The organism is Massilia sp. (genome assembly GCF_032106685.1).
Classification (GTDB): domain Bacteria; phylum Pseudomonadota; class Gammaproteobacteria; order Burkholderiales; family Burkholderiaceae_D; genus Telluria.
The window spans coordinates 9,278-65,916 of record NZ_DAMCPG010000008.1; the positions used below are offsets into that span (position 1 = coordinate 9,278).

Annotated in this window: 55 protein-coding genes (1 of these 55 cut by a window edge); 32 read left to right on the plus strand and 23 right to left on the minus strand. The window is 67.1% G+C overall.

What is annotated here, in order from left to right:
• The first annotated feature begins 253 nt into the window (after window positions 1-253).
• Window positions 254-1,126, plus strand: a complete 873-nt coding sequence (locus RT688_RS06920; RefSeq protein WP_313704109.1) for a flagellin — start codon at window positions 254-256, stop codon at window positions 1,124-1,126.
• Between the two features lie 80 nt (window positions 1,127-1,206).
• Window positions 1,207-2,046: a hypothetical protein gene (locus RT688_RS06925; protein WP_313704110.1), complete on the plus strand. Its 840-nt coding sequence runs from the start codon at window positions 1,207-1,209 to the stop codon at window positions 2,044-2,046.
• A gap of 178 nt (window positions 2,047-2,224) precedes the next feature.
• On the opposite strand, the gene flhA is transcribed toward RT688_RS06925, so the two are convergent.
• The 7 genes from flhA to RT688_RS06960 are packed head-to-tail and all read right to left on the minus strand — an operon-like array spanning window position 2,225 to window position 8,482.
• Entirely contained in the window at window positions 2,225-4,318 is a 2,094-nt protein-coding gene (gene flhA, locus RT688_RS06930; RefSeq protein ID WP_313704111.1) for a flagellar biosynthesis protein FlhA, read from the minus strand.
• Complete coding sequence (locus RT688_RS06935) at window positions 4,315-5,457, minus strand: flagellar type III secretion system protein FlhB (protein ID WP_313704112.1); 1,143 nt, start codon at window positions 5,455-5,457, stop codon at window positions 4,315-4,317. The genes flhA and RT688_RS06935 overlap by 4 nt, the downstream gene beginning before the upstream one ends.
• Entirely contained in the window at window positions 5,447-6,226 is a 780-nt protein-coding gene (gene fliR, locus RT688_RS06940) for a flagellar biosynthetic protein FliR (protein ID WP_313704113.1), read from the minus strand. The genes RT688_RS06935 and fliR overlap by 11 nt, the downstream gene beginning before the upstream one ends.
• Window positions 6,227-6,228: 2 nt before the next feature.
• Window positions 6,229-6,498, minus strand: a complete 270-nt coding sequence (fliQ, locus tag RT688_RS06945) for a flagellar biosynthesis protein FliQ (protein WP_313704114.1) — start codon at window positions 6,496-6,498, stop codon at window positions 6,229-6,231.
• A 15-nt stretch (window positions 6,499-6,513) separates the two neighbouring features.
• Window positions 6,514-7,278, minus strand: coding sequence for a flagellar type III secretion system pore protein FliP (gene fliP, locus RT688_RS06950; protein WP_313704216.1), 765 nt, complete (start codon window positions 7,276-7,278; stop codon window positions 6,514-6,516).
• Window positions 7,278-7,616 (minus strand): FliM/FliN family flagellar motor switch protein, encoded by a 339-nt coding sequence (locus RT688_RS06955; protein ID WP_409521890.1) that lies wholly within the window; start codon window positions 7,614-7,616, stop codon window positions 7,278-7,280. The genes fliP and RT688_RS06955 overlap by 1 nt, the downstream gene beginning before the upstream one ends.
• A 5-nt stretch (window positions 7,617-7,621) precedes the next feature.
• Window positions 7,622-8,482 carry a hypothetical protein gene (locus RT688_RS06960; protein WP_313704116.1) on the minus strand — a complete coding sequence of 287 codons (861 nt, stop codon included), beginning with the start codon at window positions 8,480-8,482 and terminating at the stop codon, window positions 7,622-7,624.
• Between the two features lie 346 nt (window positions 8,483-8,828).
• Between RT688_RS06960 and RT688_RS06965 the strand changes: the two genes are divergently transcribed.
• Genes RT688_RS06965 through flgJ form a run of 17 tightly spaced genes read left to right on the plus strand, consistent with a single transcriptional unit; the run spans window position 8,829 to window position 22,193 of the window.
• Entirely contained in the window at window positions 8,829-9,161 is a 333-nt protein-coding gene (locus RT688_RS06965; protein ID WP_313704117.1) for a flagellar hook-basal body complex protein FliE, read from the plus strand.
• A gap of 16 nt (window positions 9,162-9,177) precedes the next feature.
• Window positions 9,178-10,908: a flagellar basal-body MS-ring/collar protein FliF gene (fliF, locus tag RT688_RS06970; protein WP_313704118.1), complete on the plus strand. Its 1,731-nt coding sequence runs from the start codon at window positions 9,178-9,180 to the stop codon at window positions 10,906-10,908.
• Complete coding sequence (locus tag RT688_RS06975; protein ID WP_313704119.1) at window positions 10,889-11,908, plus strand: flagellar motor switch protein FliG; 1,020 nt, start codon at window positions 10,889-10,891, stop codon at window positions 11,906-11,908. Before fliF ends, RT688_RS06975 begins: the two co-directional genes overlap by 20 nt.
• Window positions 11,905-12,600 carry a flagellar assembly protein FliH gene (gene fliH / locus RT688_RS06980; protein ID WP_313704120.1) on the plus strand — a complete coding sequence of 232 codons (696 nt, stop codon included), beginning with the start codon at window positions 11,905-11,907 and terminating at the stop codon, window positions 12,598-12,600. The genes RT688_RS06975 and fliH overlap by 4 nt, the downstream gene beginning before the upstream one ends.
• A complete protein-coding gene (gene fliI / locus RT688_RS06985; protein ID WP_313704121.1) occupies window positions 12,597-13,913 on the plus strand; it encodes a flagellar protein export ATPase FliI in 1,317 nt (438 codons plus the stop codon). Before fliH ends, fliI begins: the two co-directional genes overlap by 4 nt.
• The gene (gene fliJ, locus RT688_RS06990; RefSeq protein WP_313704123.1) at window positions 13,910-14,344 is read left to right on the plus strand and encodes a flagellar export protein FliJ; all 435 of its coding nucleotides are present in this window, start codon (window positions 13,910-13,912) and stop codon (window positions 14,342-14,344) included. Before fliI ends, fliJ begins: the two co-directional genes overlap by 4 nt.
• 20 nt (window positions 14,345-14,364) lie before the next feature.
• Window positions 14,365-15,726 (plus strand): flagellar filament capping protein FliD, encoded by a 1,362-nt coding sequence (gene fliD / locus RT688_RS06995; RefSeq protein WP_313704124.1) that lies wholly within the window; start codon window positions 14,365-14,367, stop codon window positions 15,724-15,726.
• 9 nt (window positions 15,727-15,735) lie between these two features.
• On the plus strand, window positions 15,736-16,125 hold the full coding sequence (gene fliS, locus RT688_RS07000) for a flagellar export chaperone FliS (protein WP_313704126.1): 390 nt from the start codon (window positions 15,736-15,738) through the stop codon (window positions 16,123-16,125).
• On the plus strand, window positions 16,118-16,423 hold the full coding sequence (locus RT688_RS07005) for a hypothetical protein (protein WP_313704127.1): 306 nt from the start codon (window positions 16,118-16,120) through the stop codon (window positions 16,421-16,423). The genes fliS and RT688_RS07005 overlap by 8 nt, the downstream gene beginning before the upstream one ends.
• A 7-nt stretch (window positions 16,424-16,430) precedes the next feature.
• Entirely contained in the window at window positions 16,431-17,567 is a 1,137-nt protein-coding gene (locus RT688_RS07010) for a flagellar hook-length control protein FliK (RefSeq protein WP_313704128.1), read from the plus strand.
• A gap of 48 nt (window positions 17,568-17,615) precedes the next feature.
• Entirely contained in the window at window positions 17,616-18,077 is a 462-nt protein-coding gene (locus tag RT688_RS07015) for a flagellar basal body-associated FliL family protein (RefSeq protein WP_313704129.1), read from the plus strand.
• A gap of 15 nt (window positions 18,078-18,092) precedes the next feature.
• Complete coding sequence (locus tag RT688_RS07020; RefSeq protein ID WP_409521891.1) at window positions 18,093-18,833, plus strand: FliA/WhiG family RNA polymerase sigma factor; 741 nt, start codon at window positions 18,093-18,095, stop codon at window positions 18,831-18,833.
• Window positions 18,834-18,879: 46 nt separating this feature from the next.
• Window positions 18,880-19,791: a flagellar motor stator protein MotA gene (gene motA / locus RT688_RS07025; RefSeq protein WP_313704130.1), complete on the plus strand. Its 912-nt coding sequence runs from the start codon at window positions 18,880-18,882 to the stop codon at window positions 19,789-19,791.
• A 3-nt stretch (window positions 19,792-19,794) separates the two neighbouring features.
• Window positions 19,795-20,751: a flagellar motor protein MotB gene (locus RT688_RS07030; protein WP_313704131.1), complete on the plus strand. Its 957-nt coding sequence runs from the start codon at window positions 19,795-19,797 to the stop codon at window positions 20,749-20,751.
• A gap of 35 nt (window positions 20,752-20,786) precedes the next feature.
• A complete protein-coding gene (gene flgM, locus RT688_RS07035) occupies window positions 20,787-21,062 on the plus strand; it encodes a flagellar biosynthesis anti-sigma factor FlgM (RefSeq protein WP_313704132.1) in 276 nt (91 codons plus the stop codon).
• Entirely contained in the window at window positions 21,062-21,490 is a 429-nt protein-coding gene (locus RT688_RS07040) for a flagellar protein FlgN (protein ID WP_313704133.1), read from the plus strand. Before flgM ends, RT688_RS07040 begins: the two co-directional genes overlap by 1 nt.
• Window positions 21,477-22,193: a flagellar assembly peptidoglycan hydrolase FlgJ gene (gene flgJ, locus RT688_RS07045; protein WP_313704134.1), complete on the plus strand. Its 717-nt coding sequence runs from the start codon at window positions 21,477-21,479 to the stop codon at window positions 22,191-22,193. Before RT688_RS07040 ends, flgJ begins: the two co-directional genes overlap by 14 nt.
• Here the strand turns inward: flgJ and flgA are convergent.
• On the minus strand, window positions 22,183-22,911 hold the full coding sequence (gene flgA, locus RT688_RS07050; protein WP_313704135.1) for a flagellar basal body P-ring formation chaperone FlgA: 729 nt from the start codon (window positions 22,909-22,911) through the stop codon (window positions 22,183-22,185). The two genes, flgJ and flgA, sit on opposite strands and share 11 nt — an antisense overlap.
• A 75-nt stretch (window positions 22,912-22,986) precedes the next feature.
• Here flgA and flgB point away from each other — a divergent pair, with 75 nt between their 5' ends.
• The 12 genes from flgB (at window position 22,987) to RT688_RS07110 (ending at window position 32,885) form a co-directional block, all read left to right on the plus strand.
• Window positions 22,987-23,361: a flagellar basal body rod protein FlgB gene (flgB, locus tag RT688_RS07055; protein WP_313704136.1), complete on the plus strand. Its 375-nt coding sequence runs from the start codon at window positions 22,987-22,989 to the stop codon at window positions 23,359-23,361.
• Window positions 23,362-23,363: 2 nt separating this feature from the next.
• Window positions 23,364-23,768, plus strand: coding sequence for a flagellar basal body rod protein FlgC (gene flgC / locus RT688_RS07060; RefSeq protein ID WP_312553061.1), 405 nt, complete (start codon window positions 23,364-23,366; stop codon window positions 23,766-23,768).
• A 2-nt stretch (window positions 23,769-23,770) separates the two neighbouring features.
• Window positions 23,771-24,451 carry a flagellar hook capping FlgD N-terminal domain-containing protein gene (locus RT688_RS07065; protein WP_313704137.1) on the plus strand — a complete coding sequence of 227 codons (681 nt, stop codon included), beginning with the start codon at window positions 23,771-23,773 and terminating at the stop codon, window positions 24,449-24,451.
• A gap of 15 nt (window positions 24,452-24,466) precedes the next feature.
• Complete coding sequence (locus tag RT688_RS07070) at window positions 24,467-25,666, plus strand: flagellar hook-basal body complex protein (protein ID WP_313704138.1); 1,200 nt, start codon at window positions 24,467-24,469, stop codon at window positions 25,664-25,666.
• Window positions 25,667-25,679: 13 nt separating this feature from the next.
• Complete coding sequence (locus RT688_RS07075) at window positions 25,680-26,405, plus strand: flagellar basal body rod protein FlgF (RefSeq protein WP_312553055.1); 726 nt, start codon at window positions 25,680-25,682, stop codon at window positions 26,403-26,405.
• A 39-nt stretch (window positions 26,406-26,444) separates the two neighbouring features.
• Complete coding sequence (flgG, locus tag RT688_RS07080) at window positions 26,445-27,230, plus strand: flagellar basal-body rod protein FlgG (protein ID WP_313704139.1); 786 nt, start codon at window positions 26,445-26,447, stop codon at window positions 27,228-27,230.
• Complete coding sequence (gene flgH / locus RT688_RS07085; protein WP_313704140.1) at window positions 27,230-27,886, plus strand: flagellar basal body L-ring protein FlgH; 657 nt, start codon at window positions 27,230-27,232, stop codon at window positions 27,884-27,886. The genes flgG and flgH overlap by 1 nt, the downstream gene beginning before the upstream one ends.
• A 129-nt stretch (window positions 27,887-28,015) precedes the next feature.
• The gene (locus RT688_RS07090) at window positions 28,016-29,122 is read left to right on the plus strand and encodes a flagellar basal body P-ring protein FlgI (protein WP_313704218.1); all 1,107 of its coding nucleotides are present in this window, start codon (window positions 28,016-28,018) and stop codon (window positions 29,120-29,122) included.
• The gene (locus RT688_RS07095; protein ID WP_313704141.1) at window positions 29,122-29,472 is read left to right on the plus strand and encodes a rod-binding protein; all 351 of its coding nucleotides are present in this window, start codon (window positions 29,122-29,124) and stop codon (window positions 29,470-29,472) included. The genes RT688_RS07090 and RT688_RS07095 overlap by 1 nt, the downstream gene beginning before the upstream one ends.
• 46 nt (window positions 29,473-29,518) lie before the next feature.
• On the plus strand, window positions 29,519-30,889 hold the full coding sequence (flgK, locus tag RT688_RS07100) for a flagellar hook-associated protein FlgK (protein ID WP_313704142.1): 1,371 nt from the start codon (window positions 29,519-29,521) through the stop codon (window positions 30,887-30,889).
• A 10-nt stretch (window positions 30,890-30,899) separates the two neighbouring features.
• The gene (gene flgL / locus RT688_RS07105) at window positions 30,900-31,811 is read left to right on the plus strand and encodes a flagellar hook-associated protein FlgL (protein ID WP_313704143.1); all 912 of its coding nucleotides are present in this window, start codon (window positions 30,900-30,902) and stop codon (window positions 31,809-31,811) included.
• 3 nt (window positions 31,812-31,814) lie between these two features.
• A complete protein-coding gene (locus RT688_RS07110) occupies window positions 31,815-32,885 on the plus strand; it encodes a hypothetical protein (RefSeq protein WP_313704144.1) in 1,071 nt (356 codons plus the stop codon).
• A 38-nt stretch (window positions 32,886-32,923) separates the two neighbouring features.
• On the opposite strand, the gene RT688_RS07115 is transcribed toward RT688_RS07110, so the two are convergent.
• From RT688_RS07115 to aroG, 15 genes are all read right to left on the minus strand, one after another.
• Entirely contained in the window at window positions 32,924-34,678 is a 1,755-nt protein-coding gene (locus RT688_RS07115) for an ABC transporter ATP-binding protein (protein WP_313704145.1), read from the minus strand.
• Window positions 34,679-34,909: 231 nt separating this feature from the next.
• Entirely contained in the window at window positions 34,910-36,748 is a 1,839-nt protein-coding gene (gene typA / locus RT688_RS07120) for a translational GTPase TypA (protein ID WP_313704146.1), read from the minus strand.
• A gap of 347 nt (window positions 36,749-37,095) precedes the next feature.
• The gene (truB, locus tag RT688_RS07125; protein ID WP_313704147.1) at window positions 37,096-38,013 is read right to left on the minus strand and encodes a tRNA pseudouridine(55) synthase TruB; all 918 of its coding nucleotides are present in this window, start codon (window positions 38,011-38,013) and stop codon (window positions 37,096-37,098) included.
• Window positions 38,010-38,426 carry a 30S ribosome-binding factor RbfA gene (gene rbfA / locus RT688_RS07130; protein ID WP_313704148.1) on the minus strand — a complete coding sequence of 139 codons (417 nt, stop codon included), beginning with the start codon at window positions 38,424-38,426 and terminating at the stop codon, window positions 38,010-38,012. The genes truB and rbfA overlap by 4 nt, the downstream gene beginning before the upstream one ends.
• Before the next feature lie 194 nt (window positions 38,427-38,620).
• Complete coding sequence (gene infB, locus RT688_RS07135) at window positions 38,621-41,431, minus strand: translation initiation factor IF-2 (RefSeq protein ID WP_313704149.1); 2,811 nt, start codon at window positions 41,429-41,431, stop codon at window positions 38,621-38,623.
• 63 nt (window positions 41,432-41,494) lie between these two features.
• Window positions 41,495-43,060: a transcription termination factor NusA gene (gene nusA, locus RT688_RS07140; protein WP_313704150.1), complete on the minus strand. Its 1,566-nt coding sequence runs from the start codon at window positions 43,058-43,060 to the stop codon at window positions 41,495-41,497.
• Window positions 43,057-43,545, minus strand: coding sequence for a ribosome maturation factor RimP (gene rimP / locus RT688_RS07145; RefSeq protein ID WP_313704151.1), 489 nt, complete (start codon window positions 43,543-43,545; stop codon window positions 43,057-43,059). Before rimP ends, nusA begins: the two co-directional genes overlap by 4 nt.
• 329 nt (window positions 43,546-43,874) lie before the next feature.
• Window positions 43,875-45,809 carry a 23S rRNA pseudouridine(2605) synthase RluB gene (rluB, locus tag RT688_RS07150; RefSeq protein WP_313704219.1) on the minus strand — a complete coding sequence of 645 codons (1,935 nt, stop codon included), beginning with the start codon at window positions 45,807-45,809 and terminating at the stop codon, window positions 43,875-43,877.
• Window positions 45,796-46,530, minus strand: coding sequence for an SMC-Scp complex subunit ScpB (scpB, locus tag RT688_RS07155; protein WP_313704152.1), 735 nt, complete (start codon window positions 46,528-46,530; stop codon window positions 45,796-45,798). The genes rluB and scpB overlap by 14 nt, the downstream gene beginning before the upstream one ends.
• A gap of 674 nt (window positions 46,531-47,204) precedes the next feature.
• Window positions 47,205-48,218 carry a glucokinase gene (locus tag RT688_RS07160; protein WP_313704153.1) on the minus strand — a complete coding sequence of 338 codons (1,014 nt, stop codon included), beginning with the start codon at window positions 48,216-48,218 and terminating at the stop codon, window positions 47,205-47,207.
• A gap of 341 nt (window positions 48,219-48,559) precedes the next feature.
• The gene (locus RT688_RS07165) at window positions 48,560-49,498 is read right to left on the minus strand and encodes a rhodanese-like domain-containing protein (RefSeq protein ID WP_313704154.1); all 939 of its coding nucleotides are present in this window, start codon (window positions 49,496-49,498) and stop codon (window positions 48,560-48,562) included.
• Window positions 49,499-49,559: 61 nt separating this feature from the next.
• Entirely contained in the window at window positions 49,560-51,251 is a 1,692-nt protein-coding gene (locus tag RT688_RS07170; RefSeq protein WP_313704155.1) for a dipeptide ABC transporter ATP-binding protein, read from the minus strand.
• 7 nt (window positions 51,252-51,258) lie between these two features.
• Complete coding sequence (locus tag RT688_RS07175) at window positions 51,259-52,263, minus strand: ABC transporter permease (RefSeq protein ID WP_313704156.1); 1,005 nt, start codon at window positions 52,261-52,263, stop codon at window positions 51,259-51,261.
• 7 nt (window positions 52,264-52,270) lie between these two features.
• Window positions 52,271-53,209: an ABC transporter permease gene (locus RT688_RS07180; RefSeq protein WP_313704157.1), complete on the minus strand. Its 939-nt coding sequence runs from the start codon at window positions 53,207-53,209 to the stop codon at window positions 52,271-52,273.
• A 263-nt stretch (window positions 53,210-53,472) separates the two neighbouring features.
• The gene (gene aroG, locus RT688_RS07185) at window positions 53,473-54,534 is read right to left on the minus strand and encodes a 3-deoxy-7-phosphoheptulonate synthase AroG (protein WP_313704158.1); all 1,062 of its coding nucleotides are present in this window, start codon (window positions 54,532-54,534) and stop codon (window positions 53,473-53,475) included.
• A gap of 497 nt (window positions 54,535-55,031) precedes the next feature.
• Here aroG and RT688_RS07190 point away from each other — a divergent pair, with 497 nt between their 5' ends.
• A protein-coding gene (locus RT688_RS07190) for a TonB-dependent receptor (protein WP_313704160.1) crosses the window boundary here: on the plus strand, window positions 55,032-56,639 show its 5' portion. The gene runs 1,260 nt beyond the window's last position; the window shows 1,608 of its 2,868 coding nt (coding positions 1-1,608); the start codon lies at window positions 55,032-55,034; its stop codon lies beyond the right edge, outside the window.

Genomic DNA, 56,639 nt, shown 5'->3' on the forward strand with positions numbered 1-56,639 from the left:
CCGCGATGCTCAAGCAGACCAACAGCATGTCCTCGATGGTCATGTCGCTGCTGCAATAATACCGACCCGTCCGGCGCAGCGCGCCGGAGCGTACCCGGGCCAGCCGTTCGCGGCTGGCCTTGTACGTTTACGGGGCGGGAACGACCGTCTCAAAAATTTCCTTTAGGAATTTAATGAACAGGCCGCCATGGTCGTCTTGTAGTAGTGAGAGCAGATTGACTGCTCCACGACCATTCAATACCTGGAGCTGAACATGCTGAGCCTTCACACCAACGCCGCCACCCTGTCGGCACAAAACTCGATCGGTCGCACCCAGTCGAGCCTGTCGACCTCGATGACCCGCCTGTCGACCGGTTTCCGTATCAACTCGGCCATGGACGACGCGGCCGGCCTGCAGATCGCCACCCGCCTGAAAGCGCAAACCAGCGGCATGGCCGTCGCCATGCGCAACACCCAGAATTCGACCTCGATGCTGCAGACCGCCGAAGGCGCGCTCGACGAAGTCACCAACATGCTGGTGCGCATGAAGGACCTGGCCACCCAGGCATTCGACGCCTCCTCGACCGACGCCGACAAGGATGCCATGCAGTCGGAATACTCGCAGCTCGGCGCCGAGATCAAGAACATCATGACCAAGACCACCTTCGGCGGCAAGGACCTGATGATCGGCGGCACCCTGGGCACCACCGGCGGCATGGTCTTCCAGATCGGCGCCAGCGCCGGCGAAACCATGAAGCTGAACCTGGAAGCGTCGATGAAGACCGCCGGTACGCTCGACAAGGCCCTCGAAGGCGTGTCGAAATCGTACAAGGACAGCGGCGCAGGCGCCGAGCTGAACACTGCCGGTGCGGCCAACACCATCATCACCACGATCGCCAGTGCGGTCGACAGCGTCGCCACCATCCGCTCGAGCCTGGGCGCCGCGGCCAACCGCCTCGACCACGTCTACAACAACCTGGCCAACATCAGCACCAACACCAAGAACGCCACCGGCCGCATCATGGACGTCGACTTCGCCACCGAATCGGCGAACATGACCTCCAAGCAGATGCTGATGCAAGCCGGCACCGCGATGCTGAAGCAGACCAACAGCATGTCCTCGATGGTCATGTCGCTGCTGCAGTAATACCGACTTGCTCTGGCCGACCGGCCGGGTTGTACCAGGGCCAGCCGCTTCACGGCTGGCCTTTTTTTTGAGCGCGCGCCATGGCCAGCATCCTTCCCATCCCTTCCCTCCCTCCCCCGGTCGTGCCGCCGTTGCAGGCCTCCGCCATCGCCGCCGTCGCGCCCGTTGCCTTCGCCGCGGCGGAAAGCCAGCTGCCGCTGCCGCAGTCGCAGCCGCTGGCGGCCAATCCCGCGGCGCCTGGCGCCGCCGAAACCCAGGCCGACGGCGCGGCGATGCGGCCGGACCAGGTGTTCATGTCGCGCCAGCTGGTGTTCCAGCAGGCCGACGCCCGCACGCTGGCCGCGAGCTGGCGCACCATGGTCGGCGGCTACGCCGCGGCCCTGATCGAGCGCCAGCTGCGCGCCCAGGGCGGCGCCATGGCGCCCGCGCTGCTCTTGGCCGGCCAGGACGGCCGCGCGGCCGGGCGCGGCGCCGACGCACCGGTGCTGCCGGCGGACGCCTGGCGCTTCACCGTGCACGCGGGCAGCGCCCAGGCCCAGCACCTGGAGGTGGTGCGCAAGGGCGCCGACCAGCCGCCGGGCCGCCGCCGCCGGCCGCGCGCCGCGCTGCGGCTGGAACTGGCGCTGCTCGATGGCAGCGTGGTCGCGGTGCAGGTCGAGCCGGTGCCGGGCGGCGTGGCGCTCGAGCTGGCCGCGGCCAGCGACGAGGCGCTCGAGCGCCTGCGCGGCCTGCAGCCGATGCTGGAGGAAGCGGTGCGGCGTGCCGGGCTGCGCGTGCTGCGCTGGAGTTTCCGGGGTCACCTGGCGCCGGCCGGCGCGGCGCATGCGGCGCTGGCGGCAGAGGATGTGGGTGAGGTGCTGAGCCTGCCGGTGTTCAGGGCGGTGGCGGAGCTGGCGCTGGTGTTGCCGGGACGGGGGTGAAATAAAATTTCATTCAGCATCGCTGAGTGAAAGAATATTTCAACCCAGTTTCATGCATCGTGCAGCGTGGGTTCAAGAACCCACCCTACAATGGCGGTGTTCGTAGGGTGGGTTCTTGAACCCACGCGGTACCACCTTCGAGCAGTCCAAAAAAAACGGCGCCGCGGCGCCGTTTTGCTTACCCCACCGTGCCGACGATCGACACTTCCCGGTTCTCGGGAATCTCGTTATACGACAGCACGTTCAGGCCTGGCGCGAACAGCTTGGCGTAGCGCGCCAGCAGCGGGCGCACCTGCGGCAGCACCAGCAGGAGCGGCGGCGTGTGCTGCTGCTTCATCTGCTCGCGCGCGACCGGCATGTTGATCTGCAGTTGCGACAGCAGTTGCGGGTCGATCGGGTAGTTGTCCAGCGCGACCTTGCCGCCGCCGTTCTGGCGCGCCTGGTTCAGGGAACCGAGCAGCATGTTTTCCAGTTCGGCCGACAGGTTAAAGGCCGGCATGTCCTTCTTCTTGCCGAACAGGCTGGAGACGATCTGGCGCCGCAGCGCGCAGCGCACCTCGGCCGCCAGCAGGATCGGGTCCTTGGTGGTCTCGGAGGCGTCGAGCAGCGTGGTGCCGATCACCACGATGTCCTTCAGCGACACGCCCTCGGCCAGCAGCACGCGGAACACGCGCAGCAGCTGGGTGTGGTTCAGCGCCTTGGACAGCGCGTCGGCCAGCTTCGGCGACAGGGCCGTCAGGCGTTCCATCAGCGCCGGCACGTCCTCATGGCGGAACAGCTCGTGCATGTGGTCGCGGATGACTTTCGACACGTGGGTCGCGATCACACTCGGCACCTCGACCACCTGGTAGCCCTGGCCCAGCGCCTCGCCCTTCTGCTGCGGCTCGATCCAGGTCACGGCCATGCCGAAGGCCGGCTCCAGGCCCGGGATGCCGTCGATCTCGCCGTAGACGTTCGGCGACGGGATCGCCATCAGGTGGTCCGGATGCACTTCGCCCTCGGCCACCACCACGCCCGACAGGCTGACCGAATATTGCGAGGGACGCAGGGCCAGGTCGTCGCGCACGCCGATGCTTGGCAGTACCATGCCCATCGACTCCGACAGGCTCTGGCGGATGCCTTTCACGCGCTTGGTCAGCTGCTCGCCCTGGGCCTTGTCGACCAGGCCGACCAGCTTGTAGCCGACCGCCACCGAGATCGGCTGCACCACCGGCAGCGCCTGCCAGTCGAGATCGGGCGCGCGCTCGTCGCGCAGCGCCGCCTCGATCGCGGCCACGCCGGCATCGTCGGCCGGCTGCACGCGGGTATGCAGGCGCCAGCCGGCATACCCGAGCACCGCGGCGAAGATCGCGAAGACGAGGAAGGGCATGCCCGGCACCAGGGCCAGGATCACCATCACGCCGGCGGCCGCGAACAGCACCGTGGGTTGGGCCAGCAGCTGGCCGCCGACCTGCTTCTCCAGGTCGCCGGATTCGCCGATGCGGGTCACCAGGATCGCGGCGGCGCTTGATAACAGCAGCGCCGGGATCTGGGCAACGAGGCCGTCGCCGATGGTCAGCAGCGCGTAGACACGGAACGACTCGCCGATCGGCAGGTCGTACATCAGGGCGCCGATCGCGACGCCGCCGATCAGGTTAATGATCAGGATCAGGATCGAGGCGATGGCGTCGCCGCGCACGAATTTCGAGGCGCCGTCCATGGCGCCGTAGAAGTCGGCCTCCGCCGCCACGTCCTTGCGGCGCTGGGTCGCCTTTTCCTGGTTGATCAGGCCGGCGTTCAGGTCGGCGTCGATCGCCATCTGCTTGCCCGGCAGCGCATCCAGGGTGAAGCGCGCCGACACTTCCGAGATACGTTCCGAGCCCTTGGTCACGACCACGAAGTTGATGATCATGAGGATCACGAACACCACCAGGCCGACCACGAAGTTACCGCCGATGACGACGTTGCCGAAGGATTCGATGACGTTACCGGCCGCGTGCGTGCCCTCGTGGCCGTGCAGCAGCACGACGCGGGTGGAGGCCACGTTCAGCGCCAGGCGCATCAGGGTGGTGCCGAGGATGACCGTCGGGAAGACCGAGAAGTCGAGCGGCCGCTTGGCCGACACCGCGACCAGGATCACGATCACGGCCAGCACGATGTTGAACGTGAACAGGACGTCGAGCAGCACCGGCGGCAGCGGCAGCATGATCATCCCGAGCAGCATCAGGAGGAAGGCCGGGGCGGCGTATTTCTGGCGCCGCAGTTCGGCGACGAAGGCGTTCAGCGAATTCATGATGGTGTTACCTCGCTCAAATGGTGTGGCACCGCCACATCAGTCGGAAACCGTGGGGGCGCCTGGCGCCGGCCTGCACGGAAAGCATTCAATTGCAGCACATAGTTCAGCACCTGCGACACCGCCTGGTAGAGCTGGGCGGGAATCTGCTGCTGCACCTGGCTGGTGTTGTAGATGGCGCGCGCCAGCGGCGGCAGCTCGAGCGTCTCGACCTTGTGCTCGCGCGCCACGCGCTTGATGTAGAGCGCCATCTCGTCCACGCCCTTGGCCACCACGAAAGGCGCCTCGGCGCGGTCGGTGTCGTACTTCAGCGCCACCGCATAGTGCTCCGGGTTGACGATCACCACGTCCGCCGTCGGCACGGTCTTGTTCACGCTGCGCCGCGCCAGCTGGTGCTGCAGCTGGCGGATGCGCTGCTTCACCTCGGGCTTGCCCTCGGTGCTCTTGTGTTCTTCCTTTATCTCCTGCTTGCTCATGCGCTGGTTGCGCGTGAACAGGAAGGACTGCACCGGCACGTCGATCAGCGCGAAGACGACGAACACGGCCACCATCGCCATCAGCGCATCGAACATCATCGAGACGCCGCGCACCATGGCGTCGCCCAGCGGCAGGTGCTGCAGGTCGACGTAGGCATGGATGCCCGATCGCGTGACGTGCACCAGCACCAGGCCCAGCACGACCGCCTTGGCCAGCGAAGTCGCGAACCCGACCGCGTGCTTCTGGGTGAACAGGTTCCCCAGGTTCTTCATGGGACTTAAGCGCCCGAACTGCGGCGTCATGTTCTTGCCCGACAGGACCCAGCCGCCGGGCACCAGGCCGCCGATCACGATCGCCACCGGCACCGCCGCCAGCGGCAGCACCATCTTGATCAGCAGCATCAGCGACGCCATGAACACCACCGACATCGCGTTCTCGATCGCTCCTGCCTCCCCCAGCGGCACATAGACCAGCCGGAACAGCGCGCGGAACGATTCCAGGTACGAGGGCAGCATCAGCGAGAACACTTTCAGGCTGACCAGGATGCCGATCGCGGTCGCCAGGTCGCGCGAGCGGACGACCTGGCCCTGCTCGCGCGCCTTCTTGAGCTTCTGCGCCGAGGGTTTTTCGGTCTTGTCGCCGCCGGTGCCGTTATCCGCCATGGGCCGCCCTCATCTGCTGCCCGATCATCTCGAGCACCTGGTTGGTGAGCTGGATGTAGTGCTCGGGAATGAAACGCACCAGTTGCACCAGCATCAGCAAGCCGAAGATCGTCACCAGCGAAAAGCCCAGCGAAAACAGGTTCAGCGAGGGCGCCACGCGGTTCAGGAAGCCGAAGCCGATCTGCACCACCATGGTCGAGAACACGATCGGCAGCGCCAGCAGCACCGCCGCGGCGAACACCCAGCCCAGGTTCAGCGCCACCGCCTGCAGCATCAGCGGCCCCAGGCCCTGCCCCACCGGCCAGGCGCGGAAGCTCTGTCCCAGCACGCTGGTCAGCACCAGGTGGCCGTCGATGGCGAAGAAGACAAAGATCGCCACCAGCGCCAGCAGGCTCGAGATCACGTCGGACTGCTGGCCGTTGACCGGGTCGTTCATCTGCGCCATGGCGAAGCCGATCTGGCTCGACACCAGGTAGCCGAGCATGGCGAGGGCCGCGGTGGCGAACTGCAGCGCGAAGCCGAGCACGCCCCCGACGATGGCCTGCTCCAGCATCGCCACCACGCCGTGCAGCGAGAACGGGTCGGGCATCGGCATGTCTTTTGTTATCGGCAGCATCAGGAACGACAGCACCAGCGCCAGCAGTGCGCGCACCGGCATCGGCACCAGGCCCTCGCCGATCACCGGCGCGGTCGAGAACAGCGCCATGATGCGGCAGAACGGCCACCACAGCGCGCCGATCAGGGGCAGCAGGAAGCTGACCAGCTCCATCGTCAGGTGGCGAGCGCGGCCGCGCGCTGGAACACCGACACGCAATAGTCCATCAGGTAGCCGGTCATCCAGTGACCGGCCAGGATCAGCGCCGCCAGCGTCACCAGCAGGCGCGGCAGGAAGCTGAGGGTCTGTTCGTTGATCTGGGTGGCGGCCTGGAACAGCGCGACCACCAGGCCCATGACCAGGCCCGGCACGACCAGCACCATGACCAACAGCATGACCACGCGCAGCGCTTCGGCCACCAGGTCGACGGCGACATCAGGATTCATCGATTGCTCCGGTTGCTAGTAGCCGTGGATACTGCCCACGAGGGTGTTGACGGTCAGGGTCCAGCCGTCGACCAGCACGAACAGCAGCAGCTTGAACGGCAGCGAGATCACCAGCGGCGAGAGCATCATCATGCCCATCGCCATCAGCACCGATGAGACCACCAGGTCGATGATGAGGAAGGGGATGAACAGCATGGCGCCGATCTGGAACGCGGTCTTCAGTTCGGACAGGACGAAAGCGGCCAGCTTGACGGTGAAGGCGCGGTCTTCCGGTTTCATGTTGGCCGGCTCGCCGGCCAGGTGCGCGACCTGGGCCAGCGCGGTCTTGCTGGTCTGGGCCAGCATGAAGCGCGACAGCGGCTTCTCGGCGGTCTTCAGGGCCTGCTCCAGGCCGATCTGGTCCTTGTCGTAGGGGACGAAGGCTTCGTTCCAGACCTGCACCCCGATCGGGCGCATCACCAGCAGCGTCAGGATCAGGGCGATGCCGGTGATGACGCGGCTCGGCAGGCCCTGCTGCAGGCCGAGGGCCTGGCGCAGCAGCGAGAGCACGATCACGAAGCGCGTGAAGCTCGTCATCATCATGACCAGCACGGGCAGCAGCCCGAGCAGGGTCATGAGGACCAGGATCTGCGATTTCACGCTCAATCCGGAGTTGGCGCCGGGGATGACCCCGGCCAGCACGTCGGCGGCTCCAGCGGGAGCGGCGCTCATCAACATTAGCGCCGCCACGCCGATCGGCGCGGCGGTACGGCGCAATGCGGCGCCGCTCGTGGTGAACATCATTGTGCGATCAGGTCCAGGTTCAGACCGTCGAGGTCGATCACTTTCAGGCCGTACTGCTCGCCCGCCACCACCACTTCGGCGCGGCCGATCGGGGCGCCGTTGACCTTGATGACCAGCGGTTCGCCGGCGATCGTATCGAGCGGCAGCACGCTGGCCGGGCCCAGGTCCATCAGGTCCTGCAGCGACACGCGGGCCGAGCCCACTTCCAGGGTCAGCGTGACCGGGATGCGGCGCATCATCTGCGGCAGGCGCGGGTTGCGCGGTGCGGGACCGGCGGTCAATTGCGCTTCCTCGTCGAGGAGAACGTCGACAGCCAGCTGCTCATTGAGGTTCATGTCCATTATTCGGCGTCTTCAAAAGAGGTTAAACAGAGCTTGCCCTTGTGCTCGGCGACGGCGGAGGTGAACAGGCGCGCTTCGTCGAGCAGGACGTCGGCGCGGCCGACGGTCACCGGAATCACGTCGCCCACCTGCAGGGCGAACAGCTTTTCGAGCGTGATCTCGTGGCTGACCAGGCGGCCGTCGAGTTTCACTTTCAGGTTGGCCGCCAGCGGTTCGGCCGGGCGCGCGGCGCGCAGGACCGGACGTTCCGGCTGCAGCGCCTGCAGGATCAGGCCCATCATCTTCTGGTCCGGCGCGATCCAGCAGCGCGCGCTGCCGCCGGCATGCGGTTCGCGCAGCGTGACCGCGATCGCCCAGGCGTTGCGGCCCGGTGCGCCGGCGGCGGCGGCCTTGCCCGCCGGCGCCGGCAATTCGATACCCGCCCGCGTGGCGGCGCCGCGCACGCAGCGCGCAAGCAGCTCGGCCAGTTGCGCGCTCAAGGTCTGGCCCAGGCGCTCCTCGGTCGCGCTGACGCGCTCGCCGGACGGGTCGCGCAGCGGCGCCGCGGCGCCCTTGCCGCCGTAGCGCGCTTCGAGCAGGCCCACCAGCAGGGTGCGCTCGAAGGCGACCGCCGCCTGGCCGCAGGGGCCAGCCACGCCCAGCCAGCGCAGCGCGGCGCCTTCCGGTGCGCGTGCGAACTCCACCTGGGCGACCGCGAAGCCGCCCCAGTAACGGCGCGAGGCGGGTGCGGCCAGCAGGAGCGCCAGGTCGTCGGCAAATGCGGCGGCAAAGGTCGGCAGCAAATGCACGGGGCGCCCGAGCAGGCAGGGATCGAGCACCTGGTGCGGACGCGTCTGTTCGGGAGAATTGTTAATCGGCATGAATGTCGAATTGATTATAGCTATCGGGACGTGCTTTTATTTCATTCCCTAAGGCAACAATTATACCCCCGAAATTGTTTCAGATCATTTGATATTCCTCTTTGAATTCCCCGTTGCCCTACGGTAAGATCGTATCTTGATTTACGCCGCCTCCCAGCAAAATCACCCGGCCCACGAGGGAAAACGTGAAATCAACAGCGCGTTTGACACACACTTTTGTGCAAGTTTGAAATGCGCAATATTTAACAATTGGCGTTAAAACGACAGTTATTCCCCGCTCTTCTGTCGCATAAACACCACTAGCTGTGTCACCGACACGCAACACAGAACCAATAGGATTTAACAAATGGGAACTGAACTTGCCGGTCTGATCAAAGCTGACCTTGCCGCACTGACAAACGAAGCACAACGCCTTGCCATCGCGCCATCGGTGCAAACGGCGGAAAGCAAGCCTTCCGGCTTTTCCTTTGCCCAGACCATGAAGGATGCGATTCGCAGCGTCGACGACCAGGACCAGGCGGCCGCCGCCAGGATGGCCGACGTCGACAGCGGCAAGAGCGACGACCTGGTCGGCGCCATGCTGGCCAGCCAGCAAGCCAGCCTGTCCTTCTCGATGTTGATGCAGGTTCGTAACAAAGTGATGGGCGCGGTCGACGAACTGATCAAGCTGCCTGTCTGATTAACAGCACACCACGATGATCTCGAAGCTCAAGAATGCCTTCGGCGAAGGCGGCCTGAAAAGCCTGCCCGCCTTCCCCGCCCTGCTGCGCAACAACCTGACACCGCTGCTGGTCCTCGCCATCGTCATCACGGCCGCCGTGATGATGTTCATGTGGCAGGACCAGGCCAGCTACAAGCCCGTGTTCGGCGCGCGCGAGAAAGTCGCCGTCAGCGACATGATGAGCGTGCTCGACGCCGAGGCGATTCCCTACCGCATCCACCCGGACAGCGGCCAGGTCATGGTGCCGTCCAGCCAGCTGGGCAAGGCGCGCATGCTGCTCGCGGCCAAGGGCGTGACCGCCCAGCTGCCGGCCGGCCTGGAACTGATGGACAAGAACGATCCGCTGGGCGTGTCGCAATTCGTGCAGGACGTGCGCTTCCGCCGCGGCCTGGAAGGCGAGCTGGCGCAGAGCATCCTGACGCTCGACGCCATCGCCTCGGCGCGCGTGCACCTGGCGATCGCCAAGAACAGCTCGTTTGTCGCCGGCAGCGCCGACCAGTCCTCGGCCTCGGTCGTGGTCGCGGTCAAGCCGGGCCGCACCCTGGGCAACGAGCAGATCGCCGCGATCGTCAACATGGTCTCGGGCAGCGTCGCCAGCCTGTCCCCGGCGCGCGTGTCGCTGGTCGACCAGGCCGGCAACTACCTGTCCTCGCGCGTCGACCTGAGCGAAGGTTTCGATGGCGCCGCCCAGGGCGACGCCGCGGCCCAGCGCGTGGCGCAGGAAGTGCGCGCCAACGTCGCCGAGCTGCTCGGCCCGGTGCTGGGCGCGAACAACTTCAAGGTCAGCGTCACCGCCGACATCGACAACGACAAGATCGAGGAAACCCAGGAAAAGTACGGCGAAGCGCCGAAGGTCACCAGCGAAGCGATGCGCGAAGAGATGGAGAAGAACCGCCTCGCGCTGGGCGTGCCGGGCACCCTGTCGAACCGTCCGCCGGTGCCGGCCGACCCGAACGCGCCTGCCGACGCCAACGCCCAGGCCGAAGCCGACAAGGGCGACAACAACAACTCGCGCAAGAACGCGACCACCCGCCAGTACGCCTACGACCGCGCGATCACCCAGATCAAGCGCTCGCGCGGCCGCCTGCGCAAGCTGTCGGTGGCGGTGGTGCTGAACAACGCCAGCGCGGCCGACGCCAAGACCGGCTTCAACCAGGCGGAACTGGCCAACATCGAGAAGATCCTGCGCGGCGGCCTGGGCATCGACACCGCGCGCGGCGACGTGCTGGCCGTCTCGAGCCTGAACTTCCCGGCCCCGGCCCCGGTGGAGCCGTGGTGGCAGGAGCGCGACACCGTGGTCGACGCCACCGGCTACGGCATCTGGATCGTCGGCGCCCTGCTCGGCTACCTGCTGCTGGCCCGTCCGCTGCTGCGCACGATCAACCAGCGCCTGGCGCCGCAACTGCCGGCGCCTGGCGCCGCCCCGGCCCTGCCGGGTAGCGCCGCCGGTGCCGCCGCCGTGGCTGCGCCGAACGCGCTGCCGGCCCTGGCCGGTACCGGCATGGCCGAGCCAGGCGCGGCCGGCGCCGGCGTCGGCACGATGCCGGTGGTGCCGCTGCTCGAAAACTACGATTTGCCCCCGGCCGGTTCGGCCGTGGACGTGATGGTCGACCATCTGAAGGTACTGGCCGGCAAGGAGCCGGAGCGCGTCGCCGAAGTGGTCAAACAATGGGTGCAGAAGAAACATGGCCGAACTGAACAATAACGACGGCGAAGCCGTCCTGAGCCCGGTCGAGCAAGCCGCCATCGTGCTGCTGTCGATCGGCGAGGAACCCGCCGCCGCGGTGCTGCGCTGCCTCGAGCGCGAAGAGCTGATCGAGCTGACCCAGGTCATGTCGCGCATGAGCGGCATCAAGGTCGACTCCGTGAAGTACGCTGTCCAGAACTTCTTCGACGACTACCGCCAGCAAAGCGGCCTGCACGGCGCCTCGCGCAGCTACCTGAAGCGCTCGCTCGACCTGGCGCTGGGCAGCGACATCGCCAACAGCGTCCTGAACACGATCTACGGCGACGCCATCCGTCCGATGATGGCGCGCCTGCAGTACGCCTCGCCGAAGTGGCTGGCCGAGTTCGTGGCGCACGAGCACGTGCAGATGCAGGCCGTGTTCCTGGCCTTCCTGCCCCCTGCCCTGGCCGGCCAGATCATCGAATCGCTGCCGGAAGAAGGCCGCGACCTGGTGCTGCTGAACCTGGCGCGCCTGGACGAGATCGACCGCGACCTGCTGCGCGAACTGGAAGAGCTGGCGACGCGCTGCCTGTCCGCGCTCGACACCCAAAGCGCCAGCGTCGAGGGCGTGCGCCAGGTCGCCGAGATCCTGAACCGCCTGCCGAACAACCGCGCCGGCATGGTCGAACTGCTGCGCGCGCACGACCCGGAAGTGGTGTCGCAGATCGAGATGTCGATGTACGACTTCTTCATCCTGTCGCGCCAGACCGAGCAGGTCATCACCCGCCTGCTCGACGAAGTGCCGCTCGAGCAGTGGGCGATCGCGCTCAAGGGCGCCGAACCGGCCCTGCGCGACGCCATCCTGTCGGCCATGCCGAAGCGCCAGGCGCAGTCCTTCGAGGACCTGATGCGCCGTTCGGGCCCGGTGCCGATGTCGCGCATCGAGCAGACCCGCAAGGACATCATGGCCGCCGTCAAGGCCCTCGCCGACGCCGGCGAGATCGACGTGCAGCTGTTCGCCGAGGCCACTGCCGAATGAAGCAGTTCCGGCCATTCCATTTCCCGCCGCTGGCCCAGGTGCGCGCGGCCGCGCGCGCCGCGGCCGATGCCGGCCACGACGCCCCGGACCAGGAGGACTGGGACGGCGCGCTGGCGGCGGGTTATCGCCAGGGCCAGCAGGACGGCTACGACGCCGGCTTCGAGCAGGCGCGCCTCGAGGGCTTCGAGGCCGGCCAGGCCGAGGGCCGCAGGCAGGGCCTGGAGGCAGGCCATGCCGAGGGTCTGGAGCGGGCGCTGGCCGGCTTCGAGGAGCTCGCCAAGCCGATCGACAACGCCCTCAAGTCCCTGAAAAAACTGAAGTCCGACTACCGCGCCGCCCAGCGCAAGGAAGTCGTGGACCTGGTCGGCAAGATCGCGCGCCAGGTGATCCGCGCCGAGCTGGCGCTGCAGCCGACCCAGCTGCTGGCCCTGGTCGACGAGGCCCTGGCCGCGATGCCGCCTTCGCGCGACACGGTCGAAGTGCTGATGAATCCGGAGGAACTGCGCCGCGTGAGCGAACTCGATCCGAAGCGCGCCAAGAAGTGGAACCTGCTGGCCGATCCCTCGCTCGAGCCGGGCGAATGCCGCGTCAAGTCGGGCGACCACGAAGTCGATGCCGGCTGCCAGGGCCGCCTGGCCGCCTGCATGGACCAGGTGCGCGACGCCCTCGAAATCGAAGGAGAAAAGGCATGACGGCGCTGGTCGACGCCCTGCGCTCGCTCGACATCGGCGCGGTGCCGGTGGCCACGCCCACCGGCCGCCTGGTCGGCGCGCAGGGCCTGCTGCTGGAAAGCGTCGGCTGCAAGCTGCACACCGGCCAGCGCGCCCGCATCGAACTGGTCGACGGCGGCTGGCTCGACGCCCAGGTCGTGGGTTTCCGCGACAAGGTGTCCTACCTGATGCCGTTCAAGAAGCCGCATGGCCTGGCCACCGGCGCGCGGGTGCTGCCCGAGAAAAACGCCAGCAAGCTGATGATCGGCCCGTCGTGGCTGGGACGCATGGTCAACGGCCTGGGCGAGGAAATCGACGGCCTTGGCCGGCTCGGTGGCGACCAGCCGCTCGAGACCACGCCGCCGAAGGTGAACCCGCTGCGCAAGACCCCGGTTGACGAGCCGCTCGACGTCGGCGTGCGCGCCATCAATGCCATGCTCACGCTGGGCAAGGGCCAGCGCGTCGGCCTGATGGCCGGCTCCGGCGTCGGCAAATCGGTGCTGCTGGGCCTGATCACGCGCCAGACCGTGGCCGACGTCGTCGTCGTCGGCCTGATCGGCGAACGTAACCGCGAGGTGCGCGAATTCGTCGAGAAGTCGCTCGGCCCGGATGGCCTGAAACGCGCCGTATTGGTGGTGGCGCCGGCCGACGAGTCGCCGATGATGCGCGTGATGGCCACCGAACTGTGCCACTCGATCGCCGCCCACTTCCGCGACCGCGGCCAGAACGTGCTGCTGCTGGTCGACTCGCTCACCCGCTACGCGATGGCGCTGCGCGAAGTGGCGCTGTCGCTGGGCGAGCCGCCGGCCACGCGCGGCTATCCGCCGTCGGTGTTCTCGAACCTGCCGCAGCTGGTCGAATCGGCCGGCAACGGCGAGAACCCGCAAGGCAGCATGAGCGCGATCTACACCGTGCTGGCCGAAGGCGACGACCAGCAGGACCCGGTGGTCGACACCGCGCGCGCAATCCTGGACGGCCACATCGTGCTCACGCGCGAACTGGCCGAACGCGGCCACTATCCGGCCATCGACGTGGCGCAATCGATCAGCCGCTGCATGGCCCAGGTCGTGAGCCCGGACCACGCGAACGCGGCGCGCAAGCTGAAGGCGGCGCTGGCGCGCCATGCGCGCGTGCGCGACCTGATTCCGCTGGGCGCCTATACGCCCGGCGCCGATCCGGAGACCGACCGCGCGGTCCGGCTGCAGCCGCACATCGAGGCCTTCCTGTGCCAGGGTACGCGCGAAGGCGCGCCGCTCGACACCTGCGTCACGCAACTGCAGGGGATGATGGCATGAAGAGGAACGATGCGATCCGCAGCCTCGATACCCTGGTGCAGCTGCGCAGTACCGAGGTCGACCGCCTGCAGACGGAACTGGCGCGCCAGGAAGCCACGCGCGCACGCTACCAGGCGAACCTGGAACGGCTGCATGCGCTGGCCGAAGGCAGCGGCGCCTCGGGCCGGCTGGCGCCGGCGCTGGCCCTGAACTGCGGCCAGTACAAGCAGGCCGTGTTCGCGCTGGCCGACAGCCACCGCACCGACCTGCATCTGCACGAAGCCAACATGGCGGTCGCGCAGCGCAACTTGACCGCGGCGTGGACGCGCCGCGAACTGCTCGGCAAGGTGCTCGAGCAGCAGCAGGACGCGCACGCGCGCGAACAGGAACGCGCCGCACGAAAGCGCGAGGACGACATCGCCACCCAATCGTGGCTGGCAGGACGGGCGTGAAGCCCCAATAAGGAGAATCCATGGCGATCAATACCACTTACGATCCGACAAGCACAGCACAGGCACTGGCCGAACAGTTCGTTTCGGGTCGTCAGACGATGCTGACGAACCAGACGAATGCCGCCGCCGCCGCCGCCAAGGGCCTGAGCACGCTTGGCTCGGCAATCAGCAGCTTCCAGTCCGCGCTGCTCGGCCTGACCGGCGCCAACAAGACCATCGCGGCCAACAGCGCCATCTTCAGCGACACGACCGCCGCGACCGCCACCGCCACGGCTGCCGCGGCGACCGGCAGCTACACGTTCTTCGTCGAACGGGTCGCCACCGCGCACAAGGTGTCCTACAGTGGCCTGACCGACTTCGCCGGCAGCGGTTCGCTCACGCTGGGCAGCGGCAGCAATTCGTTCACGCTCGACCTGAGCGGCAAGTCGAACTGGACGGTGCGTGACCTGGCCGCCGCCATCAATGGCGATACCAACAACACCAGCATCTCGGCCTCGGTGATCACGACCGGCAGCGGCGTGTCGGAACTGGTGCTGACCGCGAAAAATACCGGCGAAAGCAATGCGATCACGCTCAAGCCAAGCGACCCGGACAACGCCGCCGATGCCGCCCTGGCCGCGAAATTCGGCACCGCGAACGAATTGACCGAGGCGCTGGACGCCGTGCTGCGCGTCGGCTCGGAAGGCGGCACCCCGATCACCCAGCCAGGCAATACCTTCAACGTCATCGACGGCGTCACCATGACGCTGACGAAGGCGCAAGCGACCGGAAGCACGCCGCTCACGCTGACCGTCGCCGCCGACAGTTCGAAGACGACCGCCAACGCCCAGGCCTTCGTGGATGCGTACAACAAGCTGAAGGCGGCGCTCGACGCCCTGGTCAACCCGGCCGATCCGGCTAGCGGCTCGCAAGCCGGCGCCTTCGCCGGCGACAGCGGCGTGCGTGCGCTGCGCGACCGCCTGGTCAGCATCGTTCGCAATACCGGCAGCGCCACGCTGGCAGGCTTCGGCATCACCGGCGGCCGCGACGGCCTGCTCAGCCTGGACAGCACGCGCCTGACGAAAGCGCTGGCTGCCAATCCGAAGGGTCTCGACTCCCTGATCGGCAGCACCGCGACCGGCAGCGCCAGCGGCATCGCCGCCCAGCTCGATTCCTACCTGAAGACCTGGAGCAGCAGCGTCAACGGCCAGATCCAGAGCCGCAAGGCAGCCGTGAGCAAGTTGCAAGGCGAACTGGCCACCCGCCAGACCACGCTCGACCGGCAGTACGACAGCGCCTATGCGCGCTACCTCGCGCAGTTCACGCAGCTGCAATCCGTTCAGAGCAGCATGTCCTATAACACCTCGCTGTTCGACGCTTTGTTCAGCAGCAGCAAAGATTAAAGTACACCCATGTCCTATCAAGAAGCCTACGGCAGCTATCACGCTGCCAACCTGGACGCGCAGACTTCGCGCGCTTCCCCGGTGGAGCTGGTCCTCTTGCTCACCGACGGCCTGCTGGACGAACTGGCGCGCGCACGCGGCCACATCGTCGGCAAGCGCTACGAACTGAAAGCCAACAGCATCGACAAGTGCTGCGAAATCATCAACGGCCTGTCGAGCTCGCTCGACTTCGAGCAGGGCGGCGAGACGGTGGCCAACCTGGCGCGCCTGTACGACTTCTGCGCCGCGCGCCTGCAGGGCGCCGGCATCAAGATGGACCCGGCGATGATCGATGAAGTCGTGGAGATCCTGACCACGATCCGCCAGGGCTGGCAAGGCGTGCAGGCGCGCAATGGCTAGGAGCGCGGCGATCGGCATGCTTGCCGCCGGGTTCCGGGACGCCGCCGCGGGGCGCGACTGGGAGCGCCTCGGCGCCCTGGCCAAGGCGCTGGCGCCGCAGCTGGCGGCGCTGGCCGCGCGCGGGCCGTGGAGCGCGGCCGAACTGGCGGCGCTGGCGCGCCTGCGCGCGGCCCACGACGACGCCGCCGCGGCCTGCGCCGAGGCCCTGGAACACCTGGGCCAGCGCCTGGCCGAGATGCGCAACAACAAGGATGGCTGGATGGCGTATGCGCTGGCCAGCGAGACCGAATCAGCCTGACGACACGATGAACCTGAACCTGACCACCCCGAACCTGCCGGCCACCGGCAAGGGCGCACAGCCGGCCGAGCCGGTCGCGGCAAACACTGCCGGCATGCCCGCGGCAGCCGACCAGGGCGCGACCATGGCCGCTGGCCCGAGCGCGGCGGCCGCCGCGCTGCCGGGCGAGGCCGCGCAGGCGCCGGCGCAACCGGCGCTGGCGTTTGCCCAGTGGCTGGGCCTGGACCAGCCGCCCGGGCAGGCCGCGACCGATGGCGCCGACGTGGCCGTGGCAGAGGAAGCCGTGGACGAGCGGCAGCCGGCCGACGATGTCCTGCTGGGCGCCATGGCGATGCCGCTGATGCCGGTGGCGCAAGCCACCCTGGCCGCGGTCGTTGCCGCGCTGCCGGGCGTGCGCGCCCCTAAAGATCCTGCGGCTGCCGCCGATACCGGTATTTCGCCGGCGCCGGAAGCCGCCGTCCGCGTCGACCTGCGCCCGGCAAGCGTTCCCGCCGCAGCGCCGACGCTCGCCGACACCACGATGCCGGCAGCGGCAGCGACCGGCCAGCAGAAGAACACGGCGGCCCCTGCCCCGGCGGCCGACGCCTTCGCCGGCGTCGAGGCCGGCCAGGACCAGGCGAGCACCGGCGATCGCGGCCTGGCCCAGGCCTTCGGCGTGGCCGCTCCGGCAAACGGCGCGGCCCAGCGCGGCGCCGACACGGTGACGCTCTCGGGCCCGCCGACCGCCTGGCGCCAGACCCTGCACGAGGCGCTCGGCGAGCGCCTGCAGCTCCAGCTCGGCAAGAACGCCGAGCAGGCGGTGATCCGCCTCGAGCCGCCGATGCTGGGCCGCGTCGAGATCGCGATCCGCCACAGCGCCGGCGCGCTCGAGGTGCACATCTCGGCGACCCACGGCGAAGTGCTGCGCCAGCTGCAGACGGTCAGCGAGAACCTGCGCAACGACCTGGCCCAGCGCCAGTTCACCGATGTCGCGGTCAACGTGACCCAGGCGGCGCGCGGCGCGAACGCGGCGCCGCAGTTCGCCGGCGACGGCGGTAACCGCGGCCGCCAGCAGGACGGCCAGCAACAGGAACAGGCGCCCGGCAATGCCCTGGCCGAGGCCAACGACGGCGCCTCCGCGTTCTCGCTGAACGCCCGCGCCTGACCTACCCACTAAAGAATCAATCCAGGAACGATGAACAGCAAGCTGAAAATGATCATTGGCGTTGTCGCCGTCGCGGTGCTCAGCGCCGCCGCGGCGGGCGGCGCCATGTGGTGGCTGAAGCCGCAGGCCGCGCAGGCCGGCGACGCAGCGCATGCCGCCGAAACGCCGAAGAAAAAGGAAAAGTCGGACAAGCCGGTCAAGTACGTCACCCTCGACAAGGTGATCGTGATGCTGCGCCGCGCGCCGAACGAGGCCCAGGCGCACTACCTGTCGACCGACCTGGTGCTGGCCACCGACGAGAAACGCGAGAAGCTGACCAAGGACCACCTGCCGCTGCTGCGCGCCGTCGCCGTGCGCGCCCTGTCGGCGCACACGCTGGCCGAGGCCTCGGGCATGACGGTCGAGCAATACGCCGAGCAACTCAACAAAACCTTCGATGCCAATTATGCGAGCGAAGAACGGGAGAAGCCGTTCGACGAAGTCATGATCGGCAAGCTGATCGTCGAATGAACCTTCGGGGATAACGTGGCCTACCTAGCCGACTACGCCGACACGTCCTGCGCCAGCGAATACCACGAGGCCGCCGTTGCCTCGGGCATGAGCCCGCGCGAGGAACAGCGCCACCTGGTGGCGTACGCGCCGCTGGTCAAGCGCATCGTGCGCCAGCTCAATTCGCAGGTCTCGGGCACGATGTCGCGTGAGGACATGGAGCAGATCGGCCTGATGGGCCTGCTCGAAGCGCTGCGCCGCTACGGCACGCCCGACAATGGCTTCGGCAGCTTCGCCTCGCTGCGCATCCGCGGCGCCATCCTCGACGAGCTGCGCCGCCAGGACTGGCGTCCGCGCGCCGTGCGCCAGGACGCGCACCGCCTGCGCGACGGCCTGCGCGCCCTCACCCGCCAGCTCGGGCGCGAGCCGACGCCGCAGGAAGCGGCCGGGGCGCTGGGCATCACCCAGGAAGCCTATTTCCAGCATCTGCTCGACGACGGCGCCGAAGAGATGCTGTCGTTCGACGAAGTGCTGCAGGAAGCGACCGAACAAGCGCACAGCGCGCCCGGCCCGGAAGAGTCGCTGCTGGTGCGGCGCAGCCTGGAACAGGCCCTGGCGGCCTTGAGCGAGCGCGAACAGCGCGTGATCCAGATGATCTACGAGTTCGAGCTCAGCTACAAGGAAATCGCCGCCGTGCTCGACCTGTCCGACGCCCGCGTCTGCCAGCTCAACAAGAGCGCGCTGGCCAAGATGAAGGCTGCCCTCGAGGCGCGCTGATACAACAACAAGAGAACACCATGCAAACCATCCTGAAAGGCCCGTCATGCAGCAACTAATCGGTATCCTCATTGTGCTCGGCTGCGTTTTCGGCGGCTTCGCGCTGATGGGCGGGACCGTCACCGCCATCTGGCACCCGGTCGAGATCCTGATCATCGTCGGCGCCGCTTTCGGTGCGCTCGTGATCGGCAACGAAAAGCACGTGCTCGGCGAAATGGCGCACCAGCTCAAGAAGATCGCCTCGCGCAAGAAGCACGATTCGGAATTCCAGCGCCAGCTGCTGCTGCTGATGTACGAACTGCTGCAACTGGCCGCCGGCGGCCTGAAGGCCCTCGACGCCCACGTCGAGGCGCCGCGCGAAAGCGAGATCTTCCAGCGCTATCCGCGCATCCTGCAGGAGCCGAAGCTGCTGGCCTTCATCGTCGACAACTTCCGACTGATGGCGATGGGCAAGATCAACGCCCACGAGCTCGAAGGCGTGCTGGAACAGGAACTGGAAGCCATCCACGAGGAGCTGACCCAGCCCTCGAAGTCGCTGCACAAGATCGCCGAAGGCATGCCGGGCTTCGGCATCCTGGCGGCCGTGCTGGGCATCGTGATGGCGATGTATTCGGTCTCCGGCGGCGCCGACTCGGGCCTGATCGCCGAGAAGGTCGGCGCGGCGATGGTCGGCACCTTCATCGGCATCTTCTTCTGCTACGGCCTGCTCGACCCGCTGTCGAACATGATGAAGCAGCTGGTCAACTCGGAAGCGTCGACCATGGAAACCGTGAAGGTGGTGCTGTGCACCCACGTGGCCGGCAAGCCGGCGCTGCTGGCGATCGACGCCGGCCGCCGCCTGATCCAGCTGAACGCCAAGCCCAGCTTCGCGCAGCTCGAGCAGTGGATCAACGCGATGGGCGGCGAGGACGAGTCGCAGAACAAGCGCCGCCGTTCCGGCGACCGGATGACGGGGTAAGCGGTGTCGAAGCTGAACGACAAGCACGGCGAGACCATCGTCAAGCGTGGCGGCGGCAAGCACGACCACGACGAGCACGGCGGCGCCTGGAAAGTCGCCTTCGCCGACTTCTGCCTGGCGCTGCTGTCGCTGTTCCTGGTGCTATGGCTGATGGCCGCGCGCGAAAAGGAAGCCGTGCAGAACATGATGAAGGACGCCGCCGCCGGCCAGCTGGAAGGCCCGGGCCGCCGCCCTGAAATCTCGAGCAACCCGAGCGGCAGCCTGATCGAGCGCTTCCCGACCATGCACGACGGCACCGGCCCGGCGAATGCCGCCGGCGCCGACAGCGCCACGCGCGTGTCCTACGACTCGCCGGCCGACCTGGCCGCGCTGTCGAAGAAGCTGGAAAAGATGAGCGAGGAAGCGGGTCTGGCGTCGAACCTGGAAGCGACGGTGACGCCCTTCGGCCTGCGCGTGATGCTGCACGACACCGACAAGCAGGGCATGTTCATGCGCGGCAGCGCGCTGCCGACCGGCCGCTTCGCGCGCCTGCTGCAGAAAATGGGCCCGCTGTTCGCGCAGATGGAAAACCAGATGCTGATCGTCGGCCACACCGACTCGGTGCAGTACACGTTTGCCGAGAAGACCGGCATGTCGAACTGGGCGCTGTCGTCGAACCGCGCGATGGCCGCGCGCTCCCAGCTGCTCAGCGGCGGCATGCGCCCCGACAGCGTGCTGCAGGTGGTCGGCATGGCCGACCGCGCACCGCTCGACGCAAAGAACACCGACGCCGACGTCAACCGGCGTATCGAACTCATGATCCTGACGCGCGCGCAATCGCGCACGGTCGCGGCCATGTTCGGCGCCCCGGGCGCGACCCGCGAACTGGTCGACGGCGTCTCCGTCAGCGCCGCCGGCGCGAACGAGAACGCAGCCCCGGCCGGCGACGTGCAGGCACTGAGCGGCCAACTGGCGAAGTAACCATGACGATTCAATCGAAAACCCGAGGTACCCGCATGAAAATCACTGGAACCGGCGCACCGGTCATGACGCCTGCCGTTGGCGGCGCCGCAGCTGCCACCACCGCCGCCCCTGCCGCTGCCGCCAGCGCCGCCGCCCCGGCCGCCCTGGAATCGGAAGTGCTGCAGCCGGCGGCCCAGGCCCTGCGTGCCATGCCGGACTTCGACGCGGCCCGCGTGGCCGAACTGCGCGACGCGCTGGCCAAGGGCGAACTGCCCTTCGATCCGGCGCGCCTGGCCGGCATGATCCAGCGCTTCCACGGAGGCCGCTGATGACCCGCATGACGCGCCAGCAGGCCGTCGCCGCGCTCGCGGACGGCGTGCAGCGCGACCTGGACGCGGCGAAAGCCATCCTGGCCCTGCTCGAGCGTCAGTTCCAGGCCGCGCTGCGCCACCAGGGCGCCGAACTGGGCGCGCTGGCCGAAGAGCTGACGCCGGCGCTGGACGCGATGGACGCGCGCCGCCGCCAGCGCGTGGCCCTGGTGCGCGCCCTGCATGGCGTCGACGGCACGATGGCGCAGTTCATCGCGGCCCAGCCTGAGCCGGGCCGTGCGCGCCTGGCCGCCGCCTGGTCCGAGCTGGAGCGCCTGGTGGTCGCCTGCAAGGCCGCGACCACGCGCAACGGCAACCTGCTGGCCGACCAGTTCACCACCATGCAGCGCGTGCTGCATGGCGAGGAGCAGACCTATGCGCCACGCTGAGTTTTCGACCACGCCGCTGTCGGCCACGCTGCCGGCCGCCCCGACCCGCCCCACCGCCGCCATCGGCGGCGGCAGCGGTTTCGGGCGCGCCTTCGCCGAGGTGCAGGGCGAAGTCGCGGCCTTCATCCAGAACGGCGGCACGACGGCCACCGACCTGACGCCCGAAGGCGCGCTGTGGCGCCAGCGCAGCGCCGCCGAGGTGCTGGCCCCGGATGAAGTGGAGAACGGATCGAAGAGCGAGGAACAGCAGGCCTTCCTGGACAGTATCGCCCCCTGGGCGCGCGAAGCGGGCGCGAAGCTCGGCGTGGCGCCGGAACTGGTGGCGGCGCACGCGGCGCTCGAATCGGGCTGGGGCCAGCGCCCGATCCCGAACGCGAACGGCGCCAGCAGCCACAACCTGTTCGGCATCAAGGCCAGCGGCAACTGGAACGGCGCCGTGGCCGAAACGGCCACCACCGAATACGTCGGCGGCGCGGCGGTCAAGACCAACGCGCGCTTCCGTGCCTATCCGGACGCGGCCAGCGCCTTCCGCGACTACGCGCAGATGCTGCTCGATAACCCGCGCTACAAAGGCGCGATCGGCGCCGGCAGCGACGCCCACGCCTTCGCCCAGGGCCTGGCCCGGGGCGGCTACGCGACCGATCCGGCCTACGCCGCCAAGCTGGCGCGCCTGGCCGGCAAGCTGCAGGGCATCAACGGCTGATGGGTGGCCTGTCGGCGGGTTCGACCATGCCGGGCGCGGTCACGCGCATGCGCACGACCTGGCCGCTGGAGGCATTGCGCACCCGCACCAGCGCACCCTTGGCCCCGGTGTCGAGCGCTTCACCGGCCGTGCTGACCTCGATGCCGTCCTGGCGCGCAATCATGACGACGGCGTCGCCGCGCTTGACCAGGATGGGCGCGCTTAGCGAACTGTTACGTAAAACGTCGCCCGCGCGCAACGATCTGCGACTCGTTTGGCCTACCGCATCAATTGGGCTGACTACAGGGTCCGTAATGCTGGTAATGTCCCGTTGCCCTACGGTAACATTAGCGTCTGTGAGCACTTCGTTGGCGGCGACCGGGGTGGCGGTGATCGCCACCGACGCGGAAATGCGGGCCCGCACGATGTATTCCTGACGGCCGGCGCCGGCGCCCGGGCAGCGCACCGCGAAGCGCATGCGGGCCGGCTGGCGGGTGTCGAGCACGTCGACCTCGACCGGGCCCGAACAAGCCGGCGCCGCGCGCGGCGGCACCACGGTGAGCGCGAAACGGGCGTCGACGAGGCCGCTGGCCTCGGCCTGCTTCTCCAGCTCGGCGCGGGCGGTCTCCTCGACCTGGCCGGCGATGGTGGGTGCGGCGAACGCCGCTACGGGGATCAGCAAGGACGACAGCGGCAGCAGGAGCGGCGACAGGACATGGCGGGCGGTACGAAGAATCATTGCGACAGGCCTTGGCAATCAAAGATTCAAGCATTTTAACGAAACACACTGCAGTTCACGACGGAGGACAAGCGAATGACGATCAACTTTAAGGAAGCACTGGGCGTGCATGCCGACGCGCTGCACGTGCGCGCCGAGCGCACCAAGGTGCTGGCCGCGAACATCGCCAACGAAAGCACGCCGGGCTTCACCGCGCGCGACCTCGACTTCGGCGCGGTGCTGCAGGAGCGGATCGAGGCGGAAGCGGGCGAAGCAGGCATGGGCCTGCCCTCGTTCTCGGACGGCGACGCGCTCTACCGCGTGCCCTTCCACCCCAGCGCCGACGGCAACACCGTCGAAATCGGCGTCGAGCAGGCCGCGTTCTCGCAGAACGCCTCCGACTTCCAGACCAGCCTCACCTTCATCAACATGAAGCTGCGCGGCCTGGCCAAAGCCATCAACGGACAATAAGCATGAGTTTCAAGGACATCTCGAATATCGCCGGGTCGGCGATGGCGGCCCAGTCGGTGCGCCTGAACACGATCGCCTCCAACCTGGCCAACGCCGACACCGCGGCCGCTTCCGAAGCCGACGCCTACCGCGCGAGGAAGCCGGTATTCGCCGCCATCATGGAGAACGACAACGGCGCGCGCGTGCAGGTGCTCGACGTGGTCGAAAGCGCCGACCCGGTGCGCAAGGTCTACGAGCCCGGCAATCCGCTGGCCGACGCCGACGGCATGGTCGTCTACAGCAACGTCAACTCGGTCGCCGAGATGGCGGACATGATGTCGGCTTCGCGCGCCTTCGAGACCAACGTCGAGGTGCTGGGCCGCATCAAGTCGATGCAGGCCTCCCTCCTGAAGCTGGGCGAGGGCTGATCATGCTGACCAATTCCCTCGCTTCCTCGAACAACAGCACGACCGGCGCCGGCAGCGATGCGGTCTCGGCCAGCGCCGACGTCAGCGCCAACAAGGACATGTTCACCAAGCTGCTGGTGGCGCAGATCCGCAACCAGGATCCGCTCTCGCCGTCGGACCCGAGCCAGTTCGTGAACCAGCTCTCGCAGCTGTCGCAGACCGAGGCCCTGCAAAGCCTGTCGAAGACCACCAGCGCCAGCGCCAGCGTGCTGCAAAGCCTGCAAGTGCTGGCCATGGGCGGCCAGGTCGGCTCGTCGGTATCGGTGGCGACCGATCGCGTGCGCGTGGACGGCAACGTCATCGAAGGCAGCGTCGTCCTGCCGGCCGCCAGCAGCGCGACCCAACTCGTGCTGACCGGCGTCGACGGCCAGGAGCGCACGATCTCGCTGCCCTTCCATGCGGCAGGTTCGCAGCCCTTCACCATCGACCCGGCGGCGCTCGGCCTGGCGCCGGGCAGCTATGCGATCTCGGCCCAGGCCGCCGACGGCAGCCGCGTGCCGGTCGAAGTCACCGGCCGCGTCGACAGCGTGCGCCTGTCCGGTACCGGTGCGGTCGTATTGCAGGTGGCCGGCGTCGGCGAAGTCGATCCGTCCGCCATCACCAGTTTCAACGGCAAGACCGCCACCCAGGTCGCCTCCAACTAATTCAAGGATTCAGCCATGAGCTTCAACATCGCCCTCTCCGGTATCCAGGCCATCAATGAGCAGCTGGAAGCCGTCTCGAACAACATCGCCAACTCCAGCACCTACGGTTTCAAGAGCAGCCGCGCCAACTTCGCCTCGCTGTACGCGGGCGAACAGGCGAACGGCGTTACCGTCGGCTCGCTGACCCAGAACATCAGCCAGAACGGCTCGAACGAGTCGACCGGCCGCTCGCTCGACGCCGCCATCTCGGGCCGCGGCTTCTTCGTGAGCCGCGATGCACAGGGAGCGGTCGCTTACAGCCGCGTCGGCATCTTTGCCGCCGACAACGCCGGCTTCCTGGTCGACGCCGCCGGCCGCAAGGTCCAGGGCTACGGCCCGGCCGTGGGCGGCAACCTGGGCGTGATGGGCGACGTCAAGATCCCGACCGGCCAGATCGCCGCCTCGGCCTCGACCGGCGTTAACTTCGTCGGCAACCTGTCGGCCGACTGGACCGTGCCGATCACCGGCACCTTCAATAGCGCCGACGCCAACAGCTACAACATGGTCAAGCAGTCGGTCCTGTTCGATTCGCTCGGCACCCAGCACACCGTGTCGCAGTACTTCGTGAAGAACGCGACCCCGGCCAACACCGTGACCGTGTACTACGGCTTCGACGGCGCCGCCCCGGACACCACGACGTCGACCACCCTGTCCTTCTCCGAAACCGGCCAGCTGCCGCCGGTGATGAAGAGCGGCGGCCTGACCCTGACGCCGACCAACGGCGCGGCCCCGATCAACTTCACGATCGACTACAGCGGCACCACCCAGTTCGCCGGCGAAGCGACCACCACCACCAACAGCACGGACGGCTACGCCTCGGGCACCTACGTCGGCGTCGAGCTGGCCGCCGACGGCTCGGTGGTGGCGCGCTACAGCAACGACCAGAAGCAGGTCGTCGGCACCATCGCCCTGGCCACCTTCGCCAACGAAGGCGCCCTGACCCAGATCAGCGACACCAGCTGGGAAGCCAACGCCACCTCCGGCCTGGCGCTGTACGGCACCCCGGGCACCGGCCTGGCGGGCAAGCTGAACACCGGCTCGCTGGAAGGCTCGAACGTCGACATCACCTCGGAACTGGTGGGCCTGATGACCTCGCAGCGCAACTACCAGGCGAACTCGAAGGTCCTCACGACCGAGAACCAGATGATGCAGAGCCTGATGCAGGCCCTGAACTAAGGGCTGAGCCGGCATGGACAAACTGATCTACACCGCCGTCTCCGGCGCCGAGCACACGCTGCGCGCGCAGCAGGTGCATGCGAACAACCTGGCCAACATGGACACGCCGGGCTTTCGCGCCAACCTGGAACTGGTGACCAGCCAGCAGCTCGGCGGCTACGGTTACGACGACGTGCACATGGCGCGCACCCAGGCCGACGCGATCTCGACCAAGCCGGGCACGGTGCGCGAGACCGGCCGTGCGCTCGACGTGGCGATCAACGGCAACGGCTACTTCGCGGTCGAATTCGGCGGCAACGAGGCCTATACCCGCGCCGGCGCGATCGACATCGACGCCAACGGCGCGCTGTCGGTGAACGGCCGTCCGCTGCTGGGCGAAGGCGGCGCCATCGTGCTGCCGCCGCACTCGGCGGTGGAGATCGGCACCGACGGTACGATTTCCGTGATGGCCGAAGGCGCGACGACCATGCAGGTGATCGACAAGCTGCGCCTGGTGACGGCCGAAGGCCCGGAACTGACCAAGAACGAGGCCGGCCTGATCGTCTCGCGCAATGGCGACCAGCTGGCCGCCGACCCGAACATCACGGTGCGCTCGCGCGCCCTGGAAGGCAGCAACGTGTCGGCCATCGAAGAGATGGTCGCGACCATGGCCCTGAACCGCAGCTTCGAGCTGCAGATGAAGCTGTTCCAGGCCGGCGACAAGATGAACGAGGCGGGCAACCGCTTATTGGGCGCTTAAGCGGCGCGCCAACGGTAACCGACACTCAAGGAGAATTTCATGAATCCAGCAATGTGGATCAGCAAGACCGGCGTGCAGGCGCAAGACGCAAAACTGCAGGCCATCGCCAACAACCTGGCGAACGTGAACACCGTCGGCTTCAAGCGCGACCGCGTCGTGTTCGAGGACCTGTTCTACCAGGTCGACACCCAGCCGGGCGCGCAGAGCGCCGACAACACCGTCTCGAACGGCGTCCAGCTCGGTAACGGCACGCGCCTGGTCGGCACGCAGAAGGTATTCACCAACGGCTCGCTGCAGACCACCAGCCAGCAGCTCGACGTCGCCATTTCCGGCGCCGGCTTCCTGCAGGTGCGCCGCCCGAACGGCGAACCGGCCTTCACCCGCGCCGGCCAGCTGCAGATCGACGCCAACGGCACCCTGGTCAATGCCCAGGGCCTGCCGCTGGTGCCCCAGATCACCGTGCCGAACAACGCCACCGCGATCACCATCGCCGAAAACGGCACCGTCTCGGCCACCATTCCCGGCCAGGCCGCGCCGACCGAGATCGGCGCCCTGACCCTGACCTCGTTCGTCAACCCGGCCGGCCTCCTGGCCCTGGGCGAGAACCTGTTCCAGGAAACCGCCGCCAGCGGCGCGCCGAACGAAGGCCAGCCGGGCGAAGGCGCCCTCGGCAAGCTGAAGCAAGGCGCGCTCGAAGGCTCGAACGTGCAGGTGGTCGAAGAGATGGTCGACATGATCGCCGCCCAGCGCACCTACGAGATGAATACCAAGGTGCTGTCGGCCGCCGACAACATGCTGCAATACCTGGCACAGGCGGCGCGGTAATGAAGCGCTCCAGCATCGCCACGCTTGCCGCGGTACTGCTCCTGGCCGGCTGCGCCTCGCGCGCGCCGCTCGCGCCGGCGGACGACGACCTGCCGCTGCCGGTCGCACCGACCGCCCAGCGCGGCGTCTCGGGCGGCGTGTTCAGCGCCGAGTCGATCGCGCTGACCTCGGACGCCCGGGCCTATCGCGTCGGCGACGTCGTCACCGTGATCCTGCAGGAGACCACCCAGGCCAGCAAGCGCGCCGGCACCAGCTTCAACAAGGGCTCGTCGGTCGGCGTGGCCCCGCTCGGCCTGCTGGGCAAAACCTTCGGCAAGACCGGCGTCGACATCAGCGCCGACCGCAGCTTCGCCGGCGACTCGACCAGCACCCAGCAGAACGCCCTGTCCGGCGCACTGACCGTGATCGTGCAGGAAGTGCTGCCGAACGGCCTCTTGCGCGTGGCCGGCGAAAAGAATATGACCCTGAACCAGGGCGAGGAATTCCTGCGCCTGAAGGGTTACCTGCGCGCCGCCGACATCGACAGCGACAACCAGGTGTCCTCGCTGCGCGTGGCCAACGCCCGCATCGCCTACTCGGCCAAGGGCGTGCTGGCGGACGCGAATTCGGCCGGCTGGCTGACGCGTTTCTTCACCGGCCCGCTGATGCCGTTCTAAACGGGTAAAGCAAACCCCGCGATGGCGCCGCATCGTCTCGCCGCCGCGGGTGTTCCGTCTTCGACGATGCGCCTGCCCTAACCTGTCGTTAGGCGCTCCAGGGAACACAACATGATTCAGTTTCGCAGCATGAGCACCGTTTTCCGTATCATCTTTGCCGCCGCGCTCGCCCTTGGCGCGACCGCGCCCGCCAGCGCCGCCCAGGCGCTGCGCAACCTGGTCAGCGTCGAGGGCGTGCGCGAAAACCCGCTGGTCGGCTACGGCCTCGTCGTCGGCCTGAACGGCTCGGGCGACTCGACCCAGGTGAAGTTCGCCAGCCAGTCGGTGCTGAACATGCTCAAGCAGTTCGGCGTCAAGCTGCCGGAAGGCCAGGACGCGAAGAACAAGAACGTCGCCGCCGTGATGGTCTCGGCCGTCTTCCCGCCGGGCTACCGCCGCGGCCAGGCGATCGACGTCACCGTCTCGTCGCTGGGCGACGCCAAGAGCCTGCGCGGCGGCACCCTGCTGCTGACGCAACTGCGCGCAGCCGACAACGAAATCTACGCGCTGGCCCAGGGCAACCTGGTGGTCGGCGGCCTGAGCGCCTCGGGCAAGAGCGGCTCCTCGGTGACGGTGAACACCCCGACCACCGGCCGCATCCCGAACGGCGCCATGATCGAGCGCGAGATCGCGACCGACTTCGCGACCCGTCCGCAGGTGCTGCTGCGCCTGCGCCAGCCGCATTTCGAGACCGCGACCAACGTCGTGGAAGCGATCAACCGCCGCTTCGGCCAGGTCGCCACCACCGCCGACGGCACCAGCGTCGAGGTGCTGGCGCCGTCCGATCCGACCGAGCGCGTGGCCTTCGTCGCCAAGCTCAATGCCCTGCAGGTCGAAGCCGGCGTCGAGGTGCCGAAGGTGGTGTTCAACTCGCGCACCGGCACCGTGGTCATCGCCGACGGCCTGCGCGTCAAGGCGGCCGCCGTCACCCACGGTTCGCTCAAGGTGGTGATTTCGGAAAGCTCGCGCGTCAGCCAGCCGGGTCCCCTGTCGCGCGGCCAGACCGCGGTCACGCCGCAGTCGCAGCTGTCGGTCGACCAGGGCTCGGGCCAGATGTTCAAGTGGCCGGCCGGCGCCAAGCTGCAAACCATTATCGACGTCGTCAACAGCCTGGGCGCGTCCCCGGACGACATCATGGCGATCCTGCAGGCGCTGGACCAGGCCGGCGCGATCGAAGGCGAACTGGTGGTGATCTGATGCAAGCAAACAACAACATGAATCCCCTGCACGCGCAGGGCACGCTGAACGGCGACACGGTGGCGCCCGCGGCCGACGGCGCGGCGCCGGATCCGGCCTACGTTGCCAAGGCAACCAGGGCCGCTGTCGAGTTCGAGAGCTTCTTCATCTCGCACATGCTCAAGGAAATGCGCGCCACCACGCGCGAGATGGCCGACGAGGACAGCGTCTTCAAGGACCGCGTCAACCAGGACATGCAGGACATGGCCGACGGCATCCTGGCGAAACAGATGGCCGGCCAGCGCGCCTTCGGCGTCGCTGACGCCATCCTCCGACAATTATTGCCCGTAGGACTTAATATTCCCAAGTAACTGGTCGCCTATCTACTGGTAGAACCGTTTCAAGAAGAAGACCGCCATGACCATCATGACCAACGCGCTGTCGGGCGCGCTCGCATCGCAACTGGCGCTGTCGGCGACCAGCCAGAACATCGCCAACCTCCAGACCAAGGGCTACACCCGCCAGGCGGCGCTGCTGTCGGCCGTCGGTCCGGACGCCAGCGGCCGCTCGGTCGGCAATGGCGTGCAGGTCGGCGCCCTGCTGCGCTTCTCGGACGGCTACAAGAGCCAGCAGATGTGGCGCGCGGCTTCCGAAACCGGCGCGTTTTCGCAGACCCAGCCCTATCTGACCCAGCTCGAGCGCGTGATGGGCGACGACACCGCCAGCCTGTCGACCGCGATCGACGGCTTCTTCGCTTCGCTCAACGCGGTCGCCGGCGACAACGCCACCTCGACCCCGCTGCGCCAGCAAGTGCTGACCGCCTCGAACCTGCTGGCCCAGCGCTTCAACAGCCTGAACAACGTCTACAACGCCCAGCTGCAGTCGCTCAGCCAGCAGCGCAGCGCGATCGTCGACTCGGCCAACGCCAACATCGGCAAGATCGCCACGCTGAACACCCGCATTGCCGAAGCCAATGCGGTCGGCGCCTCGGCCTCGAGCCTGATCGACGAACGCGACCTGGCGATCGACGCCCTGGCCAGCCAGATGGCGCTGGAAGTGGCGGACCAGCCGGGCGGCGTGCGCGACATCTCGCTCAAGACCGGCCAGGCGCTGGTGATCGGCGGCGTCGCCGGCAAGCTGAAGGCCACCGGCGGCCCCGGCGACCAGCGCTTCGCGCTCGATTTCGCCAACACCACCTTCGCGCTCGACGCGGCCAGGCTCGGCGGCCAGCTCGGCGGCCTGACGACCTACGAACAGAACACCCTGCGCCCGATGCAGCAGGGGACGGCCGACGTCGCGCGCCAGCTCGCCGAGAAGGTCAATGCCCAGCTCACCAGCGGCTACGCGATGGACGGCAGCCAGGGCCGCCCGCTGTTCGTGTTCAACCCGGGCGCCACCAACATGCTGCAGGTGGCCGACGGCTTCGAGCCGACCGACCTCGCCTTCTCGAGCGACGGCACCCAGGGCGATACCGGCAACCTGCAAAAGCTGGTCGTCATCAACAGCCAGCCGATCACCGTCACCGGTCTCGGCACCGTGCTGCTCAGCGACGCCGACACCCAGCTGGTCGGCAAGCTCGGCGTGATCAGCCAGGGCAACCAGGCCGACCTGAAGACCGCCGAGACGATGCGCAAGCATGCCCAGGAAGACTGGCAGTCGACCAGCGGCGTCAACCAGGACGAGGAAGCGATCAACCTCGTCGAATACCAGAACATGTACCAGGCCAACATGAAAGTCATGACGGTCGCGAATGCCCTGTTCGACGCCACGCTGGCGATGATGGGCTAAGGAGTCAGCAATGCGTATAGCCACCGCCCAGTACCAGTCGAACATGAACGGCTCGCTCCAGCTGAACCAGGAGCGCATCAGCATCATCACCCAGCAGATGGCCACCGGCAAGCGCATCCTGGTCCCCTCGGACGACCCGGTCGACAACGTGCGCCTGTCGCGCCTGAAGCGCGAGGAAGCGGCCATCACCCAGTACCGCGACAACATCGGCTCGATCAAGATTCGCCTGTCGAAGAACGAAGGCTATCTCGGCAACATGGTCAACGACATCACGTCCGGCCGCGACCAGATCGTCTGGGCGCTGGACGGCAGCAACACGCCGGACGACCTGAAAGCGATGATCAATCCGCTCGAGGCGCTGCGCGACAGCCTGTTCTTCAGCGCGAACACGGTCGACCAGGAAGGCCGCTACGTTTTCTCCGGCACCATGACCTCGACCCCGGCCATGGCCTTCGACGCCGGCGCCGCCCCTGGCGCGCGCTACAGCTTCGCCGGCAACACCAACGAGCAGCGCGTGGTGGTCGGCAACGGCCTGACCCAGGTGGCCAACGACAACCTGAAGGGCCTCGAAAACCTGCTGAACCGCATCGACGCCACCATCGCCACCCTAAGCGGCGGCAAGCTCGACGCCAACGACCCGGCCACGCGCGCCGTGCTGACGGCGAACCTGAACGGCTTCGACGAGGCGCTCGACCTGGTGTCCGGCAAGATCGCGGTCCTCGGCGGCAAGCAGAACATCCTCGACACCCTGGACGCCAACCACGGCAACGTCAGCCTGTCGAACCAGATGGCGATCACCGACATCGGCCAGCTCGACATGGGCGTCGCCGCGACCGAGCTGAACGGTTACTCGACCGCCCTGCAGGCCACCTACAAGGCCTATAGCCGCATCGGATCGCTGTCCCTGTTCTCCGCGCTGTAATCGATGGAAACCAACCTTCGTCCTACCCTTGCCAAGCCGGCTGTCGCCGGAGTCTCGATTTCCAGCAACGCCGTCGCGGCGCCGTCCACCGGCGGCGCTGACGGCGCCGGCGCGCCCGAACGCACCGCATCCGCACGCGAGCAGGCGCTCGCCGCCCAACTGGCCGCGCAGGCGCGCCCGGCACCGGCGCCGTCGCGCCGCGGCCTGGCCAACTGGGACACGCGGCTGCAGGGCCACGTCGCCAGCGCCCAGCAGGCGCTCGACTACCTGGACCGGGTATCGAGCCAGCTCGAATCGGTGAAAGCGGCGCTGTCGGCCAAGCTGGCCAACCTCAAGAGCGGCGCGCGCGACCTCGAAGCCAGGGCGCGCCAGCTGAGCGCGACCATCGCCGCGCGCAGCAGCCAGGCCGGCGGCGCGGTCGACGCCGAGCTGCGCTTCTCCGACGGCGCACCGGCGCGCCAGCGCTTTCGCATCGGCGGCCTGGATCTCGACACCCTGCAGGCTTCCGCTCCCGTCAGCCTGGCATTCTCGGTCGGCGGCGCCGGCGGCCCGCAGCTGGCGGCCGCCATCGAAGCCGGCATGACGCCCGAGCAGATCGCCGCGCGCCTCGACCGCACGCTGGCGCCGGTGAAGGTCCGCGCCAACCTGGACGAGCGCGGCCGCCTGGAATTCTCGACCGAGGAAGCGAACTGGCCGGCGGTGCGCGACAGCATCGCGATCTCGGGCCGCGGCCGCGCCGGCACCGAAGCCGTCGCGCCGCAATCAAAGCTCGAGGGAATCGGCGACATCGTCGGCAACGACGGCGGCAACGCCGACGCCCTGCGCCAGAGCCTGCGCGAAGTGGTGCAGGCGCTCGAGCGCGTGCGCCGCTCGCAGGCCGCCGCCAGCGCCGCACTGAGCGCCGCCACCCAGCGCGCGGTGCAGCCGCGGATGTCGCCCGAGGACCTCGCCATCACCGCCCAGGATTTCGCTTCCACCGCCGCCAGCCACGACTACGAGTCGCTGCTGGCGATCACCTCGGCGCTGGTCGGCGTCAGCCGCGAACGCGTGCTGGCGCTGCTCGGCCTGCGCTGACCTTCATGAGAACCGCGCCCGCCGCCGCATGACCCCGGTCAGTCGGCGCCGGGCGGCACCGGCCGCTCCCCGATCTGCTGGCGCCACATCGCGTAGTACAGGCCGCGCGCTTCCAGCAGCGCCGCGTGCGCGCCGCTCTCGACCACCTTCCCCTTCTCCAGCACATAGATGGTATCGGCGTGCATCACGGTCGACAGCCGGTGCGCGATCAAGATCGTGATCTGCGTGGCGCGCGCCGAGATCTCGCGCACCGTGTTCGTGATCTGCTCCTCGGTCAGCGAATCGAGGGCCGAGGTCGCCTCGTCGAAGATCAGCAGCGCCGGCTGGCGCACCAGGGCGCGCGCGATCGACAGGCGCTGCTTCTCGCCGCCCGAGAGCTTCATGCCGCGCTCGCCGATCACGGTGTCCAGCCCCTCCTTCGAGCGCTCCAGCAGATAGGCGCAGGACGCCTGGCGCATCGCCGCCACGATCTCTTCGTCGCTGGCGTCCGGCTTCACGAAACGGATGTTGTCGCGGATGGGGCCGGCGAACAGGTAGGTTTCCTGGGTCACGAAACCGATCTGGCGCCGCACCCGGTTGTAGCGCAGGTCGGTGGTCGCCACGCCGTTATAGAACACTTGCCCCGCGGCCGGCGTGTAGAGGCCGACCAGCAGCTTCACCAAGGTCGACTTGCCCGAGCCCGAGGGACCGACGAAGGCGATCGTCTGTCCCAGTTTCGCCTCGAACGAAATGCCCGCCAGGGCGTCGTCTGGCGCGCCCTTGTGGCGAAAGCGCACGTCGGCGAAGCGCAGGTCGCGCAAGGCGCCGATCTCGATCGGATCGGGCGGGCGGCGCTCGACTGGCTTGTCGATCAGGTTCCTGAAGTTCAGCAGCGAGGCCTCGGCTTCGCGGTGCGCCAGGATGATGTTGCCCAGCTCCTGCAAGGGCGCGAAGATCGCCACCGAGATGAACTGCATCGCGATCAGTTCGCCCGTCGAGAGCACGTCGCGGAAGATCAGCCACAAGAGCGCGAACAGGATCGCCAGCTTCAACAGGCTTAGCGTCGAGCCTTGCAAGAAGGAGAGCAGGCGGATCCGCTTCACCTTTTCCATCTCGAGCGCGAAGATCGCATCGGTCTGGCTGCGCAGGCGCCGGATCTCCGGGAAAGTCAGGCCCAGGCTCTTGATCAGTTCGATGTTGCGCAGCGACTCGGTGATGAAGCCCGAATTGCGGTTGGTCTCGCGCACGATCGAGCGCTGCTGGGTCTTGATCTCGCGGCTGAGCAGGCCCGTCAGCCCGCCCAGCACCAGCACCCCGACCAGGAACACCGGCACCAGCAGCCAGTGCTTGGTCACCGCATACCAGGCGAGGAAACTGACCCCGACCAGCGAGGCGAACACGGTATTGATCGAGGTATTGATGAAGCGTTCGCTGTCCGCCCTCACCTTCTGCAGCAGGGCCAGCATCTCGCCGCTGCGCAGGTCCTCGAACTCCTGGAACTTCAGGCGCAGCAGGTGCCGCAAGCCGTCGTTGAAGATCGCCACCCCGAGCTTTTGCACCACCAGCCGGGTGACGTATTCCTGCAGGGCTTTCGCCAGGCGCGACAGCACCGCGACCAGCACCGCCAGGCCGAGCAGGCGCATCACCTGGGGCATCGGGTCGGCATCGCCCGGATGACGCTGCGTGACGTGGTCGATGATCCTGCCGAAGATGATCGGATCGACCAGGGCCAGCACCTGGGCGGTACCCGCCAGCAGCAGGGCCAGCAGACCCAGGCGCCAGTGCGGTTTCAGGTAAGTCCAGAGGATGCGCATGGACTCATCTTAGCAAGCCCAGGCGCGGCGGCGCGTCCCGTAGGGTGGGCACTCCGTGCCCACGCGTAAACGGTGAGCAGACGCAGCGCTTGTGAACGCCAACACGATGCAGGCTTTACGCGTGGGCACAGGGGCGCCCACCCTACGTCCCGTACACCCGCCAACGGCAAAAAAAAACCCGCTTACGCAGCGGGTTTTTTAGTCAGCACAGGGCTGCAGTGCAGGACGCGATTACGCGCCTTCACGGCTGGCCTTCTTACGCTCGTGCTCCTTCAGGTAGCGCTTGCGCAGGCGGATCGACTTCGGCGTGATCTCGACCAGTTCGTCGTCCTCGATGAACTCGACGGCGTATTCGAGCGACATCTGGATCGGCGGGACCAGGCGGACGGCTTCGTCGGTGCCCGAGGCACGCACGTTGGTCAGCTGCTTGCCCTTGATCGGGTTGACGACCAGGTCGTTGTCGCGCGAGTGGATACCGATGATCATGCCTTCGTACACCGGGGTGTTGTGCTCGACGAACATGCGGCCGCGGTCCTGCAGCTTCCACAGTGCGTAGGCGACGGCGGCGCCGTCATCCTGCGAGATCAGCACACCGTTGCGACGGCCCGCCAGTTCGCCCTTGCCGGTGTCGACCGGTGCATACTCGTGGAACACGTGGCTCATCAGGCCGGTGCCGCGGGTCAGGGTCATGAACTCGCTTTGGAAACCGATCAGGCCACGGGCCGGGATCAGGTATTCCAGGCGCACGCGGCCCTTGCCGTCCGATTCCATGTTCTGCAGGTCGCCACGGCGGCGGCCCAGTTCTTCCATCACGCCGCCCTGGTTCGCTTCCTCGACGTCGACGGTCAGGCTCTCGTACGGCTCGCACTTGACGCCGTCGATTTCCTTGAACACCACGCGCGGACGCGACACGGCGAGCTCAAAGCCTTCGCGGCGCATGTTTTCCAGCAGGATGGTCAGGTGCAGTTCGCCGCGGCCCGAGACTTCGAACACGGTGTCGTCGTCGGTCGGCAGCACGCGCAGCGCGACGTTCGACTTCAGTTCGCGGTCCAGGCGGTCGCGCAGCTGGCGGCTGGTGACAAACTTGCCTTCGCGGCCGGCCAGCGGCGAGTTGTTGACCATGAAGTTCATGGTCAGGGTCGGCTCGTCGACGGTCAGCATCGGCAGCGCTTCCGGGGTATCCACGGCGGTCACGGTCACGCCGATGCCGACTTCTTCGATACCGTTGATCAGGACGATGTCGCCGGCGACGGCTTCGTCGACCTGCACGCGCTCCAGGCCCTTGAAGTTCAGCACCTGGTTGATGCGGCCCTTGATCGGGCTCTTGTCGTCCTGGCCGTTCACGACCAGCACGTCCATGCCCGGCTTGATGCGGCCACGGTTGATGCGGCCGATGCCGATCTTGCCGACGTAGGACGAGTAGTCCAGCGAGGTGATCTGCATCTGCAGCGGGCCGTCCGGATTGTCGTCACGCACCGGCACGTACTTCAGGATGGCGTCGAACAGCGGCTTCATGTCGCCGCTGCGCACGTCTTCGGTCAGGCCGGCGTAGCCGTTCAGGCCCGAAGCGTAGACGATCGGGAAGTCGAGCTGCTCGTCGTTGGCGCCCAGCTTGTCGAACAGTTCGAAGGTCTGGTTGATCGCCCAGTCCGGACGCGCGCCCGGACGGTCGACCTTGTTGACGACGACGATCGGCTTCAGGCCCAGGGCCAGCGCCTTGCGGGTCACGAAGCGGGTCTGCGGCATCGGGCCTTCCTGGGCATCGACCAGCAGCAGCACCGAGTCGACCATCGACAGCACGCGCTCGACCTCGCCGCCGAAGTCGGCGTGGCCCGGGGTGTCGACGATGTTGATGTGGGTGCCTTCGTACTCGACGGCGCAGTTCTTCGACAGGATCGTGATGCCACGTTCCTTTTCGATGTCGCCTGAGTCCATCACGCGGGTGTCCACCGCCTGGTTGTCACGGAAGGTGCCCGACTGACGCAGCAGCTGGTCGACCAGGGTGGTCTTGCCGTGGTCAACGTGGGCGATGATTGCAATATTACGAATTGCGCGTTTGGTATTTGACATGTGAGATCAGGGGTGGATTTGCGTGGTGTACGGATGTGTACGGTGCTGCCAATTTCGGAAACCGACTAGTATAACACGCGAATATGACGTTTCTGGGGAAAAGCCTCGCATTTTCAACGGCTTGCCGGCTTTTCAACGGTTTTCTGGCGTTTCTCGATATAAGGTGCTGCATACGGCACGGCGTAGGGTGGGCGGCTGTACCCGTGAGCAGGCTGAAACGTGTCGGGTGCGCCGCCTACGCGTTCAAGCGGCGGTGAATTACCGGTCGGGCCGTGCTGGCCCGGGTTGAACGCGTGGGCGGCAAGCATGGCAGTGGGCCGGCTAGCGTTCAGGCGGAGCCGCCCACCCTAGGTCGCCGCAATCAGCCGTTCCGGCGCCAGGATGGCGTACTCCTGCAGGTTGGCGGTGCCGAGCAGCTTGCCGGCATGATAGACCCGCACCCTGCCCAAGGCTTGCGGCACCATCACCGATTCCTTGCCCAGCGCCAGGCGCTGGCCGTTCAGGAAGCGCTTCGCCAGCTCGTCCGTCAGCTCGACCGACGGGAAGCTCGACAGCAGCGCATCGACCGGATCGAGCAGCGAGCGCGGGTCCGGGTGCGCCTGCAACTCTTCCAGCGTGATCATGCGCGCCGCCGTGAGCGTCCCGACCTGGATCCGGCGCAGCGCGTTCAGGTGGGCGCCGCAGCCGAGGGCCGCGCCGATGTCCTCGCCGAGCACGCGCACATAGGTGCCCTTGCTGCAGGTGACGCGGATCTTCAGCATCGGCGCCGCGTAGTCGACCAGCTCGAGGCCATGGATGGTCACCGGACGCGCCTCGCGCTCGAGCGTGATGCCTTCGCGCGCATATTCGTACAAGGCCTTGCCGTCGCGCTTGAGGGCCGAGTACATCGGCGGCACCTGCAGGATGGGGCCGCGGAAACGCGCCAGCGCCGCCTCGATCTGTTCCAGCGTCACGTCGACCTCGCGCGTCTCGAGCGTCTCGCCCTCGGTATCGCCGGTGGTCGTCATGATGCCGAGGTGGACCGTCGCCTCGTAGGTCTTGTCGGCTTCCAGCAGGTCCTGCGAGAACTTGGTCGCTTCGCCGAAGCACAGCGGCAGCAAACCCGTGGCGAAGGGATCGAGGGTGCCGGTGTGGCCCGCCTTCTTCGCGTTCATCACGCGCTTGGCCTTGATGAGGGCGTCGTTCGACGACAGGCCGACCGGCTTGTCGAGCAGCAGCACGCCGTCGACGGGGTCGCGCGGCTTCTTTTGCGGGCGAGCGTTCACTCTTTATCCGATGCCGAGTCCGCCTCGTCCTCGCCGAAGTCGGCGGCGCGCACGGCGTTGGCCTGGTCGATCAGGGCCGACATTTGCAGGCCGCGCGAGGTCGAGGTGTCGTGCAGGAAATGCAGTTGCGGCAGCGTGTGGATGTGCAGGCGCTTGCCGAGCTGGTTGCGCAGGTAGCCGGCCGCTTTGCTCAGGCCTTCGAGCGTCTGCTTGACCTCTTCCTTGCTGTCCTTGAGCAGCGTGAAGTAGACCTTCGCGTGCGCGTAGTCCGGGGTGAGCTGGACTTCGGTCAGCGTGACCATGCCCACGCGCGGGTCCTTCAGTTCGAATGCGATCAGTTCCGACAAGTCCTTCTGGATCTGGTCGGCGACGCGCAGGCCGCGCTGGGGAATGTTTTTGCTGTGTTTTGCCATGTTTCGTTGTTGGGGGTTTTGTGACAATGGTACATCGATCGGGTGCGAGGGGCACGTCGCGGACATGCGGTGCGGGCGCGTAAAGGCGTCAGGCGGTGGGTTCAAGCCGAACGCGGACCGACCCACCCCACGAAAAAAAACGCCATCGGGCGGGCGCGAGCCCGGCGATGGCGCTTTCTGGATCCGCGCTGCGATTACAGCGTACGGGCCACTTCCTGCACTTCGAACACTTCCAGAACGTCGCCGACCTGGATCTCGTTGTAGTTCTTCAGCGACAGGCCGCACTCGAGACCGGCGCGGACTTCCTTCGCGTCGTCCTTGAAGCGCTTGAGCGAGTCGATCTCGCCGGTCCAGACCACGATGTTGTTGCGCAGCAGGCGGACCGAGGAGGTACGCTTGACCACGCCATCGGTGACCAGGCAGCCCGCGATCGCGCCGACCTTCGACACCAGGATGACCTGGCGAATCTCGACCTGGCCGGTGATGGTCTCGCGCTTCTCCGGAGCCAGCATGCCCGACAGTGCCGTCTTGATCTCGTCGATCGCATCGTAAATGATGCTGTAGTAACGGATGTCGACGCCGTTGGTCTCGGCCAGCTTGCGCGCCTGGGCGTCGGCACGGGTGTTGAAGCCGATGATGACTGCCTTCGACGCGGTCGCCAGGTTGACGTCCGACTCGGTAATGCCGCCGACCGCCGCATGGACCACCTGCACGCGCACTTCCGAGGTCGACAGCTTCTGCAGCGAACCCACCAGTGCTTCCTGCGAACCCTGCACGTCGGTCTTGATGATCAGCGGCAGGTTCTTGACTTCGCCTTCGGCCATCTGGTCGAACATGTTCTCCAGCTTCGCCGCCTGCTGCTTGGCCAGCTTCACGTCGCGGAACTTACCTTGACGGAACAGGGCGATTTCACGCGCCTTGCGCTCGTCGGCCATGACCATGGCTTCCTCGCCGGCGCTCGGCACTTCGGTCAGGCCCTGGATCTCGACCGGGATCGACGGACCGGCTTCGGTGACCGGCTTGCCGTTCTCGTCGAGCATCGCACGGACGCGGCCGAACGAGGAACCTGCCAGCACGACGTCGCCGCGCTTCAGGGTACCCGACTGCACCAGGATGGTGGCGACCGGGCCGCGGCCCTTGTCCAGGCGGGCTTCGACCACCAGGCCACGTGCCGGCGACTCGACCGGCGCCTTCAGTTCCAGCACTTCGGCCTGCAGCAGCACCTGTTCCAGCAGGTCGTCGATACCCGTACCGATCTTGGCCGACACCGGCACGAACGGCGAATCGCCGCCGTATTCTTCCGGCACCACGCCTTCGGCGACCAGTTCCTGGGTCACGCGGTCGGGGTTGGCGCCCTGCTTGTCGATCTTGTTGATCGCCACGACCAGCGGCACGCCGGCGGCTTTCGCGTGGGCGATCGCCTCTTTCGTTTGCGGCATCACGCCGTCGTCGGCCGCCACCACCAGGATGACGATGTCGGTCGCCTTGGCGCCACGGGCACGCATGGCGGTGAACGCCTCGTGACCCGGGGTATCCAGGAAGGTGACCATGCCGCGCGGGGTGTCCACGTGGTATGCGCCGATGTGCTGGGTAATGCCGCCGGCTTCGCCAGCTGCCACCTTCGCACGACGGATGTAGTCCAGCAGCGAGGTCTTGCCGTGGTCGACGTGGCCCATGACGGTCACGACCGGCGCACGCGGCTTCGCTTCGAACTCGGTGTGCTCGCCCTGGTCGGCCAGCAGCGCTTCCGGATCGTCGACGGCGGCGGCGAAGGCCTTGTGGCCCATCTCTTCCACCACGATCATCGCGGTTTCCTGGTCCAGCACCTGGTTGATGGTGCACATCTGGCCCAGCTTCATCAGCTGCTTGATGACTTCCGACGCCTTCACCGACATCTTGTGCGCCAGTTCGGCCACGGTGATGGTTTCAGGCACGTGCACTTCGCGCACGATCGCCTCGGTCGGCGCCTGGAAGTTCGATTCGCGGTCGTCGCCGTGCGAATTGCGGCGGCCACCGCGGCCGCCACTGCGCCAGCCGTCACGGCCGCTCGGCGCGCCTGCGCCGCCGCGGGTCTTGGCGCCGCCAGGCGCACCGCGCTTCTTGTCGTCCGACCAGGTCGAGGAGACGTTGGCCGACTTGATCGACTTCTTGTCGCCCGGCTTCTTGTCGCCCGGCTTGGCTTCGGCCGGCTTCTTGTCGGCTGGCTTGTGCAGCGTGCCCGCCGGCGCGGCCGGTTTCGCGGCGACCGGCGCCGGTGCCGGCTCGGGCGCCTTGATGACGCGGCGCGGCTGGGCCATCATGGCCTTGATCTGGGCCACTTCGTCGGCCACGGCCTTGCGTGCGCGCTCGGTGGCGGCAGCGCGTTCGGCGGCTTCCTTGGCGGCTTCGTCGGCCTTGCGCTTGGCGTCCTCGGCGGCGGCCTGCTTGGCCTGCTCGCTGGCAGCCGAGCTGGCGGCGGCGGCGGCGGCGGCTTCGCGCTTGGCTTTTTCGTCGGCGTCGCGCTTGGCCTGCTCTTCAGCGGCACGGGCCTGTTCGGCACGTTCCGATTCGAGCTTGGCCAGGCGTTCCTGCTTTTCGCGCAGGTCCGCTTCCTGACGAGCGACGAGCTCGGCATGACGGCGCGCTTCTTCCTCGCGGCGTGCGATCTCGGCTTCGTCGATCACCGGCGCGGCGGGCGCGGCCGGCGCGGCTGGCGCCGGATCATCGCGCTGCACGAAGGTGCGCTTCTTGCGTACTTCAACCTGGATCGTGCGCGACTTGCCCGACGCGTCAGCCTGCTTGATCTCGCTCGTTTCCTTGCGGGTGACCGTGATCTTCTTCTTCTCGGTCTGTTCGCCCGCGCCGTGGGTACGGCGCAGGTGGTTCAGCAGCTTGTCCTTATCATCCTTTGACAAGGGATCTGACGTCGAACTTTTCTCGACGCCGGCAGAACGCAGCTGCGTCAGCAGCAAATCTGCAGGCATCTTCAGTTCGGTGGCAAATTGGGCTACGTTGTTACTCGCCATTCAGTCCTCTTTTCTATGTGTCGCGGAGATGATAAAGATTTTTTGTCGTTCCGGCAGCAGCAATTACGCCTTGGCCGTTTCGACCTGGCTCCAGGCTTTCGCCTGCAATGCCTTCGCGCGGTCGTCGTATTTCGCGTCGACCAGCTTCATCTCATCGTCGGTCACATCATTAAATTCATTCTTGATCAGTTCACGGGCACGGTCCGACGAGAGCGCCAGGATGGCGCCGAATTCGTCGTAAGCGAGACCCGCGAATGCTTCCACCGTCTTGATGCCGGCCAGGCCAAGCTTGCCTGCGGTCGTGCGGTCCATGCCCTCGAGGTTCACCAGCGCCTCTTCCATGCCTTCCAGACCTTCCTCGGAGGCAATGGCTTCGGTCACCAGCGCGTCACGGGCGCGGGTACGCAGTTCGTTGACGGTTTCCTCGTCGAAGGATTCGATCTCGAGCATCTCCGAAATTGGTACATACGCGATTTCTTCAAGGCTCGAGAAGCCTTCTTCCACGAGGATGTCGGCCACTTCCTGGTCAACATCGAGCTTTTCCATGAACAGCGCGCGGATCGCCGCCGTTTCCTGGGCCACCTTGTTGGCCGATTCCTCGGCCGTCATGATGTTGATCTTCCAGCCAGTCAGTTCCGACGCCAGGCGCACGTTCTGGCCCGAACGGCCGATCGCGATCGCCAGGTTTTCTTCGTCGACCACGACGTCCATCGCGTGCTTTTCCTCGTCGACCATGATCGACGACACGTTGGCCGGCGCCAGGGCGCCGATCACGAACTGGGCCGGATCGTCCGACCACAGCACGATGTCCACGCGCTCGCCGCCGAGCTCGCCGGTCACGGCCTGCACGCGCGAACCGCGCATGCCGACGCAGGTGCCGATCGGGTCGATGCGCTTGTCGGCCGTGTAGACGGCGATCTTGGCGCGCACGCCGGCGTCACGGGCAGCCGATTTGATTTCCAGCAGGCCTTGTTCGATTTCCGGAACTTCCAGTTCGAACAGCTTCATGATGAATTCCGGCGCGGTGCGCGACAGGATCACCTGCGGGCCGCGCATGTTGCGGTCCACGCGCAGGATGTAGGCGCGGACGCGGTCGCCGATGCGCAGGTTTTCCTTCGGGATCATCTGGTCGCGCGGCAGGCGCGCTTCGATCTTGCCCGACTCGACGATGGCGTCGCCGCGCTCCATGCGCTTGATGGTGCCGGTCACCAGCGAATCGCCGCGCTCGAGGAAGTCCTGCAGGATCTGCTCGCGCTCGGCATCGCGCACGCGCTGCAGCACGACCTGCTTGGTGTCCTGGGCGAAGCGGCGGCCGAAGTCGACCGATTCCACCGGTTCTTCGATGTATTCGTCGACTTCGATGTCCGGGATCTGTTCCTTGGCTTCGAAGTGCAGGATTTCCTGGTCCGGCAGCTGCAGGCCCGCCTCGTCCGGCACCACGTGCCAGCGGCGGAAGGTTTCGAATTCGCCGTTGTCGCGATCGATGCTCACGCGAATGTCGACTTCGCCTTCATAGCGTTTTTTGGTGGCCTGGGCCAGGGCGAACTCGAGCGCCCCGAAGACCACTTCCTTATCGACGTTTTTTTCGCGCGCAAGCGCATCAACCAGTAACAAAATTTCGCGACTCATGCTTTGCGACTCCTAAAATCCACCTGCGGCACCAGGCGTGCCTTGTCCAATTCGGCCAGCGTAAATTCCAACAACGCCAAACCATCTTTACTTTCAAATTCCAGACCGATCTTGTCGCCTTCCGGCGCGACCAGGATGCCCGTATAGGTCTTCCGGTTCGCGGTGCCCGGCATGGCGACGCGCAGCTTCACCGTGCATTCGTGGCCGGCGAAGCGCTCGAAATCGGCCAGGGTGCGCACCGGGCGGTCCAGCCCGGGCGACGAAATTTCCAAACGCTCGTAATCGACGTTTTCCACGGTCAACACGTGCGACAACTGGTGGCTCACCGTTGCGCAATCCTCGACCGTGATCGGCCCCTTCTCGTCAGCGACGGCAGCCGGGAAATCGATAAACACGCGCAGGACCCCACGCTCGCCTCGTTCGACATCAACGAGCTCGTAGCCCAGGCCACCGACTGTCTTGGCGATCAAATCAAACTGCTGCACGACACTTCTCCAGGGCGTTAAAACGTTTTACCAAAAAAAAAATGGGCATCTGCCCATCTTTTTGTATTCACAACCCAACCAGATGAAAGCACTTGCACCAAATAAACACACTCGGGAAGAACTTTGATTAGGCTGCAAATTATAACCTGTTCCGGGGCACGCTGCAATCGCCATACCATTATATTGAGAGCGAAACAACGGATGCGCACGGCAAGCGTGCGCCGTAGGGTGGGCGGGCTTCCCGCCCACGCGTCCATGCGGCGAATGCGCGGCCGCGGACGTTCATCGTGCGCTTGAACGCGTGGGCGGAAAGCCGCCCACCCTACAGATTACCCGCGGCGCCCGCGGCGCGGCAGGCCATGCTCGGAACCGCGCGGACCCTGGCCGCCGCGGCGGCCGCCGCCGGTGCCGGCGAAGCCGAAGGTGGTCTGCAGCGGGTCCGGCTGGCGCGGGCGGCTGCTGCCGCCGCCGCCCGGGCGTCCCGAGCCGCCGAAACCGCCGGCGTTGCCCGCATTGCCATTCCGGCCACCCTTGCCGCGCACCGGGCCCGGCAGGCCGCCAGCCACGGGGGCAGCGCCGCGCGGGACGCCGGCACGCACCACCGGCGGGCCGAACGGGTCGACATTGCGGTTGGCGTCGGCGCGGTCGATGCGGTTGCCGTCGGCGCGGCGCGGATCGGGCTGAGCCTGGTTCTTGCCCTGGCCCTTGCCGCCGGCCGCGGCGGCGCCGCCCTTCTTCTCGATGCCGAAGGCGGCCATGAAGTTGCGCACGTCGTTTTCTTCCAGCTCTTCCCAGCGGCCACGCTTCAGGCCGGAAGGCAGGGTCATCGCGCCGTAGCGGGTACGGATCAGGCGCGAGACGGTGAGGCCAACGGCCTCGAACATGCGGCGCACCTCGCGGTTGCGGCCTTCGCCGATCACCACGCGGTACCACTTGTTGATGCCCTCGCCGCCGCCGTCGATGATCTTGGTGAAGGCGGCCTTGCCGTCGTCCAGCTCGACGCCGGCCAGCAGCTTCTGGCGCATGCCCTCTTCCAGCTCGCCCAGCGTACGCACCGCGTATTCGCGGTCGATGTTGTAGCGCGGGTGCATCAGGCGGTTCGCCAGGTCGCCGGAGGTGGTGAACAGCAGCAGGCCTTCGGTGTTGAAGTCGAGGCGGCCCACGGCCAGCCACTTGCCGGTCTTCATGGTCGGCAGGCGGTCGAACACCGACGGACGGCCTTCCGGGTCGTCGTGGCTGACGATCTCGCCGGCCGGCTTGTGGTACACCAGCACGCGCGGCGGCTTGTTGTTGTGCACCTTACGCTGGATCAGCTTGCCGTTGATGCGCACGGCATCGGTCGGCAGGATGCGCTGGCCGATGTGGGCCGGCTCGCCGTTCACCGACACGCGGCCGGCGATGATCAGTTCTTCCATGTCGCGGCGCGAACCGAGGCCGGCCTCGGCCAGCACCTTGTGCAGCTTCGGCGCGTCGTCGTCGGCGGTCAGGTCGCGGCGCACGGGCTTGGCTTTCTGCTGGCCCTGGCCGCCGTCGTTGGCGTCGAAGGCGTCCGAGGTGACGAAGGAGAACACGGCGTCGGCGTCGTTGCCGCGGCCGGGCTTCTGCTTGCCGCCCTTGCCCCGCTGGTCGTTCTTGCCTTGCTGGGCGCCCTTGCCCTGCTGGCCGCCCGCCTGCGCGTTCTGCTGGGCGTTCTTCTGCCCTTTCTGGTTTTTCTGGCGGCCCTTGCCCTGGCGCTGCTCGCGGCGGGTTTCAGGAGACGGCTGCTCGGCGGCGGTCTCGCCCGCCGCCGGCGCGGCTTCGGGCGCCGCCGCGGCTGCGACGGCCTGGCGCGCTTCGCGCTGGCCGCGCTGCTCGCGCATCTGGCGCGGACCGCGCGGCTTGCGCTGGCCCTGCTCCTGGCGTGGCGCCTCGCCCTGTGCGGGCGCGGCTTCGACGGCAGGCGCCGCCGCCGGGGCGGCCGCGGGCGCAGGTGCGGCCGCGGCTTCGGCGATCGGCTCGCCGGCGGCCGGCTTCGCCTTGGTGGCGCGCGGCTTGCGGGCGGCGGGCGCCTTCGGCGCGGCATCGGCTGCGACAGCCGCCTCGCCTTCGGCGGGGGCGGCGGCAACGGCCGCGGCCTTGCTGCGGCGCTTGGGCTTCTCGGCCGGCTGCGCGTCGCCCGCGGCGGGAGCTGCGGGTGCGGCGGCTTTGGTGCGGCGCTTCGGTTTGGCCGCGTCGTCCATGCCGCCCTGTGCGGCAATGGTCTCGGTGGTGTCAGTTGGATTCATCATTCGTTTCGTTGTTGTGCTGACCTGGTACCGCGCCGGCGGCCGGCTGAAGGTCATGAATCGGGACTTCAACGGGTGAAGTAACTTGTTCGTCGGCGGCCGCGTCAAGCTCCGCCTTGTCGAAATTCGCGTTCAGCGCCGCTTCCAGCGCTTCGAGACTGTGGCCGTCGGAAGCATCGGCGATGCGCTCCAGCGGCGGCAGCTGGCCCAGCGAAGCCAGGCCCAGGTCGTCCAGGAATTGTTTCGTCGTGCCCAGCAGGGCCGGCCGGCCGACCACCTCGCGGTGGCCCACCACATCGATCCAGCCCCGGTCTTCGAGCATCTTGATGGTCTGCGAGTTCACCGCGACGCCGCGGATTTCCTCGATGTCGCCGCGCGTGACCGGCTGGCGGTAGGCGATGATGGCCAGCGTTTCCAGCGTCGCGCGCGAATATTTCGGCGGCTTTTCCGGCGAGATGCGGTCCAGGTAGGGCTTCATCTCGGGCCGGCTCTGGAAGCGCCAGCCGGAAGCCAGGCTGACGATCTCGATGCCGCGGTCGCGCCAGTCGTGGCGCAGCTCTTCGAGCAGCAGCTTGATCGTGTCGGAACCGACGCCGATGCCGACCTGCCTGCCGTACGCGTCGACGTCGGCGAACAGCTTTTTCATGCCACCAAGCGTCATCGGCTCGCGCGCGCACAGCAAGGCGGTCTCGAGGACCTTCTTGGCCTCATCAGTCTTCATTCTCGATGTCGTCAGGCTCGAATATCAAGTACTTACCCATAAATAAATGTGTTTTTGGCTGCCATAACCGGCGCGCTGCCGCGTTGGCTCGCGCTTCCAGTGCTCGCACTGCGGCGCACTTGCCGCCTTGCACCGCATCCGGTTCTGTTTGCCAAAATTCACATTTATTTCTGGCCAAGTACTTAAGAAACTATCAAACAAATCCGCTCAGCGGATGCCAGCAAGCCGCCCGGCGGACGGGCTCGCGATCGATGCCCGGCGCAGTGCGCCTGGGCGGATGCGGCCGCGGCAATCGGCTCGCACATACCGCGGCTCGCAATGCCGCGGCGCGCATGCCGCGGCTTGAAAATACCGGCGGCGTGGCGAACGCGGGGCGGTTCGCAGCTTACTACTCGTCGAAACTGGAATTCGTGGCCCGCGCTTGGACGCGGCGGGCGCATTACGGTGACGGGGTATGGACATGGACCCGGACCCGGCCGGTTGGTGTTTAGCGAAACGGGGGCGCGTCGTGTGCGGAGCAGGCCCTGGGCGCAGCGGACGCACGCTCGGGACGTGCATCGCATCATGCCAACTGCGCATTTCTTCCAACAGCGCGTTTCTTCCAACTGCGGGTCATTGTAACCGATAAAACACGGGAACGGTCACTTGCGCAAGGATGCGCGTCTCGCGTAGCGTCAGGCCGACAGTTTTTCCGCCAGAATCGCCGATACGCCAAGAAACGCCGGATATTCCGCGGTGATCACATAGGTGGGCACCTGCGCCAGGTAGGCGGAGAACCGGCCCTTGCGCTCGAAGCGGCCGCGGAAGGGCGATGCGGCGAAGCGTTCGCCCAGGCGCGGCACGATGCCGCCGCCAATATAGACGCCGCCCTGGGCGCCCAGGGTGACGGCCAGGTTGCCGGCCACCGTGCCGAGCATGCCGCAGAAGACGTCCAGCACCTGGCTCGAGAGCGCGCATTCGCCCGCCAGGGCGCGGCGCGAGATCTCGGGCGCCCCCAGCGCTTCGACCGGTCGGCCGTGGTGGTGAGCCAGCGCGCGGTAGATCAGTTCGACGCCGGCGCCGGACAGGAAGCGCTCGAACGAGACGTGCTCGAATTCGCGCCAGGCGAATTGCAGGATCGCGACTTCGCGCTCGTCGACCGGGGCGAAGCTGACGTGGCCGCCTTCGCTGCGCAGCGCATCCCAGCCATCGCCGCACGGGATCAGGCCCGACACGCCCAGGCCGGTGCCCGCGCCCAGCAGGCCCAGCGGCGCCCCGGCGCGCGCCGCACCGCCGCCGACCTGCACCTTGTCGCCCTCGCCCAGGTGCGGCAGCGAGCGCGCCAGCGCATAGAAATCGTTCACCACCAGCAGGATGTCGAACCCGGCCTCCTGGCGCAGCGCCTCGATCGAGAACTGCCAGTGGTGGTTGGTCATGCGCACCTGGTCGCCGTCGACCGGATTGGCGATCGCGATCGCGGCATGCCTGACCCGGCCGAACGCCGACACCAACGGCAGCGCCAGGTAGGTACGGATGGCGTCGCCCAGCGTGGCGTGGTCGGCGCAGCCCAGCACCTGCACCGCCTCGAAGCGGCCCGGCGCGGTCTCGAGCGCGAAACGGGCATTGGTGCCGCCGACGTCGGCCAGCAGGCGAACGGTATCGAAGCGGCCGGCGGCGGAATCGGTAGTATCAGGCAGGGAAGCAGTCATTGCGAGGCAGAGTACGGGTGATATCCAAGCTTACTGGATTTCTTTGCGCCATTACAAGTAAATTTTGTAGTTTAGGTACAAAGCCACACAGGTACGTATGAGACTATCCAATCCGGATGCCGTAGTACAACTACGCGTAGGGTGGACGGCGACACTGCGGCGCTGGAATTACCGGGACCTGGACGCCGCCCACGCGTTCAACTATCGATTGAGCAGCCGAACGGCTCGCTTGAGAGAACAAGAGGAATAGAAAGATGCCGCCTCAACGCTGGCACTGTTTGAACGCGTGGGCGGCGCCAAGCGCAGCGTGTGCACTGGACCGCCCGGTGCAGCCACCCACCCTACGCAGTTTGCGGCTCTGCCGGCGGCAGGTGATGGGCATGCCACGCGTCGAGTCCGCCCTTCAGCGGCCGGGCGCGGTGGAAGCCGTTGGCGAGGAATTCCCGGGCCACCTGGGTGGCGGTGACGTCGTCCGGGCAGCTGCAGTAGACGACGATGTGGCGGTCGCGGTCGAGGCCGGCCATCAGCTGGCCCGGCTCGCAATCCTTGTACAGCAGCGCGCCGGGTATCGCGCCCTCCAGCGCTGCCGCGGTGACGCTCCTCGCATCGACGATCAGGGGATCGTGGCCGCCTTCGATCAGCGCCTTCAGTTCAGGCACGCCGATGCGCGGCAAGGCCAGGCCGGCGCGGTGGCGGCGCCGCTCGACATATTTATAGGCGACGAACAGCGCCAGCAGCGCGCCCAGCACGCTCAAGGCGGTGCTGCCCATGGTTTCCAGCGTGGCCAGCACGCGGTCGACGCTGTCGTGGAAGACCATGCCGACGGCGATGCCGGTGCCGCCCCAGAGCAGCGCGCCGGTGGAGGCGAAGCCGAGGAACTGGGAAGTGCCGGTGCCGAGCGCGCCGGACATCGGCGCGGCGATGGCGTTGAAACCGGGGATGAACTTCGATACCAGCAGCGACTTCGGCCCATAGCGGCGGAAGCGGTCCTCGGTCTGGTTGACGCAGGAGTCCGGCGACAGCGAGATGCGGCACAGGAGGCGCAGCACGCGGCTGCCGTAGTAGCGGCCGGCGCGGAACCAGAAATAATCGCAGACCAGGCAGGCCAGCAGCACGGCCAGCAGACAGAGCTGCCAGCTGGCGCCGCCGTCGACCGCCATCGCGCCCGCCACCACCAGCACCGGGAAGGCGGGAATCGGCAACCCGAACTGCTCCAGCAGCACCGTGCCGAAGACGAGCAGGACGCCATAATTCTGGATCAGGAGCGAGAGCTGGGACATCCCGACATGGTAGCGGAAATCGCCCTTCCCGGCTGGCGGCTGCCGGGTTTACGCAACAGTGTCACACGCCGCGCGGAATCGCCGACAGCAAGGTCTTCGTATACTCGTGCTGGGGGTTGCGGTAGAGCGCATCGGAGTCGCCCATCTCGACCACGCTGCCGTGGTGCATCACCATCACCTGGTCGGCAATGTAGCGCACCACCGCCAGGTCGTGCGAGATGAAGATGTAGCTCATCCGGTACTCGTCCTGCAGGTCCTGCAGCAGGTTCAGGACCTGGGCTTGCACCGAGACGTCGAGCGCCGAGACCGATTCGTCGCAGACCAGGATTTCCGGCTTCATCGTCAGGCAGCGCGCAATCGCGATACGCTGGCGCTGGCCGCCGGAGAATTCGTGCGGATAGCGGTGATAGGCCGCGGCCGGCAGCCCGACCCGTCCCAGCAAGGCCTGCGCCATCTGGCTGCGCTCGTGGTCGGTGGCGCCGATGCCGTGGATGCGCATCGGTTCGAGCAGGATCTGGCCGACCGTGAAGCGCGGATTGAGCGAGGCGTAGGGGTTCTGGAAAATGATCTGGATGCGGCGCTTGTAGGGCTGGTACTCGCGGTCCGACATCGCGATCAGGTCCCTGCCCTCGAACAGGGCGCTGCCGCCGCTGGCGCGGTGCAGCCGCAGCAGGGTCAGGCCGACCGTGGTCTTGCCCGAGCCCGACTCCCCGACCACGCCCAGGGTCTTGCCGCGCGGGAGAGTGAACGAGACATCCTTCACGGCGCGGAACTCGCGCTTGCCGAACAATCCCTCGCGCAGCCAGAAGCTTTTCCGCAAATTTTTCACGACGAGCACGTTCTCATCAATCGGCGCATAGCCGCGCGCGCGCTGCGGCAACGCGATTGGCGGCGCGCCCTCCCCGTGCATGAAGTCGTCGATCACCGGCAGGCGGACCGGGCGCTCGTCGAGCTTCGGACGGCAATGCAGCAGCGCGCGCGTGTACAGGTCGCGTGGCGCGCCGAACACCTGGGCCGCCGCGCCCTCCTCGCGCACCACGCCGTGGCGCATCACGATCACGCGGTCGGCGATCTCCCCGACCAGGCCGAGGTCGTGGGTGATGAACAGCACCGCCATCCGGTGTTTTTTCTGCAGCCGCCCGATCAGCTCCATGATCTGCTTCTGGATCGTCACGTCGAGCGCGGTGGTCGGCTCGTCGGCGATCAGGAGCTTCGGCTCGCAGGCGATCGCCATCGCGATCATCACCCGCTGCTGCTGGCCGCCCGACATCTGGCTCGGATAGGCGTCGATCTTCGCCGCCGGGTCGGGAATGCCGACCTCCTCCAGCAGTTCGAGCGTGCGGGCGCGGGCCTGCTTCTTGTTCATGCCCATGTGCAGGCGCAGGACTTCGCCGATCTGGAAGCCGACCGTGAACACCGGATTGAGCGAGGACATCGGCTCCTGGAAGATCATCGCGATGTCCTTGCCGCACAGGCGGCGGCGCTCGGCCAGCGGCAACTGCAACAGTTCGCGGCCGGCGAAGCGCACGCTGGCGCCCGCGTGCACGATGGTGGTGTCCGGCGGCAGCAGCCCCATCACCGCAAGCGAGCTGACCGACTTGCCGCTGCCCGATTCGCCCACCAGCGCCACCGTGGCGTCGCGCGGCACGTCGAAGGAGATGCCCTTGATCGCCTCGACCGTGTTCTTCTTGTCGACACGGAAGGAAATGCGCAGGTCGCGCACCTGCAGCAGCATGTTGTCGTCGTTCTTCATCCGGGCCTCATTTCAACTTCGGATCGAGCGCATCGCGCAGCGCATCGGTGAACAGCGAAAATGCCGTCACCAGGATCGCCATCGCCCCGGCGGCGGCGGCCAGCTGCCACCATTTGCCGAGGATGAGTTCGTTCTGCGCCTCGTTCAGCATGCTGCCCCAGGACACGGTGCCCACCGGCACCCCGAAGCCGAGGAAGGAAAGAATGACCTCGGCCTTGATGAAGCCCACCACCAGGATCGAGACCTGCACCAGCGCCACGTGCGAGACGTTGGGGAAGATGTGCGAAAACATCTTGCGCCAGTTCGACGCGCCGATGGCGTCGGCCGCCATCACGTATTCGCGCGCCTTGTGCTTGATGTACTCGGCGCGGATCAGGCGATACGGCCCGGTCCAGCCGGTCAGGCCCAGGATCAGCACGATGGTCGTCACGCCCTTCTGCTGCAGCACGGCGGCCACGGCCAGGATCATCAGGATCGAGGGGATCGAGGTGAACACGCTGTAGAACCAGTTGAACAGGTCGTCAATGATGCCGCCGTAGAAACCGGAAACCGCGCCGAACAGGGTGCCGAGCGCCACCGCGACGAAGGCCGCGACCAGCCCGACCACGATCGAGGTCTCGCCGCCCTTGATGGTCTTCTTGAGGACATCGTGGCCCCACTTGTCGGCCCCGAACGGGAGCGTGAGCGCCTTCTCGACCGGCGGGTGATTGCGCGCCACGTCGCGCTTGAGCGCTTCGAGTTCGTCGGCCAGCGGATCGAAGGCGTTCGGCGGCGCCGGGCGCTGCGGCCGCGCCAGCGCCGCGGTGGCGGCGTCCGCGCCGACGAAGGTCGGCGGCGCGTAATTCACAGCCACCTCCTCTTCCCAGTCGGCGGCAAGCAGGCCGGTGGCGGACAGCGCCAGCATCAGGAGGAACAGGCCGACCACGGCAAGCGCCGCCATGGCGACCCGGTCGGCGCGCAGGCGGCGCCAGGCAAGCGCCCACAGGCCGGGGGAAACCGCGTCGTTCGTCATAGTCTTTTCACTTCAGTTGCACGCGCGGGTCGACCGCCTGGTACAGCAGGTCGGCCAGCAGGTTGAACACCATGGTCGCGGCGGCGACATACACGGTGATGGCCTTGATGACCGGGAAATCGCTGCGCTCCACCGCCAGGATCACTTCGCGCCCGATGCCGGGGATGCCGAAGAAGCGCTCGAGGAGAAATGCGCCGATCAGGAGGGCCGGCAGGTTCGCCATCACATGGGTGATGATCGGGATCGCGGCATTCCTCAGCACGTGGACCCAGACGATGCGGCGCTCCTTCAGCCCTTTCGCGCGCGCGGTGCGCACGTAGTCCTGGTTCGCCTCGTCGAGCACGAAGCTGCGGTACAGGCGCAGGGTCGGCGCGATCGACACCGCCAGCCCGATGATGATGGGCAGCAGCGCGTAATGCAGCAGGTTCTCGCCCAGGCTCGCGCCCCAGCCCTGCACCGGAAACAGGCCCAGCTTGTAGGCGAAGAAGTACTGGAACACCGAGATGTACACCAGGATCGAGATCGACATGCCGACCGTGCAGGCCACCATCACGGCGCGGTCCGTCAGCGAGCCGCGCACGAAAGCGATGGCCAGGGCCAGCGCGATGCCGAAGAAGGTCTCGAGCACGGTCAAGGGCACCAGTACGGTGAGCGAGGGCCCGAGGCGGCTTGCGATGATGTGGGAGACCGGTTCGCCCGTGCTCCAGGCGTTGCCGAAGTCGAAGGTGAGGATCTGCTTCAGGAAGATGCCGAGCTGGACCCAGACCGGCTGGTCGATCCCGAGCTGGGCGCGGATGTTGGCGATCGCCGCCTCGTCGGCCATCTTGCCGGCGAGGAGATAGGCCGGATCGCCGCCGACCCAGTTGAACAGCACGAACACGAGCACGATCACGCCCGCCATCGTCGGCAGCATCTGCCACAGCCGCCGGAGTATGTAAGCTGCCATCGAGACTTCCTGTGCCCAGCCGTATGAAAACGCTAACGATAGCGCAAATCGGCGCCGGCAGGCCATGAACTTATTTGGGCCGGCGATAACCCGTAGGGTGGGCGGCTATACCCCACGGTTTGCATTCACGCGGCATGTGCGCCGCCCACGCGTTCGACGGACGAAACCCTGCGACTGCACGCCCTGCGCCTGAACGCGTGGGCGGCGCCGAGGTCGCGTCGGCGCACGGTGCAGGGCACAGCCGCCCACCCTACGAGAAGTGATTACGCGTCCTCGCGCAGCCGGCGCTGGCGCACCGCCTGCGCCAGCCCCTCGAGCACCTGCACGCTGGTGTCCCAGTCGATGCAGCCGTCGGTCACCGATTGCCCGTAGCTCAGCTCCTTGCCCGGCACCAGGTCCTGGCGCCCGCCCACCAGGTGCGATTCGATCATCACGCCGACGATGCGCTCGTCGCCGGCCGCGATCTGCGCCGCGATGTCGGCGCACACCGGCACCTGGTTCTCGGGCTTCTTCGAGCTGTTCGCGTGCGAGGCGTCGATCATCAGGCGCGCGGCCAGGCCCAGCGCGCCGATCTGGCGGCAGGCTTCCTCGACGCTGGCGGCGTCGTAGTTCGGCGTCTTGCCGCCGCGCAGGATGATGTGGCAATCCTCGTTGCCCGCGGTCGAGACGATCGCCGAGTGTCCGCCCTTGGTCACCGACAGGAAGTGGTGCGGCGTCGAGGCCGCGCGGATCGCCTCCACCGCGATCTTGATGTTGCCGTCGGTACCGTTTTTGAAACCGACCGGGCAGGACAGGCCGGAAGCGAGCTCGCGGTGCACCTGCGATTCGGTGGTCCGCGCCCCGATCGCGCCCCAGCTGATCAGGTCGGCGATGTACTGCGGGCTGATCACGTCGAGGAACTCGGTGCCGGCCGGCAGGCCCATCTCGTTGACGTCGCGCAGCAGCTCGCGCGCCATGCGCAGGCCGTCGTTGATGCGGAAGCTGTTGTCCATGTAAGGGTCGTTGATCATGCCCTTCCAGCCCACGGTGGTGCGCGGCTTCTCGAAATAGACGCGCATCACGATCTCGAGGTCGCTTGAAAAACGGCGGCGCTGTTCGACCAGGCGGCGCGCGTACTCGAGCGCGGCCTTCGGGTCGTGGATCGAGCATGGCCCGATCACCACCATCAGGCGGTCATCCTGGCCGTGCAGGATGCGGTGCAGCGCCACCCGCGCCCCGGCGGCGGTCTGCTCCGCCGCCGGCGTCACCGGAAACTCGCGGATCAGGTGCGAGGGCGGCGTCAGTTCCTTCATTTCGCGGATGCGTAGGTCGTCGGTGCGAGGCATGCTGTACTCCGTTGTCTGGTCTGGAAATAAAAAAACCGCCATCGCTGGCGGTTTCTGGTTCGTTCGGTCCGGTCTGCTGTGCGTGACCCGCCGCTACTCCACCGCCTGAAGGCTGGAATGGCCAAAATAAAACCAGCGGGTAAAGAAAGCTGCAGAAACAGCGACAGGAGCGTTGCGCATGGACGGGATCCGAAAATGGTCCAAACGACTATAACGCCAACTCGTGAACGTTGGCAAGCCTTTTGTCCGTAGCGTGAAGACGGGTTGCTTGGCAAGTGGTTGCGACAAGCTGACAGCGGCGCTCGCGTACGGATGACGTTTGAGAGATATCAGACATGTCATTGTCAACGATGCAAAAGTCAGGACAAGCCCTGGTCCGGCTGGGTTTGTCTCTGGGTTTGTCTTGATGGCGGATTGAACGCCGTTCATCGATTTCCTGAAGCGAGACAAGCGGACTCGACGGACCGGGATTCCCACACGAACATTGGAGTCCCGACATGACAGAAACCCTGATATCCCGATCGGTGCGCCGCCTGTTCGCCGGCGGCGGCGCGGTCGGCCTGGTCCTGCTCGCGCTGCCCGCCGCGCAGGCGCAGGAAGCGGCGCAGCGCCCCATCGCCCGTGTCGAAGTCACCGGCAGTAACATCCGCCGCGCCGAAGCCGAAACGGCCTCGTCGGTGATCACCGTGAACCGGGCCGACATCGAACGTTCCGGCAAGACCACCGTTTCCGAACTGCTGCAGACGCTCGCGGTGGACAACCAGGGCTCGGTGCCGACCAACTTCGGCAACGGCTTCGCCGCCGGCGCCGCCGGCATCTCGCTGCGCGGCCTGGGCACGGCCTCGACCCTGGTGCTGCTCAACGGCCGGCGCATGGCGCCCTACGGGCTGGCGGACGACGGCCAGAAGGTGTTCACCGACCTGAACGTGATCCCGACCGATGCGGTCGACCGCATCGAGATCCTGAAGGACGGCGCCTCGGCCATCTATGGCTCCGACGCGATCGCCGGCGTGGTCAACATCATCCTGCGCCGCAGCTTCACCGGCACCACCTTGCGCGGCCTGCTCGGCATCACCGAGAAATGGGACGGAGAGAAACAGAACTTCGCCGTCACCCACGGCGTCGGCGACCCCGACAAGGATGGCTACAACATGCTGCTGAACTTCGAGTTCAAGCGCATCAACGACCTGCCGCTGCGCGAGCGAGCCAGCCGCAAGCACATCGGCCGCATCGACCTGCGCCCCTGGGGCTATTCGGCCCAGGAAGCGCTGGGCGGCACCGGCGCCATCACCGGCCCCAACGCGGCCGGCAGCGCGATCAACGGCAACGTGCGCAATCCGGACACGAACAACTACTACAACCGCGGCAACCTCGACGCGGCCACCACCGGCTTCACCCGGCTGTTCCCCGGTGCGGCATGCTCGAACTTCACCAGGCACCCGCAGGGCGACCCGCTCGGCGGCTGCCTGATCGACGCACCCCTGGTGTACAACCAGATCCAGCCGCAACAGGAGAACTACAGCATCTTCGGGCGCGGCACCTACCGAGTCACCCCGGAGATCGAAGCCTACGGCGAACTCAACCTGTACAGCAGCAAGACCAAATCCTCGAGCACGCCCTCGACCGTGAGCGCCAGCGTCGGCTATCCGGGCGGGCCGGTCAGCAATGCCGGCGTGCAGCTCGGCGCCGCCCACCCGGACAACCCGTATTTCGGCACCGCGGCGCGCCTGCGCTACCTGGCCGGCGACGTCGGCCCGCGCGAGTCGACCATCGACGGCTTCTTCACGCGCCTGCTGGCCGGCGCCAAGGGCTCGGCCTTCGACTGGGACTACGACGGCTCGCTGCTGTTCTCGCGCAGCACCGTGAAGAACGACCGCGCCGGCTTCCTGCAGCGCGACGTCGCCTTCGCCCTGCTCGACCCCGACGACGCCGTCAACGTCGCTTCGGCGCTGGCCACCAGCCCGGCCTACGCGGCCCTGCCCCCGGGCACGTTCTGGCGCATCGCCGAGAGCGCCGGCCTGAACGACCCGGCCGTCTACGCGGCGCTTTCGCCGAAGATCAACAACCACGCCGTGACCAAGATCATCCAGGGCGACTTCAAGGCC

Coding starts and splice junctions, on each gene's coding strand:
- fliI (WP_313704121.1), top strand. CDS start 12,597: ATGACGGCGCTGGTCGACGCCCTGCGCTCGCTCGACATCGGCGCGGTG.
- RT688_RS07065 (WP_313704137.1), top strand. CDS start 23,771: ATGCTGACCAATTCCCTCGCTTCCTCGAACAACAGCACGACCGGCGCC.
- nusA (WP_313704150.1), bottom strand. CDS start 43,060: ATGAGTCGCGAAATTTTGTTACTGGTTGATGCGCTTGCGCGCGAAAAA.
- RT688_RS07075 (WP_312553055.1), top strand. CDS start 25,680: ATGGACAAACTGATCTACACCGCCGTCTCCGGCGCCGAGCACACGCTG.
- RT688_RS07090 (WP_313704218.1), top strand. CDS start 28,016: ATGAGCACCGTTTTCCGTATCATCTTTGCCGCCGCGCTCGCCCTTGGC.
- RT688_RS07170 (WP_313704155.1), bottom strand. CDS start 51,251: ATGAAGAACGACGACAACATGCTGCTGCAGGTGCGCGACCTGCGCATT.
- flgC (WP_312553061.1), top strand. CDS start 23,364: ATGAGTTTCAAGGACATCTCGAATATCGCCGGGTCGGCGATGGCGGCC.
- RT688_RS07040 (WP_313704133.1), top strand. CDS start 21,062: ATGACCCGCATGACGCGCCAGCAGGCCGTCGCCGCGCTCGCGGACGGC.
- fliJ (WP_313704123.1), top strand. CDS start 13,910: ATGAAGAGGAACGATGCGATCCGCAGCCTCGATACCCTGGTGCAGCTG.
- RT688_RS07010 (WP_313704128.1), top strand. CDS start 16,431: ATGAACCTGAACCTGACCACCCCGAACCTGCCGGCCACCGGCAAGGGC.
- infB (WP_313704149.1), bottom strand. CDS start 41,431: ATGGCGAGTAACAACGTAGCCCAATTTGCCACCGAACTGAAGATGCCT.
- motA (WP_313704130.1), top strand. CDS start 18,880: ATGCAGCAACTAATCGGTATCCTCATTGTGCTCGGCTGCGTTTTCGGC.
- RT688_RS07070 (WP_313704138.1), top strand. CDS start 24,467: ATGAGCTTCAACATCGCCCTCTCCGGTATCCAGGCCATCAATGAGCAG.
- RT688_RS07160 (WP_313704153.1), bottom strand. CDS start 48,218: ATGACTGCTTCCCTGCCTGATACTACCGATTCCGCCGCCGGCCGCTTC.
- typA (WP_313704146.1), bottom strand. CDS start 36,748: ATGTCAAATACCAAACGCGCAATTCGTAATATTGCAATCATCGCCCAC.
- fliF (WP_313704118.1), top strand. CDS start 9,178: ATGATCTCGAAGCTCAAGAATGCCTTCGGCGAAGGCGGCCTGAAAAGC.
- RT688_RS06960 (WP_313704116.1), bottom strand. CDS start 8,482: ATGCCGATTAACAATTCTCCCGAACAGACGCGTCCGCACCAGGTGCTC.
- RT688_RS06955 (WP_409521890.1), bottom strand. CDS start 7,616: ATGAACCTCAATGAGCAGCTGGCTGTCGACGTTCTCCTCGACGAGGAA.
- RT688_RS07015 (WP_313704129.1), top strand. CDS start 17,616: ATGATCATTGGCGTTGTCGCCGTCGCGGTGCTCAGCGCCGCCGCGGCG.
- scpB (WP_313704152.1), bottom strand. CDS start 46,530: ATGAAGACTGATGAGGCCAAGAAGGTCCTCGAGACCGCCTTGCTGTGC.
- fliH (WP_313704120.1), top strand. CDS start 11,905: ATGAAGCAGTTCCGGCCATTCCATTTCCCGCCGCTGGCCCAGGTGCGC.
- fliR (WP_313704113.1), bottom strand. CDS start 6,226: ATGGAGCTGGTCAGCTTCCTGCTGCCCCTGATCGGCGCGCTGTGGTGG.
- flgA (WP_313704135.1), bottom strand. CDS start 22,911: ATGATTCTTCGTACCGCCCGCCATGTCCTGTCGCCGCTCCTGCTGCCG.
- RT688_RS06920 (WP_313704109.1), top strand. CDS start 254: ATGCTGAGCCTTCACACCAACGCCGCCACCCTGTCGGCACAAAACTCG.
- fliQ (WP_313704114.1), bottom strand. CDS start 6,498: ATGAATCCTGATGTCGCCGTCGACCTGGTGGCCGAAGCGCTGCGCGTG.
- RT688_RS07115 (WP_313704145.1), bottom strand. CDS start 34,678: ATGCGCATCCTCTGGACTTACCTGAAACCGCACTGGCGCCTGGGTCTG.
- fliD (WP_313704124.1), top strand. CDS start 14,365: ATGGCGATCAATACCACTTACGATCCGACAAGCACAGCACAGGCACTG.
- flgH (WP_313704140.1), top strand. CDS start 27,230: ATGAAGCGCTCCAGCATCGCCACGCTTGCCGCGGTACTGCTCCTGGCC.
- RT688_RS07180 (WP_313704157.1), bottom strand. CDS start 53,209: ATGGCAGCTTACATACTCCGGCGGCTGTGGCAGATGCTGCCGACGATG.
- RT688_RS07005 (WP_313704127.1), top strand. CDS start 16,118: ATGGCTAGGAGCGCGGCGATCGGCATGCTTGCCGCCGGGTTCCGGGAC.
- RT688_RS07110 (WP_313704144.1), top strand. CDS start 31,815: ATGGAAACCAACCTTCGTCCTACCCTTGCCAAGCCGGCTGTCGCCGGA.
- fliS (WP_313704126.1), top strand. CDS start 15,736: ATGTCCTATCAAGAAGCCTACGGCAGCTATCACGCTGCCAACCTGGAC.
- rbfA (WP_313704148.1), bottom strand. CDS start 38,426: ATGGCAAAACACAGCAAAAACATTCCCCAGCGCGGCCTGCGCGTCGCC.
- flgB (WP_313704136.1), top strand. CDS start 22,987: ATGACGATCAACTTTAAGGAAGCACTGGGCGTGCATGCCGACGCGCTG.
- aroG (WP_313704158.1), bottom strand. CDS start 54,534: ATGCCTCGCACCGACGACCTACGCATCCGCGAAATGAAGGAACTGACG.
- RT688_RS07165 (WP_313704154.1), bottom strand. CDS start 49,498: ATGTCCCAGCTCTCGCTCCTGATCCAGAATTATGGCGTCCTGCTCGTC.
- flgL (WP_313704143.1), top strand. CDS start 30,900: ATGCGTATAGCCACCGCCCAGTACCAGTCGAACATGAACGGCTCGCTC.
- RT688_RS07175 (WP_313704156.1), bottom strand. CDS start 52,263: ATGACGAACGACGCGGTTTCCCCCGGCCTGTGGGCGCTTGCCTGGCGC.
- flhA (WP_313704111.1), bottom strand. CDS start 4,318: ATGAATTCGCTGAACGCCTTCGTCGCCGAACTGCGGCGCCAGAAATAC.
- flgJ (WP_313704134.1), top strand. CDS start 21,477: ATGCGCCACGCTGAGTTTTCGACCACGCCGCTGTCGGCCACGCTGCCG.
- RT688_RS06965 (WP_313704117.1), top strand. CDS start 8,829: ATGGGAACTGAACTTGCCGGTCTGATCAAAGCTGACCTTGCCGCACTG.
- flgM (WP_313704132.1), top strand. CDS start 20,787: ATGAAAATCACTGGAACCGGCGCACCGGTCATGACGCCTGCCGTTGGC.
- RT688_RS06975 (WP_313704119.1), top strand. CDS start 10,889: ATGGCCGAACTGAACAATAACGACGGCGAAGCCGTCCTGAGCCCGGTC.
- flgK (WP_313704142.1), top strand. CDS start 29,519: ATGACCATCATGACCAACGCGCTGTCGGGCGCGCTCGCATCGCAACTG.
- RT688_RS07095 (WP_313704141.1), top strand. CDS start 29,122: ATGCAAGCAAACAACAACATGAATCCCCTGCACGCGCAGGGCACGCTG.
- flgG (WP_313704139.1), top strand. CDS start 26,445: ATGAATCCAGCAATGTGGATCAGCAAGACCGGCGTGCAGGCGCAAGAC.
- fliP (WP_313704216.1), bottom strand. CDS start 7,278: ATGTTCACCACGAGCGGCGCCGCATTGCGCCGTACCGCCGCGCCGATC.
- RT688_RS06935 (WP_313704112.1), bottom strand. CDS start 5,457: ATGGCGGATAACGGCACCGGCGGCGACAAGACCGAAAAACCCTCGGCG.
- rluB (WP_313704219.1), bottom strand. CDS start 45,809: ATGAATCCAACTGACACCACCGAGACCATTGCCGCACAGGGCGGCATG.
- RT688_RS06925 (WP_313704110.1), top strand. CDS start 1,207: ATGGCCAGCATCCTTCCCATCCCTTCCCTCCCTCCCCCGGTCGTGCCG.